The 52,839-nt window shown below is 69.7% G+C and carries 43 protein-coding genes; 23 read left to right on the forward strand and 20 right to left on the reverse strand.

The features are described from left to right. The coding region (locus D7V88_RS03735; protein ID WP_120539207.1) for an NAD(P)H-binding protein at positions 1-819 on the forward strand (819 nt) is incomplete at its 5' end. A gap of 137 nt (positions 820-956) precedes the next feature. Then, entirely contained in the window at positions 957-2,441 is a 1,485-nt protein-coding gene (locus tag D7V88_RS03740; protein ID WP_147448600.1) for a glycosyltransferase family protein, read from the forward strand. A 24-nt stretch (positions 2,442-2,465) separates the two neighbouring features. Here the strand turns inward: D7V88_RS03740 and D7V88_RS03745 are convergent, their stop codons facing one another. From D7V88_RS03745 to D7V88_RS03760, 4 genes are read right to left on the reverse strand one after another with little or no spacing between them, the layout of a single operon-like run. Further along, on the reverse strand, positions 2,466-3,317 hold the full coding sequence (locus D7V88_RS03745) for an ATP-grasp domain-containing protein (RefSeq protein ID WP_120539209.1): 852 nt from the start codon (positions 3,315-3,317) through the stop codon (positions 2,466-2,468). A 47-nt stretch (positions 3,318-3,364) separates the two neighbouring features. Beyond that, a complete protein-coding gene (locus D7V88_RS03750) occupies positions 3,365-4,315 on the reverse strand; it encodes a DMT family transporter (protein ID WP_120539210.1) in 951 nt (316 codons plus the stop codon). Further along, positions 4,288-5,307, reverse strand: a complete 1,020-nt coding sequence (queG, locus tag D7V88_RS03755) for a tRNA epoxyqueuosine(34) reductase QueG (RefSeq protein WP_120539211.1) — start codon at positions 5,305-5,307, stop codon at positions 4,288-4,290. The genes D7V88_RS03750 and queG overlap by 28 nt, the downstream gene beginning before the upstream one ends. 2 nt (positions 5,308-5,309) lie before the next feature. Continuing rightward, the gene (locus D7V88_RS03760; protein ID WP_120539212.1) at positions 5,310-5,870 is read right to left on the reverse strand and encodes a cob(I)yrinic acid a,c-diamide adenosyltransferase; all 561 of its coding nucleotides are present in this window, start codon (positions 5,868-5,870) and stop codon (positions 5,310-5,312) included. 94 nt (positions 5,871-5,964) lie between these two features. Here D7V88_RS03760 and D7V88_RS03765 point away from each other — a divergent pair, with 94 nt between their 5' ends. The 4 genes from D7V88_RS03765 to D7V88_RS03780 all read left to right on the forward strand — a co-directional run bounded on the left by D7V88_RS03765 (position 5,965) and on the right by D7V88_RS03780 (position 10,032). Then, positions 5,965-6,759, forward strand: coding sequence for a thymidylate synthase (locus tag D7V88_RS03765; protein ID WP_120539213.1), 795 nt, complete (start codon positions 5,965-5,967; stop codon positions 6,757-6,759). Beyond that, positions 6,756-7,244: a dihydrofolate reductase gene (locus tag D7V88_RS03770; RefSeq protein WP_120539214.1), complete on the forward strand. Its 489-nt coding sequence runs from the start codon at positions 6,756-6,758 to the stop codon at positions 7,242-7,244. Before D7V88_RS03765 ends, D7V88_RS03770 begins: the two co-directional genes overlap by 4 nt. Positions 7,245-7,399: 155 nt before the next feature. After that, positions 7,400-9,274: a cytochrome c/FTR1 family iron permease gene (locus D7V88_RS03775; RefSeq protein WP_120539215.1), complete on the forward strand. Its 1,875-nt coding sequence runs from the start codon at positions 7,400-7,402 to the stop codon at positions 9,272-9,274. 11 nt (positions 9,275-9,285) lie between these two features. Beyond that, positions 9,286-10,032 (forward strand): GlsB/YeaQ/YmgE family stress response membrane protein, encoded by a 747-nt coding sequence (locus D7V88_RS03780; RefSeq protein WP_120539216.1) that lies wholly within the window; start codon positions 9,286-9,288, stop codon positions 10,030-10,032. 7 nt (positions 10,033-10,039) lie between these two features. Here the strand turns inward: D7V88_RS03780 and D7V88_RS03785 are convergent, their stop codons facing one another. The 3 genes from D7V88_RS03785 to D7V88_RS03795 are packed head-to-tail and all read right to left on the reverse strand — an operon-like array spanning position 10,040 to position 13,357. Beyond that, positions 10,040-10,483, reverse strand: coding sequence for a hypothetical protein (locus tag D7V88_RS03785; protein ID WP_147448601.1), 444 nt, complete (start codon positions 10,481-10,483; stop codon positions 10,040-10,042). Between the two features lie 34 nt (positions 10,484-10,517). Beyond that, positions 10,518-12,050 (reverse strand): MBL fold metallo-hydrolase, encoded by a 1,533-nt coding sequence (locus D7V88_RS03790; RefSeq protein ID WP_120539218.1) that lies wholly within the window; start codon positions 12,048-12,050, stop codon positions 10,518-10,520. A gap of 14 nt (positions 12,051-12,064) precedes the next feature. After that, positions 12,065-13,357 (reverse strand): HD domain-containing protein, encoded by a 1,293-nt coding sequence (locus D7V88_RS03795; RefSeq protein ID WP_120539219.1) that lies wholly within the window; start codon positions 13,355-13,357, stop codon positions 12,065-12,067. A 175-nt stretch (positions 13,358-13,532) separates the two neighbouring features. Between D7V88_RS03795 and D7V88_RS03800 the strand changes: the two genes are divergently transcribed. The 3 genes from D7V88_RS03800 to D7V88_RS03810 all read left to right on the forward strand — a co-directional run bounded on the left by D7V88_RS03800 (position 13,533) and on the right by D7V88_RS03810 (position 16,623). Further along, complete coding sequence (locus tag D7V88_RS03800) at positions 13,533-14,633, forward strand: D-alanine--D-alanine ligase family protein (protein WP_120539220.1); 1,101 nt, start codon at positions 13,533-13,535, stop codon at positions 14,631-14,633. Next, positions 14,572-14,997: a GNAT family N-acetyltransferase gene (locus D7V88_RS03805; RefSeq protein ID WP_244237959.1), complete on the forward strand. Its 426-nt coding sequence runs from the start codon at positions 14,572-14,574 to the stop codon at positions 14,995-14,997. The genes D7V88_RS03800 and D7V88_RS03805 overlap by 62 nt, the downstream gene beginning before the upstream one ends. A gap of 84 nt (positions 14,998-15,081) precedes the next feature. After that, entirely contained in the window at positions 15,082-16,623 is a 1,542-nt protein-coding gene (locus D7V88_RS03810; protein ID WP_244237960.1) for a transglutaminase-like domain-containing protein, read from the forward strand. A 28-nt stretch (positions 16,624-16,651) separates the two neighbouring features. On the opposite strand, the gene D7V88_RS03815 is transcribed toward D7V88_RS03810, so the two are convergent. After that, on the reverse strand, positions 16,652-18,739 hold the full coding sequence (locus D7V88_RS03815; protein ID WP_120539222.1) for a thioredoxin domain-containing protein: 2,088 nt from the start codon (positions 18,737-18,739) through the stop codon (positions 16,652-16,654). 124 nt (positions 18,740-18,863) lie between these two features. Between D7V88_RS03815 and D7V88_RS03820 the strand changes: the two genes are divergently transcribed. The 3 genes from D7V88_RS03820 to D7V88_RS03830 all read left to right on the forward strand — a co-directional run bounded on the left by D7V88_RS03820 (position 18,864) and on the right by D7V88_RS03830 (position 21,745). Next, on the forward strand, positions 18,864-20,228 hold the full coding sequence (locus D7V88_RS03820; RefSeq protein WP_244237961.1) for an ArnT family glycosyltransferase: 1,365 nt from the start codon (positions 18,864-18,866) through the stop codon (positions 20,226-20,228). Positions 20,229-20,234: 6 nt separating this feature from the next. Then, a complete protein-coding gene (locus D7V88_RS03825; RefSeq protein WP_147448602.1) occupies positions 20,235-21,377 on the forward strand; it encodes an aspartyl protease family protein in 1,143 nt (380 codons plus the stop codon). Positions 21,378-21,529: 152 nt separating this feature from the next. Next, complete coding sequence (locus tag D7V88_RS03830; protein ID WP_120539224.1) at positions 21,530-21,745, forward strand: hypothetical protein; 216 nt, start codon at positions 21,530-21,532, stop codon at positions 21,743-21,745. Positions 21,746-21,802: 57 nt separating this feature from the next. On the opposite strand, the gene D7V88_RS03835 is transcribed toward D7V88_RS03830, so the two are convergent. From D7V88_RS03835 to D7V88_RS03880, 10 genes are all read right to left on the reverse strand, one after another. After that, complete coding sequence (locus D7V88_RS03835; RefSeq protein ID WP_120539225.1) at positions 21,803-22,426, reverse strand: hypothetical protein; 624 nt, start codon at positions 22,424-22,426, stop codon at positions 21,803-21,805. Between the two features lie 162 nt (positions 22,427-22,588). Continuing rightward, complete coding sequence (locus D7V88_RS03840) at positions 22,589-23,869, reverse strand: Ig-like domain-containing protein (RefSeq protein WP_147448603.1); 1,281 nt, start codon at positions 23,867-23,869, stop codon at positions 22,589-22,591. Between the two features lie 103 nt (positions 23,870-23,972). Continuing rightward, on the reverse strand, positions 23,973-24,878 hold the full coding sequence (locus tag D7V88_RS03845) for a UbiA prenyltransferase family protein (protein ID WP_244237962.1): 906 nt from the start codon (positions 24,876-24,878) through the stop codon (positions 23,973-23,975). Then, a complete protein-coding gene (locus tag D7V88_RS03850) occupies positions 24,875-27,571 on the reverse strand; it encodes a PEP/pyruvate-binding domain-containing protein (RefSeq protein WP_120539227.1) in 2,697 nt (898 codons plus the stop codon). The genes D7V88_RS03845 and D7V88_RS03850 overlap by 4 nt, the downstream gene beginning before the upstream one ends. A gap of 13 nt (positions 27,572-27,584) precedes the next feature. Further along, on the reverse strand, positions 27,585-28,556 hold the full coding sequence (locus D7V88_RS03855) for an NAD-dependent epimerase/dehydratase family protein (protein WP_244237963.1): 972 nt from the start codon (positions 28,554-28,556) through the stop codon (positions 27,585-27,587). Beyond that, entirely contained in the window at positions 28,544-29,191 is a 648-nt protein-coding gene (locus D7V88_RS03860; protein WP_120539228.1) for a methyltransferase family protein, read from the reverse strand. Before D7V88_RS03860 ends, D7V88_RS03855 begins: the two co-directional genes overlap by 13 nt. Then, a complete protein-coding gene (locus D7V88_RS03865; protein WP_120539229.1) occupies positions 29,188-30,006 on the reverse strand; it encodes an AfsA-related hotdog domain-containing protein in 819 nt (272 codons plus the stop codon). Before D7V88_RS03865 ends, D7V88_RS03860 begins: the two co-directional genes overlap by 4 nt. Before the next feature lie 155 nt (positions 30,007-30,161). Continuing rightward, the gene (locus D7V88_RS03870; RefSeq protein ID WP_120539230.1) at positions 30,162-31,922 is read right to left on the reverse strand and encodes a class II glutamine amidotransferase; all 1,761 of its coding nucleotides are present in this window, start codon (positions 31,920-31,922) and stop codon (positions 30,162-30,164) included. Between the two features lie 11 nt (positions 31,923-31,933). Further along, positions 31,934-32,914: an alpha-E domain-containing protein gene (locus tag D7V88_RS03875; protein ID WP_120539231.1), complete on the reverse strand. Its 981-nt coding sequence runs from the start codon at positions 32,912-32,914 to the stop codon at positions 31,934-31,936. Continuing rightward, positions 32,911-34,383, reverse strand: coding sequence for a circularly permuted type 2 ATP-grasp protein (locus tag D7V88_RS03880; protein WP_120539232.1), 1,473 nt, complete (start codon positions 34,381-34,383; stop codon positions 32,911-32,913). Before D7V88_RS03880 ends, D7V88_RS03875 begins: the two co-directional genes overlap by 4 nt. 326 nt (positions 34,384-34,709) lie before the next feature. On the opposite strand from D7V88_RS03880, the gene D7V88_RS03885 reads away from it, so the two are divergent. The 3 genes from D7V88_RS03885 to D7V88_RS03895 are packed head-to-tail and all read left to right on the forward strand — an operon-like array spanning position 34,710 to position 38,693. Next, positions 34,710-37,208: an HYR domain-containing protein gene (locus tag D7V88_RS03885; RefSeq protein ID WP_120539233.1), complete on the forward strand. Its 2,499-nt coding sequence runs from the start codon at positions 34,710-34,712 to the stop codon at positions 37,206-37,208. Positions 37,209-37,268: 60 nt separating this feature from the next. Then, on the forward strand, positions 37,269-37,811 hold the full coding sequence (locus D7V88_RS03890; RefSeq protein WP_120539234.1) for a DUF350 domain-containing protein: 543 nt from the start codon (positions 37,269-37,271) through the stop codon (positions 37,809-37,811). A gap of 6 nt (positions 37,812-37,817) precedes the next feature. After that, positions 37,818-38,693 (forward strand): hypothetical protein, encoded by an 876-nt coding sequence (locus D7V88_RS03895; protein ID WP_120539235.1) that lies wholly within the window; start codon positions 37,818-37,820, stop codon positions 38,691-38,693. Here D7V88_RS03895 and D7V88_RS03900 read toward each other — a convergent pair. After that, on the reverse strand, positions 38,587-40,563 hold the full coding sequence (locus tag D7V88_RS03900; protein WP_158624988.1) for a glycosyltransferase: 1,977 nt from the start codon (positions 40,561-40,563) through the stop codon (positions 38,587-38,589). The two genes, D7V88_RS03895 and D7V88_RS03900, sit on opposite strands and share 107 nt — an antisense overlap. 241 nt (positions 40,564-40,804) lie before the next feature. Here D7V88_RS03900 and D7V88_RS03905 point away from each other — a divergent pair, with 241 nt between their 5' ends. The 8 genes from D7V88_RS03905 to D7V88_RS45450 all read left to right on the forward strand — a co-directional run bounded on the left by D7V88_RS03905 (position 40,805) and on the right by D7V88_RS45450 (position 52,254). Then, positions 40,805-42,118: a chitosanase gene (locus D7V88_RS03905; protein WP_244237964.1), complete on the forward strand. Its 1,314-nt coding sequence runs from the start codon at positions 40,805-40,807 to the stop codon at positions 42,116-42,118. 90 nt (positions 42,119-42,208) lie between these two features. Further along, on the forward strand, positions 42,209-44,122 hold the full coding sequence (locus D7V88_RS03910) for an AAA domain-containing protein (protein ID WP_120539238.1): 1,914 nt from the start codon (positions 42,209-42,211) through the stop codon (positions 44,120-44,122). Positions 44,123-44,329: 207 nt separating this feature from the next. Further along, a complete protein-coding gene (locus D7V88_RS03915) occupies positions 44,330-44,518 on the forward strand; it encodes a hypothetical protein (protein WP_120539239.1) in 189 nt (62 codons plus the stop codon). Positions 44,519-44,630: 112 nt separating this feature from the next. Then, on the forward strand, positions 44,631-45,563 hold the full coding sequence (locus D7V88_RS03920; RefSeq protein ID WP_120539240.1) for a DUF6310 domain-containing protein: 933 nt from the start codon (positions 44,631-44,633) through the stop codon (positions 45,561-45,563). Position 45,564: 1 nt separating this feature from the next. Continuing rightward, positions 45,565-46,326, forward strand: a complete 762-nt coding sequence (locus D7V88_RS03925; protein WP_120539241.1) for a DUF5953 family protein — start codon at positions 45,565-45,567, stop codon at positions 46,324-46,326. A 45-nt stretch (positions 46,327-46,371) separates the two neighbouring features. Then, positions 46,372-47,253, forward strand: a complete 882-nt coding sequence (locus tag D7V88_RS03930; RefSeq protein WP_120539242.1) for an alpha/beta fold hydrolase — start codon at positions 46,372-46,374, stop codon at positions 47,251-47,253. Between the two features lie 232 nt (positions 47,254-47,485). After that, a complete protein-coding gene (locus D7V88_RS03935; RefSeq protein ID WP_120539243.1) occupies positions 47,486-50,485 on the forward strand; it encodes a choice-of-anchor D domain-containing protein in 3,000 nt (999 codons plus the stop codon). 125 nt (positions 50,486-50,610) lie between these two features. Next, a complete protein-coding gene (locus tag D7V88_RS45450) occupies positions 50,611-52,254 on the forward strand; it encodes a serine/threonine protein kinase (RefSeq protein ID WP_279635979.1) in 1,644 nt (547 codons plus the stop codon). Between the two features lie 97 nt (positions 52,255-52,351). Here the strand turns inward: D7V88_RS45450 and D7V88_RS03945 are convergent. Then, on the reverse strand, positions 52,352-52,839 hold a 488-nt coding region (locus D7V88_RS03945; protein WP_147448604.1), incomplete at its 5' end, for a phosphate/phosphite/phosphonate ABC transporter substrate-binding protein.

Here is a 52,839-nt window from a genome sequence, read left to right on the forward strand (position 1 = left end):
CGCGTCCCGGTGGACCGGGTCGCCGTCAGTGTCCGCGACGTGCAGAAGGCCCAGGAGCTGGCGGCACGCGGCGTCCGGGTGCGAAGAGGCGACTTCACGGATCCGAAGAGCCTGGAGCACGCCTTCGAGGGTGCGTCCCAGGTGCTGATCATCTCGTCGAATGCGAGCGCGTATGGCGGCGATCCCCTCGCCCAACATCTCGCCGCCATCGACGCCGCACGGGCCGCGGGCGCCCGGCGCATCGTCTATACGAGCCACATGGCCGCAAGCCATTCGTCGGCGTTTCCCCCGATGCTCGACCACGCGGCGACGGAGCAGATGCTGGGCGAGTCCGGTCTGGCGTGGACCTCGCTTCGCAACGGGTTCTACGCGGAGAGCGCGACGTTCCTGCTCGGCAAGGGCCTGAAGACGGGAGTCTTCGAAGCACCCGCGGATGGCAAGGTCTCCTGGACCACGCACGCGGACCTCGCGGAGGCGGCAGCGGTGATCCTTGCGAACGAGGGTCGGTACGACGGGCCGACACCGCCGCTCACGGCGGAGCAGGCGCTCGACTTCGGAGCCCTGTGCGACATCGCGTCGAGCATCCTCGGACGCCCGCTCCGTCGAAGCACCGTGTCGGAGGACGCGATGCGCGCGCAGCTCGTGGCCTTCGGCATGCCCGCGCATGTCGTCGCCATCTCGCTCGGCCTCTACCGCGCGAGCCGCGACGGCGAATTCGCGGCCACCGATTCCACGCTGCGGAAGTTGCTCGGGCGCGCGCCGACGGGCATGCGCGAGGTGCTGGCCGAGCAGTTGGGCCGAACGGCTGACGGCACCTGACGAAGGTCAGGGCATCAGGTGCTGTCCGAGGGCCTGGAGGTCCTGGCCCCCCAGCCCGACCCCAGCCAGCGGTTCGCCATCGCGCGGGCCTCTTCCATCCGTGTCCCGCCTACGAGCGTGTGGCAGAGTCCCACCGCTTGCATGCCTTCACGTTCGCACGTCGGTTCCGCGCCTGGCATCTCGTGCTCGGGGCCTTGTTTGTCTACACGCTTGTCTGCGTCTGGACCGCCTTCCGGGGCGGGCTGTTCGGGTTCCACGATCTCGGCCTGCTGAACGACCTGTTCGCGAACGCGGTGCACCACGGTCGTCCCTTCTGGGTGACGGACGCGGACCTCAACCACCTCACCATCCACTTCACGCCGACGCTGCTGCTGCTCACGCCGCTGTTCCTGCTGAGTGACTCGCAGTTCCTGTTCGTCGTACTGGGGCTGGTGGCGCTGTATGGGGCCGTGGCGCTCCAGGTCTGGTGCTTCGAGCGCATGTTCGAGGAGCGGGAGTTGCTTCCCGCCACGTGGCGGCCCTGGGCCAGCGTCGCCTTCGCGCTGTACCTGGGGCTCAATCCCTTCGTGAAGACGGTCGCGCTCTCCGCGCACTTCGAGGTGTTCTTCCAACTGGGCGCCACGGCGGTGCTCGTGCTCCTGCTCCGGGGGGCGCGGATGCGGTGGGTCGTGCCCATCGCACTGCTCACGCTGGGCGTGCGTCCGGATGGAGGTCTGTTCCTCGCCTTCCAGTCCGCGGCGTTGCTGCTGCTGCCGGCCGTGGCCCGTCCGCCGCGCGCGCTGCTCACGCGCAGGGCACTCGCGGTGTCCGTGCTGTCCCTCGGCTACCTCGCGCTCTGTGTCGCGGTGGTGCTGCCAGCGCTCGGGACGCCCTCGGGCACCCGGTTCTGGTCGCACTACGGCAGCACCTGGGGACAGGTGGCCCTCACCGCCCTGGGCGACCCTGGACGGGTGGTGCACGACGTGTCCACCAGCGGGCTGGTGGCCTTCCAGCGAAGCTTCCTGTGGATCCAGTTGCTCGCACCCGCGGCCACGCTCCTCAGCACCCTTCCGGGCACCTTCTTCTTCATGGCGGACGCGACGGACAAGCGCCTGCTCTGGTTCTACAACTCCGCCTTCCTGCTGCCCGGGCTGGGCGTGTGCGCGGCGGCGGGCTTCGGCCAACTCATCGTGCTCTGGAGGGGCGTGGTCGCGCGCGGGTGGGTTCCCTCCCGGGCCGCGATGGCGCCCGCGTTGCTGCTCGCCGGGTTCGCGCTCATCCAGGTCACGCGCTTCGACCGCACCGTGGGCGCCCCGCGCCTGCGTCCCATGCCTCCGGTGGATGAGGCCTTCCGCCAGGCCTTCGCGCGCCATGTCGAACCCTGTGCTTCACGGCGGGGGGTGGCCACGGACTTCCACTCGGTCGTCTTCGTGCCCAACGACCACGACCGCTTCCTCCTCCACCACTACGAGCGGGCCCAGGTCGTGCTCGTTCCCCCGCGCGTGGACTCCCTCATGCTGGGGGCCGCCTCACGGGAGGCGTTCCTCGACACGCTCGTGCGCGACTCACGGTTCGAGGAGGTGGCGGATCCAGGAGCGGTCCGCGTCTTCGTCCGGACGGATGCGCGCGGCTGCGGTTCCTGACGCGGTTGCCCGGGGCGGGTGGAATCAGCCCGTGCGCTCCTGCTCCAGGTCCAGCACGCGCTGCCAGAGCGCGAAGGGTGACACGCCGACGTAGCCGCTCTCCTGGCCGTCGTTGCACTCGATGACAATCCACCGGCCGGACTGCTCCTGGGCCACATCGACGACGAGGAACGGGAGCGCCACCCGGCGCGCCGCCTCACCCGCGAGCGCCAGGGCGTCGTGCTCCTCGCGGGGCGTCAGCGTGTACGGCGTCCCCTGCCACCAGTACGGGCCCCAGCCCACCAACTGCTGACGCCACCAGAAGGTCCTGAACTCGAACGAGCGCGGCAGCGCGTCCGCGCCCTGCGTGTCGTCCACCCTGCGCAAGGGCCGCAGCTCGCGGCACACCACCTGTTGCCAGTGCAGGATGGGGTCCTGGGCGTAGGCCTCCATCGCCTGACGGAAGGCGTCCGGGCCCTCGATGATGGAGAGCGACTTGCGATGGCGGCTCGTCTGCCGCGCCCCCTTGAGGAACACCGGCCAGCCCACGCGGCGCTCCACCGTGTCCGCGTCCGGAGGGGCGTCGAACCAGACGCTGCGCGGCGTCAGGTCCTCCAGGAGCGGATACCAGTGCGGCAGCTCCGTCGCGCGCTGGTGCTGCTCCGGCGAGTGGATCAACCGCAGGCCCTGCGCCTCCAGCTCCCGGTAGCGCTCCACGTAGTCCGGCCAGGCACCCGCGCGCGCGACGACGTCGATGGGTGCTTCGGGCAGGACATAAGGCCTGCGGCAGGCGAAGAACCGGTCGAAGGCGAAGTCGTAGATGCCCGTCCCCGTCTGGGCGGTGAGCAGCCACAGCCGGTCCTCGACCTTCAGCAGATCCTCGCCCGCTCTCAACATGGACGTGAGCGTGCGGCCCCTTCCCGCTCCGCGTCAACGCGGGCCCTTCAGCCCGCGCGCACCACCACCGGAGGAGGCTTCACCGGCGCGGCCTGCGTCAGCCGCACACCCACGAGCACCAGCGCGCCGCCCAGCGCGAGCTCCCAGTGCAGGGCTTCGTCCAGGAAGGCCCAGGCCGCGAGCGCCGTCGCGGCCGGTTGCAGGTTGGAGAAGATGGCCACCTTCGACGCCGGCACCTTCGACAGCGCGTAGTACCAGAGCAGGTACGCCACCACCGACGTCATCAACCCCAGGTACACGATGGAGGCCTTCGCCGCGAAGCTCGCGGCCCACACCTGACCAGGCTCCAGCACGAACGGGATGAGCGGCAGTTGCAACGCCGTCGCCACCGTCATCGTCCACGCCGTGGCGCGCAGCGCTCCGTGTTCGGCGGCCAGCGGTCTGCCCTCCGTCGTGTAGATGACCCACGCCACCACCGCCATGAGGATGAGCAGGTCGCCCTGGACAGAGCCCTGCGCGCTCGCAAGCCCCCGACCCAAGAGCAACACCACCACGCCCACCAGCGCGGTGAGGATGCCCGCCGTCGCCCGCCGGGATGCCCGCTCGCGGCCCAGCACGAGGCTGGCCACGTACACGCCCAACGGCGTCAGCGCGTAGAGCAGCGCCGCGTGCGCCGACGTGGAGCGCGACAGCCCGGAGAAGAACAGCGTCTGGTTCACCGGCCCGCCCATCAGGCCCAGCAGGGCCACCCGCTTCCACGCCGAGCGCGGTGGCAGCTTCGGCCCCGGCGTCAGCGCGAGCAGCAGCGTGAACGCGACGCCGCACACGAGGAAGCGCCACAGCACCACGGTGAACGGCGACAGCTCCGTCATCGCGCGCTTGGCCGCCAGGTACGTGCCCGCGCTGATCAGCACCTGCAACGCCAGCGCCGAGTACACCCGCCCGAGCGGCGGAGCGACGGCCCCCGGTGTCACGACTCCAGTTGGAGAAGCGCCCATTTCGCGGCGCTGCGTACCAGTTCGCTGGAATCGTCGCTGAGTTTTTCGAGCAGCGGCCGGACGTCCGCCTGCCGTGCCACGCCCAGCGCATAGACAGCGTTGCGCCTCAAACCGTCATAGCGCGCACGGGCCAGCGCCGTGCCGGGGATGAGTTCCTTGTATTGCTCGGGTGTCAGCGCCGCCAGCTCCGCCGTGCCCAGCGACGCCACCGCGCGGGGCGTGAAGCGCACGTCCTCCGCGTGCACCGGCTTGCGGTTGAGCGGGCACACCTGCTGGCAGATGTCGCAACCGAAGATGAGGTTGTCGAACTTGAACCGGAACGCCTCCGGCACGTCGCGGTCGCGGTTCTCGATGGTCTGGTACGACAGGCACGCCCGGGCATCCACCTGCCGGTTGCCCACCAGCGCGCCCGTGGGACACGCCATCAGACACCGTCGGCAGGAACCGCAGCGGTCCGCCACGGGGCCAGGCGGATATTCGTCCACCGCCGCGTCCAGGATGAGCGTGGCCAGCAGCACCCACGAGCCGTGGGATTCGGTAATGAGGCAGCCGTTCTTGCCCACGTACCCCAGGCCCCCTCGTGCGGCCCAGACCTTCTCCATCATGGGCCCGCTGTCCACACCGCCGTAGGTGCCCAGCCCCGGGTACCATTCGTTGATCGTCTTGCGGAACGCCTTCATCCGGTCGCGCAGCGTGGAGTGGTAGTCCCGGCCTCGCGCGTACCGTGCGATGGGAGAGCCCTGCGACGGCGCGTCATCCCGGTAGTAGTTGTTGGCGAAGGACAGCACCGTCTTCGCGCCCGGCAGCAGCACCGACACGTCCAGCCGCTCCTCCGCGCGCGACCCCATCCAGTCCATGTCCGCGTCGTAGCCGGCCTCCAGCCACGACAGCAGCGACGACGGGGGAATGGGCTCCGCTCGAGCGAAGCCGATGAGGTCGAAGCCCACCTGCTGGGCGAGGTCCCGGAGCCGGGCGGTGGGCAGCGGGGTCACGGCTACTTCGAGGGCTTCTCGGGGATCCACTTCACGTCGGGCAGGCCGACGCGGAAGTTCACCAGCCGCGCCACGACGAAGAGCAGGTCCGACAGGCGGTTCAGGTACATGGCCACCGCGGGCGGGGCCTTGTCCTCGCGCAGCAGCGTCACGACCCGGCGCTCGGCCCGGCGGCACACCGTGCGCGACAGGTGCAGCGCCGCCGCCGCGGGCGCCCCCCCCGGGAGGATGAAGTGCGTCATCTTCGGCAGCTCCTCCTCGTACCGGTCGATGTGGCGCTCCATCTCCTCCACCCACTCCGGCTTCAGCTCCGGAATGTGCGCCGCGGCCTTGGTGTGCGGCGGCGTGGCCAGCACCGCGCCCACGGTGAAGAGCTGGTCCTGGAGTCGATGCAGGAGGTGGTCCAGGTCCGCGGGCAGCGGGAAGGTCCGCGCGAGGCCCAGCGTGGCGTTGAGCTCGTCCACCTCGCCGTAGGCGTCCACCAGCGCGTCGTCCTTCGACACACGGCCGCCACCGAACAGGCCCGTCTCTCCCGCATCGCCGGTCTTCGTGTAGATCTTCATTCCACCCTCATAACGGTGCTTCACACCCGACACTACCCAACCGGCGCAGAGCAGGAGGTTGATCTGGAGCCTGCACCCAATCCATAAGGGGCGCATGCAGCAATACCTGAGTCTGCTGGACCATGTCCTGCACCACGGTACGAAGAAAAGTGACCGGACCGGCACGGGGACCCTGAGCCTCTTCGGCCATCAGCTCCGCTTCGACCTCGCCCAGGGCTTTCCCCTGGTGACGACGAAGAAGCTGCACGTGAAGTCCATCCTCCATGAGCTGCTGTGGATGCTCCGGGGGGACACGAGCGTGCGCTCGCTCCAGGAGCAAGGCGTCACCATCTGGGACGAGTGGGCCAACGCGGACGGCAGCCTGGGCCCCGTCTACGGCCACCAGTGGCGCTCGTGGAGCACGCCGGACGGCACGCCCGTGGACCAGATGCGGCAGTTGGTGGAGGGACTCAAGAAGAACCCGGACTCGCGCCGCCACCTGGTGAGCGCGTGGAACGTGGCGGACCTGCCCGCCATGAAGCTGCCCCCCTGCCACGTGATGTTCCAGTTCTACGTGGCCGACGGCCGCCTCTCCTGCCAGCTCTACCAGCGCAGCGCGGACATCTTCCTGGGGCTGCCCTTCAACATCGCGTCGTACGCGCTGCTGACGATGATGGTCGCGCAGGCCACCGGCCTCGTCGCGCATGAATTCATCCACACGCTGGGCGACGCGCACCTGTACCTGAACCACGTGGAGCAGGCGAAGGAGCAACTGAAGCGCGAGCCCCGCGCCCTGCCGCGCATGCGCATCAACCCAGACGTGAAGGACCTGTTCGCCTTCCGCTACGAGGACTTCACGCTGGAAGGCTACGACCCGCACCCCGCCATCAAGGCGCCCGTGGCTGTATGACCCAGCGCCTGTCCGCCATCGTCGCCATGGCGGCGAACCGCACCATCGGCCTGGGCAACACCCTGCCCTGGCGCCTGCCGCAGGACCTGGCCCGCTTCAAGCGCCTGACGATGGGCCACACCCTCGTCATGGGCCGCAAGACGTACGAGTCCATCGGAAGGCCCCTGCCCGGCCGCACCACCGTGGTCCTCACCCGACAGCCGGACTGGGCCGCCCCTCCCGGCGTCCAGGTGGCTCACTCCGTGGACGAAGCCCTGGAGAAGGCCCAGGCGGACAGCGAGGTCTTCATCGCGGGCGGCGCGGACCTCTACGAACAGACGGCGGACCGGTGGCACCGGCTCTACCTCACCCGCATCGCGCGCGACTTCCCCGGCGACGCCTTCTTCCCGCCCGTGGACCTGTCCACGTGGAGGCTCGTGGAGGAGGAATCCCACCCGGAGACGGACCTCCCCTTCGGTTTCCTCACCTACGAGCGCCAGGGATAGCCCCCATTCCCGGGACTGCGGCATCGACCTCCAGTCGCAACGCGTGTTCACGGGAAGTATCGAGCTCCCAGCCCCCGTGTTCACCGAAGGGGCGCTGTATCCTGATATTGATTCTCAGAATTGAATGACCCTGGGGGCGTTGGTAGAAGTCGGACGTGAATCGCGCCGCCTCCGTCACGCTGTGCCTGCTGCTCGCGCTGTCCTCCACCGTCCGGGCCGAAGCGCCCGCGTCCGACGAGGGGCGCACCTGGCACCGGCTGGTGGGCATCCTCCAGTACCTCCAGGCGGACTACCCGGCGGCGGTGTCGTCGCGCTCGGAGTTCGAGCTGACGGAGCAGAAGAGCTTCGCGGCGGAGGCGCTGGACGCGGCGAAGGACCTGGGCCCGGCGGCGGCCACCTTCGTGCCGAAGGTGCAGGCCATCCAGGCGCGCGTGGACCAGTCCATCGATCCCGAAGGCGTGAGCCGCGACTGCGGTGAGCTGGTGGAGAGCCTGGTGCTCGCGGGAGGCCTCGCGCGCAGTCCCCGCAAGACGCCGGACCTGGAGCACGGCGCGAAGCTGTTCCAGGCGAACTGCGCGGCCTGCCACGGCGTGGACGGCAAGGCGGCGGTGGCCATCGCGGCCAACATGGAGCCCGCTCCGGCGAACTTCCAGGACCCGGAGCTGATGGAGGATGGCCTGACGCCCTACAAGGCGTTCAACACCACCAGCTTCGGCGTGCCCGGCACCGCGATGCCGGCCTACCCCACCCTCTCCGAGGACGACCGCTGGTCGCTCGCCTTCTTCGTCTTCACGCTGCGCCAGCCGCCGTGCCAGGGCGAGCCGCCGCGCGCCTCGCTGGAGCGACTGGCCACCGCCACCGACGCGGAGCTGGCGAAGGAGTACGGCGCGGACAAGGTCGCGTGCCTGCGCCGGAACATGCCGGACGAAGACGAGGAGAAGGCCCTGCTCGCCGCGCGGCAGTCGGTGGGCAACGCGATGCGCATGGCCGCCGCGGGCGACTACGCCAGCGCGAAGACGGAGCTGCTGGACGCGTACCTCAACGGCCTGGAGCCAGTGGAGCCCAAGCTGCGCGGACGCGACCCGGTCCTCACCCAGAAGCTGGAGGAGGCCTTCATGCAGGCGCGGCTCGCCGCCGAGCGCAAGAGCCCGCACCTCCAGGACGAGGGACGGGAGCTGCTGTCGCTGCTGGACCAGGCGCGCAAGACGAACGGCAGCACGACGGACATGCTGTCCGTGGCGTGGCTGACGCTGCTCATCCTGCTGCGCGAGGGCTTCGAGGCGACCATCATCGTCACGGCGCTGCTGGCGGCGCTCAAGAAGATGAAGGCCATGGACCAGGTGCGCGTGGTGCACGCGGGCTGGGTGTCCGCGCTCATCGTCGGCGCGCTGGCGTACGTGCTGGGCCGCAAGCTGCTGGCCGGCGCGCAGCGTGAGTGGCTGGAGGGCGTCACCGCGCTCGTCGCCGTGGGCATGCTGCTGTACGCGGCGCTGTGGCTCAACGCGCGCGCCAACGTGAGCCACTTCATGGGAGAGCTTCGCCAGCGCATGCAGGGCGCGCTGGGTCGGGGCAGCACCCTCGGCCTGTTCGCCATCGCCTTCACGTCCGTGCTGCGTGAGAGCTTCGAGACGGCCATCTTCCTGCAAGGGCTCGCGGTGGACTCCGCCGCGGGCGTGGTGTGGGGCGTGGTGGCGGGCATCGCGGCGCTGGCGGTGATGGTGCTCTTCATCAACCGCATGGGCTACCGGCTGCCCATGAAGGCGCTCTTCAACCTCTCCACCGTGGTGATGGTGGTGACGGCGGTGATGTTGCTGGGCAAGGGCATCCATTCGTTGCAGGAGGTGGGCGCGCTGCCGCTGGTGCCGGTGCGCTTCTTCACCGTGGACATGCTGGGCCTGTACCCGGATGCCCTGTCGTTGGTGCCGCAGGTGTTGCTGGCCGTGGCGCCGCTGGTCTACCGGGCCGTGCGCCGCCGGGCACGCGTGGAGGCAGCCGGGGACGGGGCGACGCAGCCGCCGCCCTTGCGGTAGCGTGGAACGTGGTGAAGCGCTCCCCCCTGTACCTACCCCTCGCCCTGCTGCTCGTGTCGGGCCTGGCCTCCGCCCAGGAGGCCCCCGCCGAGCCGGCCACGGCTCCCACCGGGAGCCTCACGCCGCCCCCCCTGGTGGGCGCGGCGGAGGAGGACGTACCGCCGCCACCCGACATCACCTCCCAGGGGGATGTCTCCTCCGGGGCGCGTCCGTCCGTCACCGCCGGGGCCCTGCCGGACGCGCGTCCTCCGCCGTCGAAGGACCCCGTGCCGCGCGTGGCGGTGGAAGTCTTGGGAGGCGCGTCGGGCGGCGTCGTGGGCGCCACCGTGCTGGGCTCCTTCGGGTACCTGTTGGGCTCCGCCACGGTGGGGTGTGACGAGTGCCTGGTGATGGCCGTCGCGGGCGCGGCGGCCGGGGCGCTCATCGGCATCCCGGTGGGCACGTACGCGGGCGGCCGGTTCATGAACGGGCGTGGAAGGCTGGGCCCCACGGTGGCCGGCAGCATGGTGGGCTGGGGCGCGACGCTGCTGGGCATCTCGCTGGTGAACAGCGGCGGCTCCGACGCGCCTCCCGCCGTGAACGCCGCGCTCTTCATCCTCCCGGTGGTGGGCGCGAGCGTGGGCTACGAGCTGACGCACAGCAGCGCCATGCGCGTGGAGGAAGCTTCGCGGCAGTCCCGCTCGCAGGGAGTGACGCTGATGCCTGTCGCCACCTACGGCGCGAAGGGCCCGCACCTGGGCCTGCTGGGCAGTTTCTAGGACCGCGTCAGGAGGCATCCGGAGGGGGATGCCCTCGCGCGAGCGCCTTCTTCAGCGCGTCCAGCAGCTCCGGGAGACGGGCCATCAGGCCCTCGAAGTTCTCGTCGGTGAAGGCCAGCGGCGTGTGCTCCTTGAAGCGTTCGGGGAGCGGGATGAGCTCCAACTCGGCATGGGAGCTGGGAGTTCCCCACGTGACGCTCGCGTCGGCGAGGATTGGCGCCCGGTCCAGATGGGCAAGGCCCAGGCACAGCGCGATGCCAGAGGTCCCGTCGGGCAGCGCGTGCTTCAGCTCGCAGTCGATGCCGATGTCGTGGCCCTGATACCGGGTGAGGCTCCCCGTGGAGGAGTCCCAGACCGTCACCTCGACGTCGGGGTGACTTCTCCGGAGCTGCTCCGCGCACGCCTCCAACAGCGGCTTTGCCCGGAGGCGGAGTGTTGAAACCGGATCCATGCATCACCTCGGAGGTGTTCCGCTTCGGGAGGCTTCAGGCACCCACGCGGAACCAACTGAAAGACTCCTCGCGCACGCGCCCCTCCGCCACCAGCTTCTCCAGCGTGGCCAGGGCGCTGCGCTCCGCCACCGGATGCAGGAGCGGCGGAGTGTCCGCGTAGGCCGTCGCCACCACCTCCGCCAGCGTGGCCCCCGTCTCGGGCACCGCCTCCAGGATGATGGCCTCGCGCTGGGCGCGGTGGTGCAGGTACTCGTCCAGCTTTCGCGGGCCGTCCGGCACCGGCGCGCCGTGCGCGGGGTACAGCGTGGTGACGGGCCAGTCGCGCAGCCGCCGCAACTGCCCCAGGTAGTCCACCATGTTGCCCTCGGGCGGATCGATGACGATGGAGCCCACGCTCGCCACCATGTCCCCCACCACCGCCGCCTTGCTGCGCGAGTCCACCAGACACACGTGGCCCTGCGCATGTCCCGGCGTGTGCAACACGCGCCAGCGCTGCGGCAGCGGGCCTCCCAGCTCCAGCACCTCGCCATCCTCCAGGAGCCGCTCCGCCTGGAAGTCCAGCCGGTCCGCCGTCCGCGCGTGGCACCAGAGCGGAATCCCCAGCCGCTCCTTCACCGCGAGCGCCCCACCCACGTGGTCGCCGTGGTGGTGGGTGAGCACCACCGCCACCGGCCGCATCCCTTCCGATTTCAGGCTGGCCACCAGCGACAGGAGCTTCGCGTACTGCTTCACGTCCGACGAGCCCGGATCCACGATGAGCAGGTCGCCCGTGCCCAGCACGTACGCGTTGGTGTGCGTTGCGGGGGGCAGCGTGGGCGTCTCCAGCGCCACCACGCGCACGCCGCGCTGGAACTCGATGCGCTGGGCCACATAGCCCGGGCAGTACGGCGGCGTGTTCAGCCGCGCTCTCGCCTCCGCTTCGTCCTTGAACTCCGACAGCACCTGCAACGCGTGCTGCGCGGGCGGGTGCAGGAGCGCCGTGCCGTCACTCCAGCGCGACAGCGCGTCCTCCGGGCGGATCCACGCGCCCTCGGACAGCTCCCCGGGGACGATGCTCGCGGTCGCCGTCTCCGGCAGCTCCACCAGGTAGAAGCGCGTGTCGAAGCGCACCGGAATCGAAGGCGGGGTGATCCACCGACCCGCGGGCTTCAGGTCGTCCGCGCGCAGCAAGAGCGAGTGGCGCGACAGCCACTCGCTCCACTTCACAGAACCTGCGAGCAGCGCGGTCCGGGCCTCCGCCAGCGCCTCCGGGGCGAGCGCCCGAGCGCCCTCCGCCACCAGCACGCCCGCCTCCTCGAACAATTCGCGCGCCGCCGCCGAACGCAGCGCGGCCTCTTCGCCCTGCGCGCCCTGCACGGGGACGCCCGCGTCGTCGCGGTCCAGCTTCCCGCCGGGGAACGCGTAGAAGCCGCCGGCGAAGGCCAGCGCCCGTTCGCGCTTCACCCAGAACACCTCCACGCCCACGCCATCGCGCGCGCGGCGGTAGAGGATGACCACCGAGGAGGCCCGGGGTTCGACAGGGGCATGGGGCGCGAAGAGGCCCATGCCGGGAAGGGGCTCGCTCATGGTTGCACCATCCTTCAGGACTCCGTCGTCTGGCCGAGCAGCCGGCCCATCATCTCGCGCGCCCGCTCCGCCTGGTCCGGCCGGACATAGAGCCGCGTCAGTCGCACCGCGCCACTGTAGCGCTGGTACAGCGGCGTGTACCGCGCCACCTCCGTGAGCCGGCCCGTGGAGACATCCAGGATGAACAGGCCCGGGTTGCCCCCGGCCGCCCCCACGTACTTGCTGAGCGCGCCCTTGGACTGCACGGTGTAGTGCTCGAAGCCCTCGCTGGTGAGCGCGCTGTTGAGCACCTCCAGGTCGTAGCCCATGTCCCGTTCGGTGAACTGCGCCAGCAGCTTGAAGCCCTGCCGGCGGCTGATGCGCTCCGCCCACCGGTTCTTGGAGCGGCGCAGCGTGTACCAGAGCGCCGCGTCGTCACAGAGCAGGAAGGCCTCCGGATCCGCCGGAATCTCGAACTCGCCGGGCGTCTCCTCGTAGTACCGGCGCAGCATGTGGTCGAAGTTCACCGACGTGTGGTGCAGGTACACCGACACGAACATGTGGTAGCGGCTGAGCAGGAAGTCCTCGAACGCGAACGCCGCCGCGCGCGACAGGGCCAGCACCGCCTTGCCGTCCTTCACCGCCGGGTTCAGGTTGGAGACGATCCAATCCAGGTCGTACCGGCCGTAGTTCACGCCCGTGTAGAACGAGTCGCGCAAGAGGTAGTCCATCCGGTCCGCGTCCAGCTCCCCGGAGACGATGGCGCGCAAGAGCGGCGTCCAGTCCACGCCCTTGTGGGTGAAGCCCGGGTCCTTGGGCGGCTTCGCGCCGGAGATGAGCGCCACCGTCGCCATGGGGGTGATGCCCCGGGGGCTGAACTCGCGCTGGATGACCTCCGTCAGGGAGCTGTCCAGGATGAGCTTGGCGGTGAAGTCCTCGTGGTTCGCCTGCTCCCCCTCCGCCACCGAATCCAGCCAGCCGGGCAGCCGCAGCAGCGACCGCCGGGGCGCGATGCGCTCCGACGCATGCGACAGCGGCATGTGCCCCAGGTCATGACACAGCACCGCCAATCGCACGGCTTCGCAGAAATGTTCACGCACATCGTCCGGCAGGTCGGACCGGCTGGCGACGGCGCCGAAGACGCGCGAGGCGACGAACATGGCGCCCAGGCTGTGGGCGTGGCGGGTGTGGGTGGCACCCGGGAAGGCCATGTCGCCGAAGCCCAACTGCCGCACGTAGCGCAGGCGCTGGTAGAAGCGGCTGTCGATGACGGCCTTCTCCGAGTCGCTCACCGGGATGACGCCGTGGATGGGGTCGCGAATCCGCATGTCGTCCTTGCCGGGCTTCTGGGATCCCGGACCTCCTCCAGGCGGTCGCCCACCTTGGAGGTCACCTACCGTACCGCAGACCTTGACGGGCGGTAGCCCTGTGAGGGGCCAACCAGCCACCGTGCCTCAAGCTGGGAAGGTCCCTGGGGACGTGCTAACCCTTCGCCCACTCCGAATGCACATCATCCTGCTGCACAATCGTGACCACGAGCTGCTTGAAGAAGACCCGGGGCGCGAAGCCCGCGAGGACGTGGTCCGGGTGGCCGAAAGCCTGGCCCAGGCGCTGAGCCGGGACGGCGTCAACGCCGAACCGCTCGCCATCGAGGGCGACCGGCTGGACTTCGTGGAGTCCCTTCGCTTCCTCCAGCCCGACCTCGTGGTGAACCTCTGCGAGTCGCTGGCCGCCGACAGCCGGGGGGAGATGGCCATCCCGTGCCTGCTGGACGCGCTGGGGCTGCCGTACACCGGCTCGTCCGCCCTGTCGCTCGGCCTGGCGCTGCACAAGCCCAAGGCGAAGGAGCTCCTGCGCGCCAACGGCGTCTCCACGCCCGCCTCCTGTGTGGTGCGCCGCCGGGAGGACGCCCTGGCGGTGGACCTGCCCTGGCCCCTCATCGTGAAGCCCGCGCGCGAGGATGCGAGCGTGGGCATGGACTTCGACTCCGTGGTGACGGAGCGCTCCGCGCTGGTGCGCGCGTGCGAGGCGGTGCTCAAGACCTTCCACCAGCCCGCGCTGGTGGAGCAGTACATCCCGGGCCGTGAAGTGTACGTCCCGCTGTTGGGCAACAGCCCGCGACAGGCGCTGCCGCTCACGGAGATCCACTTCGGCCACGCGTTCGACAACCGTCCGAACATCGTGTCGTACCGGGCCAAGTGGGAGGTGGACTCGCCGGAGTACCGGGATTCGACCTCCGGGCCGTGCAAGCTCGACGCAGTGCAGGAAGCCCGTTGCGTCCAGACGGCGCTGGAAGCATTTGCAGCGCTGGACTGCCAGGACTATGGACGCGTGGACCTTCGGGTGTCGCCCGAAGGTGTGCCGTACGTCATCGACATCAACCCCAACTGCGACCTTCACCCGGGCGCGGGGTTCGCGAAGGCGGCGCAGGCCGCTGGGATGGACTACGCGACCCTGGCCTCACGAATCGTGGAGGTCGCTCTCGAAAGAGCCCATGGAAATCCGCACACTCGAAAGAAAGGACCGGGAGCCGCTCGTCGCGTTGATCCGGCGAATCGAAACCTTCTCGCAGGAGGAGCAGGACTGCGCCATCGAGCTGGTTGACACCGCGCTCACCGCGGGCAACCGGGACTACTCCATCCTCGTGGCGGACCGCGGGCAGGAAGGCGGCCTCGTCGGGTACGCGTGCTACGGCCCGACGCCCATGACGGAGAACGCCTTCGACCTGTACTGGATCGCCTCCTCTCCGGAAGTGCGCGGCCAGGGCATTGGCGCCGCGTTGGTGTCCGCGATGGAGGGCGACCTGCGCCGCCGCAAGGCGCGGCTCATCCGCGTGGAGACGAGCGCCACGGAGGCCTACGGCCCCACGCGCGGCTTCTACGCGTCCATGAAGTACGGGGAAGAGGCGCGCCTGCGGGATTTCTACAAGCAGGGCGACGACCTCATCATCCTGACCAAGCGCCTGTAGTCCCCGCCGTCCCAAACCCCTGGGCGTGAAGACGCCGCCCAGGTCCCCGTCAGGAGGGGGCAGATGCCTTCCATGAACCGACCGATGCGACGCACCCGTCTGGGATTGTTGAGCCTGCTCACCCTGCTGGCGGGGGCCCCCGGCCCCGCCTGGGCCCAGGCCCCCTCCTCCGCCGCGCTGAAGTCCCAGGCGAAGGCCGCGGCGGCCAAGGCCCAGGCGAAGACGCAGGCCCCTGCCCCGCAAACGCAGGACCTGTCCGACGCGCTGAAGGCCCCGCGCCCCAAGGGCGGCGAGTACTTCGGCCTGTACCTGATGGACAAGAAGGTGGGCTGGTTCTTCACCGACCTGACGGCGCTGCCGGGCGGGAAGGCGCAGAGCGTCAACGAGCTCATCTTCAAGGCGCAGGTGGGCACGCGGGTGTCGGAGCGCGTGCACCGCGAGGTGCGCGTCTACGAAGCGAAGCCCGGTGGGCGCCTGCTGTCCTTCACCGTCACCCAGCGAGGGGATGGAGGGGACAGTGAATTGGTGGGCACGGCGACGGCGGACGGGCTGCGCGTGGTGCGCAAGCGTCCGGGCCAGCCGGAGGAAGTGCTCAAGCCGATGCCCGCGCCCAAGGAGACGGTGGACGACGCCGATCAGGCGCGCGTGGCGCTGCTGCGCGGCAAGCAGGTGGAGGGCGTGCTGCTGGACGGCACCGACCTGGAGGCCTACCGCACGGTCACGACGGTGGAGGCGCCGGAGGAGCAGGTGCTGGGCGGCGTGAAGGTGAAGCTCGCGCGCGTGAGCACGCTGTCCGACAAGGAGAAGGTGCCGGTGGCGGCCTTCCTGACGACGGACGGGAAGATGGTGCGCGTGGACTTCGGCCAGACGATGCAGGCGCGAGCCGAGTCCGAGAGCGTGGCCAAGCGCATGGACCTGGTGGAGGTGTTCGGCCTCACGCGCGTGGTGCTGCCCAAGGCGCTGCCGCCCAAGGCGCGGGAAGTGCCCGGGCAGGTGACGCTGGTGATGAAGAACCTGCCGGCGAAGTTCCAGCAGGACACGTACCGGCAGAAGTACAAGGCGCTGCCGGATGGCCGCGTGGAGGTGACGCTGATGGCGGCGCCGCCCGCGCCCAAGGGCCGCAAGCCCCGGCCGGTGGCGGATCCGAACGGTGGGGAGAACCTCAAGTCCACGCTCGCGGTGGAGTCCGAGGCGCCCGCCATCATCGCGCAGGCCAAGAGCATCATCCGGGAAGAGAAGGACGCGTACACGGCGGCGCGGATGCTGTCCGCGTGGGTGTACAGCAACCTGCAGAAGGACTACGGCGCCAGCGCGGACCGGGCCACGGACGTGCTGCGCCAGAAGAAGGGCGACTGCACGGAGCACTCGCTGCTCACCGTCGCGATGATGCGCGCGTCCGGCATCCCCGCGCGGCGCGTGGACGGCGTCATCTACATGGTGAACTCCGACGGCGTGCCCGCGCTGTACTGGCACGAGTGGGTGGAGGCCTGGGTGGGCGAGTGGACCCAGTTGGATCCCACCTTCAACCAGCCCGTCGCGGACGCCACGCACTTCGCCGTGGGCTACGAGGGGAACGCGGAAATCACGCCCCTCATCGGTTCGCTCCAGGTCACCGACGTGAAGTAGCCGTCGGCGGTGTCCCGGGCCGCTTGTTTCAGTGACCCGGGGCCGCCACCAGTCGCTCCGCGAGCGTGGCCGCGTCCGTCACCGGCCGCTCGCAGACGAAGCCGCGGCAGAGGTACGCCGCGCCCTTGCCTTCCACCGGATCGCGCCCCTCGAAGAGTTCGCTCAGGCGCGCGGGCGGCGGCGTCCCCGCGTCGTTCCAGCCGAAGGCGAACGTGGGCGCGTAGACGCGATTGGCGGCGGTCAGCAGCGGTGAGATGGCCTCGCGCGTGCCCGACAAGGTGACGCCGGACGCGCCGTCCAGCAGCGAGTCCGCGGCGAGCCCCAGGTGGCCGTAGCCCAGCGGGTTGCGCACGAGCTGTTCATGCAGCCTGGCCACGTAGTGCTCCGGGTGGTCCAGATGGGCCACGTCGCCCGTGAGCGCGGCGAGCGCCACCTGCGCCTCCGTCAGCGTGGAGGCGCCGGACGGGAAGGCGTTGTCGAAGAGGGAGAAGGCCGCCACCACCAGGTCCTTCTGTCCTCTGGGGGCTGACAGGTAGGCCTGCTTCTCCTCGTCCCAGAACAGCTCCACCGCGCGGTGCGCGAGCGCGTCCGCCGCATCCAGGTACTTCGCGTCGAACGTCGCCTGGTAGAGCGCGGTGAGCCCCGAGGCGAGGTCGCCGTAGTCCTCCAGGAAGCCATCGATGCGGCCCTGGCCGTCCTGGTGCGAGCGAAACAGCCGCGTCCCGTCCCACATCTTCGTGAGCACGAAGTCCGCCGCGTTGGCCGCGAGCCGCGCCCAGTCCGGCCGGTCGAAGACGCGCGCGGCGAGCGCGAGGCCGCGGATCATCAGCCCGTTCCAGCCGGCGAGGATCTTGTCGTCGCGGCCCGGCTTCACGCGCTGCTCGCGCAGGCCGAAGAGGACGCGGCGGGCTTCGGCCAGCTCCTTCGCCACCTCCTCCACGGGCCGGCCCTGTTCGGCCGCGAGCGTCTCCACGGGGACGACGACCTCCAGCACGGTGGCGCCGTGCTCGAAGTTGCCTCCGGGGGTGATGCCGAAGTGGCGCAGCACGGTCTCGGACTGGCGGGGGGACAGCGCGGCGCGGACCTCCTCGGGTCGCCAGACGAAGAACTTCCCCTCCTCGCCTTCGCTGTCCGCGTCCTGCGTGGCGTAGAAGCCGCCGGCCGGGTCGGTCATCTCGCGGCGCACGTATTCGACGGTCTCCTCCACGACCTTGCGCCACAGGGGGCGTGACTCCACCTGCTCCGCTTCCGCGTACAGGTGCAGGAGCTGGGCGTTGTCGTAGAGCATCTTCTCGAAGTGGGGCACCAGCCAGCGCTCGTCCACCGAGTAGCGGTGGAAGCCTCCGCCCAACTGGTCGTAGAGGCCGCCCAACGCCATGCGTTCCAGCGTGCGGAACACCGCTGCCTTGAGGGGCTCACCCGCGCCGCGACGCCACGCGCGCAGCAGCAGCGCCACGTTCATCGGGTTGGGGAACTTGGGCGCGCCGCCGAAGCCGCCGTTCACCGGGTCCATCCGCTTGGCCATGTTGTGGCCCATGGCGACGATGTCCTCGGCGGACAGGTGGCCGGGCGCGGCGTCCAGGCCATGCGAGGACAGTTCGCCCAGGCCCTCCTGGAAGCGGCGGGCCTGCTCCTCGATTTCGTCGGCCTTGTTGTCCCACGCATCGCGCAGCGCGGTGAGCAGGCGGGGGAAGCCGGGGCGGCCGTAGCGGTCCTCGGGCGGAAAGTAGGTGCCGCCGTAGAAGGGGCGCAGGTCGGGCGTGAGGAACACGGTGAGGGGCCAGCCTCCGCCCTGCCCCATGAGCTGCACGACGCCCTGGTAGATCTGGTCCAGGTCCGGGCGCTCCTCGCGGTCCACCTTGATGTTGATGAAGCCGTCGTTCATCAGGCGCGCGGTGTCGGGGGACTCGAAGGACTCGTGCGCCATGACGTGGCACCAGTGGCACGCGGAGTAGCCCACGGAGAGCAGGATGGGCTTGTGCTGGGAGCGGGCCAGGGCCAGGGCCTCGTCGCCCCACGGGTGCCAGTCCACGGGATTGGTGGCGTGCTGACGCAGGTAGGGCGAGGGCTCCAGGGCCAGCCGGTTGGTGGAGCCAGAGGGGGGATGTACGGCCATGAGGGCTCCCGGGGCGCGGAGATTTCGCGACCCATCACATTGTGAGCCCGGGTGCTCGGGAGCAAGCCGAAATGGCCTCACTCGCCGCTGGCCAACGGCCTTCTGGTGCGCTTTGTCCAGGGGCGTGCGTGCGTCCGCCGACTCCACCTCCGGCCTGGGAATGAGGGCCTGTGTCGTCCTGGTGGCGCTGGGCGTGGGCGTGCGGCTGGCCCTGGCGCTGGGCACGGACGTCTACTTCGACGAAACCTATTACTGGCAATGGGCTCGGCATCTGGCGTGGGGGTACTTCGACCACCCGCCGCTGGTGGCGTGGCTCATCGCGGCCCTGGGCATCCGGGGCACCGCGCTCTTGTGCGGCCTGGGCACGGGCGCGGCGGTGTGGGGACTCGCGCGGGATGTGTACGGGTCGAAGGACGTGGCGTGGCGCGCGCTGTCCCTGTGGAGCGTGGTGCCGGTGGGCATCATCTCCGGCGTCTGGGCCACGCCCGACTCGCCGATGCTGCTGTTCTGGGCGCTGGGCCTGTGGGCGCTGTACCGCGAGAAGTGGGTGCTGGCGGGCCTGACGTGTGGACTGGCGCTGTTGGCCAAGTATCCGTCCGTGCTGCTGGGGCTCGCGTTCATGCTGGCGGCGCTGCGGGCGCGAAGGCTGCCGGCGGGCGCGTGGCTCACGGCGGGCCTTGCGCTGCTGTGCTTCCTGCCAGTGGTGCTGTGGAACGCGAACCATGAGTGGGTGGGCTTCGCGTTCCAGTTGAACCACGGCCTGGGTGGCACCGGCGGGTGGAAGACGTTCGGAGAGTTCGTGGCGGGGCAGTTGGCCATGGGCGGGCCGCTGCTGTTCCCGCTGGCGGTGATGTACGCGGTGCGGGGTCCACGCGAGCAGTTCCTGCTGCGCATGGCGGCAGTGGTGCCGTTGGTGTTCTTCGGCTACGCGGCGGCGCGCACGCGGGGCGAGGCCAACTGGCCGGCGGCGGCGTACCTGGCGGCGTGCATTGGCGTCGCGGGCATGAAGCACCACTGGCAGCGGGACACGGCGTGGAGCGGAGCAATCATCTCGCTCGCGGTGGCGTCGCACCTGCTGTTCCCAGTGCTGACGTTCGAGCGCGACGTGCTGCTGTCACGGACGCATGGCTGGAGTCCGCTGGAGAGGCTGTCCGCGCCCGAGCAGCTCTTTGCAGGCATGACGCCCGGACGCACGGCGGTATACGCGCCCTCGTACCAGCTCGCCTCGCAGGTGGCGTACTACGCGGGCGTGGAGACGGACACCGAGGGCCCGGCCCGGCGCAAGAGCCAGTACGACGTCTGGCCTCCGCTGGAACTGAAGCCCGGGCAGGACGTGCTGTGGTGTTCGGAGAACGGCGCGCCACCGCCGGAGGAGCTGGTCCAGCGCTTCGGTTCGGTGGAGGGCCCGGTGGAACTCGTGGGCGACTTCCGGGACCGGAGGCTGCACACGTTCACGGTGTGGCGTCTGGGTGGGATGAAGCCAGACTAGCGAACCGTGAATCGACTCTATTGGAGCCTCCTCTTCCTGGCCGGCGCGACTTGTACGAGCCGTCAAGCGCGGCCCGACTCAACAGAAGATGTCCCTGTTCCATCAGCACAGGAACAGGCCCTCTTGATGCCAGAGGGATGTGAAGTGCTCGATCAGGGAACGTTTCCCCTGTTCATGCACAGAGGGACCCCCTTCACCGAAGTGGAAGTCAGTACGAACGGAGGCAAGGCCCGCACCTCCATGGTCGTGGATACGGGCTGGTCGGGCTGCAACGCCCTGGATCCCTCGCTCGCCGAGGAGCTCGGGCTCAAGCAAGCGGACTCCGCACCGTGCTCGGGGGCTGGAGCGGGCACAGTGGTTGCTGGGTACCAAGGCGTGAGCTTTGGCCCCTGGCACGGCTGGGATGTCGTCCCCCATGACATGTCCGGGACAGAGGAGCTGCCCCGGCATCCGCGACAGCGCGGTGCCATCGCATCCGGGACCCTGGTCAACAACATGGCGGAGTTCGATCTGGGGCCAGACGGGAGCGCACCGGGGATGCTCCGCCTCTTCTATCGCGGCGACATCAACGTCTGCGCGGAGCCCAGAAGGCAGCTTGAGCAATGCCAGGCGCGCTGGGCTGGACTCTCGATGGAGGAAATCCCGCTGCGCTTCTACGGCTCCTGCATCACCGGGGAGTCACGGGGCGAGGACGTCAAGAACCGCTCGGTCATCCCGACCATCACGGCCGCGGTTTCAGGAGTCGAAGGATTGTTGCAACTCGATACGGGGAGGGACACGTCCAATGGCAGGGTCGACGTGTCGGTGAACGAGGCCTATGCCGAGAAGATTCGCGCCCGAATCCCCCTCAAGCAGAGAGGTCCGGAGACGGCGGCACATGGCAAACCCGGCTGCTTCGAATCCGCATGGGAGCCAGAGGATGCGTCAGAGCGTCTGGAGCTTCGAATGGGCAGCAAGGTCATCGCACTCGAGCAGCTCGTCGTTCGCAAGGGCACCTGCCAGACACCCTACGACGGGTCAGAGCCGGCGGGACTCATGGGGATGTCTGTCCTGGGACAAGCGCGTCGATTCGTACTCGACCCACATTCCAGAACATTGTTGATGCAGTGGAGGACGCCAGGACCGGAGCCGCTGACCACGCCCCCGTAGACGAGCGAGAGGCTCGCACTTGAGGTGCCCTTCGAATGCCCCCTGGAGCACCTGAGCGGCAAGGTGTGGGGCTCGGCGGCGGCGGCTGACTTTCCCTGGATTTCTCTCTATCCTCGGTCGCTGTATCAAACCCCACCCCTCAAGAGGTTGAGATGAACTCCTCCGTGAAGAAGGCTGGAAAGCTGCTGCTCGCAGTCGCCGTGGGCGCGGCCGTGTCGTTTGGCTCCACCGTGGCGGCCTACTCCCGCCCGTCGGAGCCGCTGTCCTTCTGCCAGGGCAGCCAGGGCGGCACCTGCGTCAATGACTGTATCGCCGACGGGTTCAACCTTGGCCGGTGCTCCGGCGACGTCTGCGTCTGCTTCTACTGAGAACACCGCATCCACGCCCCCGGAGAGCCCGAGGGCGTGCCACGGCCTACGTGCGCGTCACGGACAGAGCGTGCCTTCGCGGCGGCACACCCGGTCACCGCAGAAGCACGAGTAGCCCGTCGCACAGGGGCCACAGGGCGGGGGCGTATAGGCCTGTCCGACCACCGTCACGGTGTTGAGCAACGTGGCGTGCGCCGTCTCCGCGTAGAGCCGGAAGTCGTAGGAGCTGCCCACGTAGATCCAGGGCACGGACACACAGCCGCTCGGGCCACGGGACATGAGCGACTCGGGCTGGCCGTTCATGCTCACCCACACCTCGCCCGTGGTGGCGTTGGTGACGCTCCAGCAGACATTCGTCGTGCCGACCGTGGTGACGTTGGTGTTGATGCGCACGGTGGTGGGATTCGCGGTGACGGTCCCAGAGGGGATCGGCGCGCACGTGGACTCATTCCCCAGCCGGGGAAGACACGGGAACTCGACCGGGTTGCACCGGGTGGAACACGTCGAGGACACCCGGGTGTAGCCCGGGGGACACAGACCACAGACCACGATCGTCTGGGCCAGGGCGGCCTCTTCACTGGAGACCTGCACCGCGTCGTTGGAGGCCTCCGTGTCCTGGAAGTCCGGGCCGGCGCAGGCCACGGCGAATGCAGCGAGAATCAACGGCAGGATGCGCTTCATGGGCAACCCCTCCTCGTATGGGTTTACGCGGAGCAGCGGATCATGAAGGCACCTGGAAACCCAACGATTTACACACCCGGAGTGAAGTCCCGCAAAGGTGTCATGCTTCCGACGACCAGCTTGCGCGCGGAATGGACTCTTCCAATCCCAGCGCATCCCAGGTCAGTCGTTCGCCGCGCCCGCGAGGATCCACGAGCGGACCCGGACGACCTGGCCCGGGTTCAGATCAAAGTAGTCCGTGTCATTCTTGGGCATGCGGCTGCCGCACGCCGTGCCCTCCATCTTCTGGACGAGCGCCGAGTTGTCCGGGTCGCCGGGAGACACGCGCATGACCGTGCCACAGGCATTGGCGGTGACGTTGACGAGGTTGCTGTAGCTGCTGCCCGAAGCGAGGTTGAGGCTCCCGCTGGCGTCGTGACAGCCCGTGCACTGCGGGACGGAGGCCCACACGCTCTGGATGTCCGCGGAGTAGCGGGGCACCGAGACGGGCACGATGAGCGTCCGGACCACGGGCGCCCCCTGTCCATCCGTGACGCTCACGGAAACGGTGAACGACGTCTGCGTGCCCACGACGGGCGAGTACCACTGTGCGCTCGCGCCGGTGCGGCTGCCCACCCAGGTGCCCTGTGATGCCGGGGCCGTCTGCGACCACGCGTAGGTCAGCGGGTCTCCGTCCGCATCGCTCGCGGTGATGGTGAACGTGCCGGTCGTGCCAGCCACCAGTGTCGCCGGCCCGGAGATGGTGGCGGTCACGGTGGGCAACCGGTTGAACTTCTGGACCCCGATGTCGACGGTGCGCTGCGCACTTCCGCCCTTCCCGTCGGTGACGGTGACGCGCAGCGTGTACGTCCCGCTGGCGCTCACATCCGGAGCCGTCCAGGTAGGAATGCTGGAAGCAGGGTCGCTGAAGGTCCCCAGGGGAGCGGCAGGAGCCACCTGCTCCCATGCGTACGTGAGCGAGTCGTTGTCCGCGTCGGAGGCGCTCACCGCCAGGACGGTGGACTGCTGCTCATCGAGCGTGGAAGGCGTGGCTGTGGGCGCCGACACCGTCGGAGGGTTGTTGCCGGTCATGGGCGGCGTGACATCCACGGCCACCGACCCCTGCGCGGAGCCACCCCGGCCGTCGCTCACGGTCACCGTCAGCGTGAAGCGCTGGCTACTCTCCACCTGCGGCGCGGTCCAGGTGGGACTGGCCAGGGAGGCGTCATCGAACGCGCCCGCCGGGGACGCAGGGCTCTGCGTCCAGGAATAGGTGAGCATGTCCCCGTCCGCATCCGACGCCTGCAACGTCAACTCCACCGGGCCACCCGTGGTCGACTGCGTTGCCTGGGCTGTAGGACCGATGAGGGTCGGTGGTGTATTGCTGGTGGGCGAAGCGTCATCGTCGCAGGCGAGCCCGATGAGCAGCAATGGCAACAGCAGTCGTGACGATGGACGGTACATGGGGGTCCCCCTCGGAAAAACCGCCGGGAACCTAGCAATCCGCTGACCGCGAGGGACCCGGTGCCGCATCGCACGGAGGTCCCTCCCCATTGAAGACTTCCTCTCAGGAGTACCTGCCCGCGAAGGCAGTCATGAGCATGGCGAGCAGGAATGAGAAGTAGCTGATGCCCGCCAACCGACCCGACCGGCCGCGAGGACTGCGGGTCTTGAAGAACAGGGCCACGTTGAGGACGCCCACCGCGACGGGAAACAGGAAGAGCCAGGCGGTCCCCTGCGACAGGTGGAACATCAGGCCCGCGGCCCCCACAACCAGCGCGAAGGCGAGGAGGCCGCTGACCACCGAACCCACCTCATCGGAGTACAGCTTCTCCCCCGGCTTCGTGGACCCCGGCCACGCCGTCTTCCGCATCACTTCCCAGTGCAGGTAGATGAAGACCAGCCCCAGCACGACGAGCAGCCCTTGCGGCTCCGGAGGCCGGCCTGCCCGCTCCGCCTGCGCCACCCAGACATAGGCGCCCTGTCCCACGTGCAACTGGATGGCGACCGCGATGGTCAGGAACATGCTCCCCTGGTACGTGGTGCTGTTCAGCTCCAACCACCAGAGGAACAGGCTGTAGAGCATGATGCCGAGCAGGATGAGGGCTCGCAGCCAGGACACCGCCAGGTTGGAGCCGAGCAGGATGACGGCGCACACCGCGAGCGCGACGTACAGGTCCTGGAAGCTGACGTCGCCTCGCGCCAGTCCCCGCTCCGGATTGTGGATCCGGTCGTATTCGTAGTCGCGCAGCTCATCCACGATGCGCATGAAGTAGCCCACGCCGAACACGCTCGACGCCACGTGCAACAGGTCTCGCGACAGCGTCGGCCCCTGCCCTCCTCCCAGCGTCCCCAGCATGCCATCCAGGCTCAGGGACCAGAGCGTGACGACCGCCAGGTAGAACAGTGGCGGGTAGCGCTGCACGGAGTAGCGCAGCACGGCCCGGATCCGTGACACCACGGTCCGGCTCATGTCGACACCACCGTGACCGTGCCCGTGGAACCGTCCACGCGGATCCGCGCGCCGTCGGGGATTCGTGTCGTCGCGTGCGCCACACCCACCACCGTGGGAATGCCGAACTTCCGGCCCGCGATGGCCGTATGCGACAGCATGCTCCCCCGCTCCACCACGATGCCGCCCGAGGCCAGCATCAGGAAGAGCCAGCCCGGGTCCGTCTCCTTGGCGATGAGGATGTCGTCCTTGGTGAGGGAGCCCACCGCTCCGGGGTCCTTCACGACGCGCGCGAAGCCTTCGACGATGCCCGCGCTCGACCCCAGTCCCTTGAGCAGGGAGGCATCATCAATGGCAGCCTCCACCGCCCTGGGAATGCCGTCCGCCACGCTTCCCACGGTGGTGAAGTCGCGCGGCGGCTGCCGCTCCTGGTTGTCCTGCTGCTCCCGGCGACGCAGCCGCACGAGTTCGCCCAGGTTCCGGGTGACGCTCCGGCCCTCGAAGTGGTCCAGGATCTCCCGCAGCGTGAGGTAGTGCACGTCCAGCGGTGAAGCGAACACGCCCCGCTCCGCCATCCGCTGCCCCAGCGCCGCGAACACGCTCTTGCTGAAGCCGAAGAGCTGGCCGCGCCAGAACCGGCTGTCCTCGCGCAGGCCAATCACCGTGCGCAGCCGTTCCAGCAGTTGCTGGACCGCGAGCTTCCGCAACGGCTGTCCCTTCAGCAGCACCGCCAGCCGCGTCTCGGCCTCCGTGCGCCGCAGCACATCCGAGGTCCGCAGCTCCGCCCGGGTGACGGACGTGCGCGCGTAGGACTGGACGATGCGCACCAGCTCCCACGGCGTGTCCCGCAGGTTCGGGCGCTCCACATTCAGCTCCTGGACGCCCCGGTCGCCGTACTCGCTCAGGTGCTCGCGGAAGGCCCGGGCGAAAGCGGGAGCTACCTCTCCAGAGGCAAGCCTGCTCCACACCTCCTCCGCGGTCCCTTCCGCGAAGAGCTTCGACAACGCCGCATCCGCGCGCACGGTCTCCGCGAGCGCCACCGCGGAGAAGAGCGCGTGGCTGCCTTCATCCGGCCGGGCTCCGCACAGCAGTCCCGCGAGCAGTTCGCTGGGGTCCGCACCGGTCCACTTGCGCAGGTATCGGCTCGCCAGCCCGTAATACGAATTGATGTACCAGTGGTTGATGAGCGTCAGCCCCCACCAGTTCCCCACCTCGCGCCAGACCTGCCGGAAGTGGTGGATGAGGACCAGTGGATCCTCCCGATGCAGGGACAGCGTCCGCAGCCCCGCGAGCGTCTGTCTCCACCATGCGGCGTACTTCTCGAAGTCCCGCTGGAACGACACGGTGGCGGCCAGCGCCCCCACGGCCGAACGACCCAGCGCGAACGCGTAACTCGCGGTGTTGGGGAAGCTCTCGCGGTGGCCGGGCAGGCGGATGACCAGCGAGGCATCCAACTGGAGCACGTCCTCCAGGTCCCGCATGGAGGTGACCGCGAGGAAGGGATTGATGCCATTGACGTGCATCAGGTTCGACAGCGAGTGGTAGACGCGCCCGTCGATGAACCCCAGCATGTTCTGGAACGCCGGGCCGTGCTCATGGAGCGTCCGCGCGTCCGCGCCCCACATGCGGCGCTGGAAGTCATGGAAGATGACCTCGTAGAAGTGGCTCGCGAGCGAATACGTCAGCGGCGTGGTGACGCCCGGGAAGCTCTCCGACACGTTGCCGCAACCCCAGACGCGAATCTTCCGGAAGTCGAAGGCGATGGGCCGCGATTGCAGCACGTGCAGCGTCCCGTCCTCCGTGAACGTGCCCTCGATGTCCTGGGGAACACCGAAGGTGCGCTCGATGTCCTTCGCCAGCGTCGCCAGCCGCTGGAGTTCTGCGTCCGTCAGGCAGGGCGCATCCCGCAGGGCCTCCGGCACGGGCTGTTCCAGCAACCCACCGCCGGGCTCGGGGTTCTCGCACAGCATCTCCGCCTTGTGGCCCAACTGCCGGTCGATGCGGCCCGTCTGCGGATGGATGAAGTAGTGGTCCACCCCGACCTTCTCCTGGACGACGCCCTCTCCAATCCCGTGCCCCGCGACGATCAGCGTCCTGCGCTCCGTCGTCTTCGGGTCGCACGTGAAGAGCACGAACGAGCGGCGCCCCGGCACCATCCGCTGGACGCCCACCGCCACGGTGAGGCCCCGGACCTCACGCCCCTGGGACAGCCGGTAGATGAGCCCCTCCGGCGTATAGGCCGACGCCCAGCACCGGCGGATCCGTTCGAGCAGTGCGTCGCGCCGCACATAGAGGAACGTCGAGCTCACCCCCGCGAAGGGGTCGCTCTCCGAGTCCTCGCTCTCCCCCAGCGCGCGGCCCACCACGGAGGCCCGCACCGCGACCACCGCGTTGGCTCCGAAGGTCCGGTCGAAGGCCTCCAGGATGGAGGCCTCGCGCTCGGCGCTCAGGGGCACTTCGACGAAGAGCCGTTCAATCTCCTCCGCGACCCGGCGGATGTCCTGCTGGGATGAACGGTCCACCGTCGCCGTGAGCCGCTCGATGGCGGGCAGGATGGGCCGCGCGACCTCCTGGAACATCGTGGTGGTGAGACAGAAGAACTCCGGCACGGGGAAGCCCTGCCGCGCCAGGTGCTGCTGGCGCGCGAACTTCTGACCGACGTGGCTCGGGTCTCCGGCCTCGGTCATGGACACAAGCGGAAGGGGGGCAGGCATGGCGGGGGTTCCTTCAGGAACGAAAGGTGTCGAGGGCAGCACGCAGGGCCTCCACCGGAGACCGGGCGAGGAGCGCACGCGTGCCGGGGACCGCCTTGAGCCGCGCGACGTCCAGGCACTGCGAACGGGTCAGCAATTCCAGACGTTCGGCCAGCGCCTGGGCTCGGCGGCTGGGAGCATCGCGCAGGGCGTTCAGGAGCAGGTCGGGGACGCGCACCTTCACGACCGGCTCGGGCAGCCCAAGTCCCTGCACCAACGTGCCCAGGAACTCCGAGCGCACCAGCGGGCGCGCATACGCCACGTTGTATGCCCACTGTTCGGGACGGCGCGCTTCCGCCATGCGCCGCGCGAGCTTCCAGATGATGCGCGCATAGTCATCCACGTCGATGACCGAGCAGGCCACCGAGTCCGCTCCAAGCTGGCGCCTGCGCTGGAGCATCTTCACCATCGCGGGGAGGACGAACCGGTCCCCCCTTCCGATGAGGAAGCGCGGACGCAGCAACACCGCGCCCAGACCGGCATCCGCAGCGTGCTTCGTGATGAGCGCCTCGGACGCCACGCGGGAGCGCGCCAGCGGCGTGACGGGGACCAACGGATGCTCCTCCGTCACTCCCAGATGCGGCCCCGGGCCGTAGACAGACATGGAGCTGCCGTGGATGACGCCCAGGCAGTCCTTCGTGAGCCGTGACAGCAGCCGCCGTGTCCCTTCCACGTTGGTCCAATCGAAGCCCGTGCCGTCGGTGTCCCGGGGCTTCGTGGCGAAGTGGAGGACGACGTAGGGATGCGACGGGAACAACGCCTCCGGAATGCCGTGCAGGTCTCCCCGCACGACCTGGACTCCGTCTCCCCACGACCGTCCATCCGGGGTGCGCACCAGCGCGTGCACGGGATGCGTGCCGCGCTGTCGCAGGATGGCCTGTCCCACGAGGCCGGTCGCACCGAGCAGCACGACGCCCACGCCGTCCCCGCCCGTTACCAGAGCCATGGGACCAGCCGCTTGCGCGTCGCCGCGTAGGCTTCGTAACCGGGGAAGGAGCCCAACAGCAGCCGCTCCTCATGCCGGATGCGCAGCAGCACCGCCGGAACGAAGAGCAGCACGAACGCGGCGATGGCCGGCACGCTGGGGAAGACGAGCAGGTAGCCCACGTGCGCCACCAACATCCCGGTGTACGCCGGGTGCCGGAGCTTCCGGTAGACCCCCCCCGTGACGAGCAGGTCCGCATCCGGCAGACGCACGCGGTGCGAATACGCTCTTCCGAGCGTACGGATGGCCGTCAGTCGCAGCGTCACCCCACCGATGAAGCCAAGCAGCCCCACCGCACGAATCCCGGGGCCCGCCTCCAGCGTGGGAAACGCCAGCGCGAGCAACAGCGTGGTCAGCCGCGCCACTGCATAGAGTTCGAGCGTGGAGCCATCGCGCTCCGCGGTGGGCTTGCTCGTCTCACGCAACGTCACCCGGCTCTCAATCAACATCCACGCTACGTAGGCCGCGATCATCAGGCCCGCGATGACACGGCTCTCCTCCGGCGTGCGCGCAAGCTGCCGGAGGCCCAGCGGGACGAGCAGCCCCAACCCCGTCACCATCAGCAGGGTGGGCATCCAACGGTGCAGGTGCTTCACGACGCCGCCTTGCTGACGGCGCCAAGCAGCCCCGAGAAACAGCAGACGTTGTCCTGCCAGCCCTGCACGGCGATCCACATGCGGCCCTTGCGGCCTTCGGCCCGCACCGGCTCCGCCCACTCCGGGAGCCGGTAGCTGACGAAGGTGCGCATCACCAGCGGCGCGTCGTGGCGCACGAAGCGCTGAAACTCCAGCGTGAGGCGGGTCAGGATGATGACCCAGTCGAACGGCAGCCCCACGCCGTGAATGCTCGCGAGGCTCGCCTGGCGGGCAATCTCCGTGAGGAGCATGCCCTGCACGTGCTCGGAGGGATGGTCGAAGAGGAACTCGGGCGACTCCATGAACGCGTTGAACTGGTGCAGCGCACCCACCCGGTGGCCGTTCGCGAGCAACACGTTCGCCGGCTCCCGCTTGTGGACGAGCACCGCGTCCGTGCGCTCCATCGGCCGCGTCTCTCCTTCCGCGAACAACTGGCGGCCTTCGGAGACGGGGTTCTTCACCGGCACGCGGCCCAGGAGTTCAGTGAGGTTCGCCGGCGGGTCCTTCTTCCAGGGACCGCCCACGCCTACTCCCACGGGCGTGGCGTCCGCCCAGTCCGCGAGTTCACGGTGTTCGGCGGCGCGCGCTCCCAGGTAGAGGCCACCGTGCTGCTGGAGGACGGCCGCCAGGAACTCGGCCTCCTCCACGTTCTTCACCGGGATGCGACACGGGTGGTCCACCTCCGGGAGGAGGAACTCCGGCACGAGCAGGAAGGGGACAGCGTCGGGCGACTCCACCCGCACGCGACGCGCGGGGAGGCTGGATGCGGCTTCCATGTCTGTCTTTCTCCAACTGAGGGGGAAAGACAGTCTAGGAATCCGGGTATCTCGATACGAGGACCGGGGGAGACCACCCGGTGCGCCGCTGGATCAGGACCCGGGGGATGCGCGCGATCCTGTTCGTGAAACACGACCCTGTGACAGGTGAGACCTCACTGTCCTTCGGGCATCACCGGCTCGCAGCGGACCAGCACCTCCAACTGCTCGCCCCCGCCTCCCAGGTAGATGGTGCCCGTCGTCGGCGTCGCGTCCGAGTACTGCCGGCCTACCGCCACGCGCACGTGGTCGGTCTGCGTGAGGATGCCGTTGGTCGGGTCGAACCCCTTCCACCCCACCTCCGGCAGATACACCTGCACCCACGCATGGGACGCTTCCGCCTGCGCCGTGTTCGCGTGCTTGGGCCCCGTGTAGAGGTAACCGCACACGTAGCGCGCGGGCACGCCCAACAGGCGCGCCAGGCAGATGAACACGTTGGCGAAGTCCTGGCAGACGCCCCTGCGCGCCGAATACACGGAGAAGGCCGTGGTGTTCAGCGTCGTCGTGCCCTGCGCGTACTGGTACTCCTTGAAGATGGAGTAGTTGATGTCCAGCAGCGTGTCCAAGAGGTCGAAGTCGTTGCGGCGCGCGAAGCTCATCGCGTACTCGGACAGCTCCTCCAACTGCGTGTCCGGCAGCTCCGGCGGCAGCAGGTACGGCTGGAGCATGTTCGCCTGCCACGGCATCCACACCAGCGGCAGCACCGAGCGCACGTGCAGGGGCCGGTATCCCAACGGATCCGTGTCCCGCAGCTCCACGCGCGAGCGGGCCTCCATCACCAGCTCCTTGTAGGGCATGTCCACCATCGCCCGGCGGACCCGGTTGCCGAAGACGTCCTCGTACTCCGACCGCGTCACGCCCACCGACAGCGTCACGTCGTGCGACAAGAGCGACTGGAGCCGGTCATGCCGGGGCGTCAGCCTCAAGAGATGGGAGCTGCGCTCCACCGGGTTCTGGTAGCGGTAGACGGTGCGGTGCACCACGTCCATCACCCGCACCGGCGTCTCCGGCGGACGGCGCAGGCGGCTTCGCGCCTCGAACTCCGCCGCCATCGTGGGCGCCACCGTGCCCTGGGCTCCCGGCGGCAGCGCCTCCACGCGGATGGCCCCCTGGCGCACCAGCACCAGGCCTCCGGGCGCAAGCTGCGTCCAGTTCGCTGGCACGTCCGTGCGCGAGCCCAGGGGCTGCGTGGCGACGATGACGCCCTTGCGGCTCTTGGCGCCCCGGCGCGTGAGGTCCAACTCCACGTCCTCGTCGCCCAGCACCAGCCGCTCGTAGGGCGGCGACACCTGCCACACCCAGCCCTGCGTCGCCCCGGTGCAGTCCGCGTACAGCATCAGGTCCCTGCCGTCCGACACCACCAGCGTCAGCGGCCCCAACTGGTTCAGCTCCTCCAGCCACGCGCGCAGCCGGAACGCGTCCACCTCTCCCAGGCTTCGCCAGCCCTGCTCCTGCATCCAGTCCAGGAAGCGGCAGAACAGCGTCTCCGAGTCCGTGGAGCCCACGGGTTCGAAGCGCGCCCCAGCGGGAATCTTCAGCCGCTGCTCCAGGCTGCCGCTGTGCGCGAGCAGCCAGTCCCGGCCCCAGGCGCTGCGGACGAACGGCTGGGTGTTGGCCTCCGTGATGGGCCCCCACGTCGCCGTGCGCAGGTGCAGCAGCATCAGCGAGGACTCCAGCGGATCCCACGTGCGCACCAGTTCGCTGCGGGTGCTGTGCAGTTGGGGCGCGGCTTCCTTCAACACCGCGGCCGCGAACTCGCCGCCCGGGTAGTAACCCACGCCCCAGCCGTCCGGCGGCTTGCGTCCGGGAGCAAGACAGCGCAGGTCCAGACCGGGAGCGAGCTCTCCCTCGAAGGACAGCGCGAGCAGGTTCAACATGGGCGCGGACTCTACCCGGCCATCTCCTGGGTGCCCACCTGCACGGGGGCCCGCCCGAAAAAATCGCGGGAGATCAGCGTGCACAATGCGTCCGTGCCCTCCACCATGCGCGTGAGCAGGGCGTGCACCGCTTCACCCTCGCCCGACAGGGAATGAGGCGTCAGCTCCTCCACCAGGGGCACCAGCCGGGACAGGCACTCCTCCCCCGGCTGCCCCTTGGCCACCACCGGGCACAGGTGCCCCAGGTAGCGGTACGCGGACTCCAGGCAGAAGCGCACCGAGCGCGGGAAGCGCGGCTCGAACAGCAGGAACGCCGCCACCGCGTCCCCCGTCACCCGGCCCTGGTGGCTCTTCATGAAGGGCTCGAAGCCGGAGCACGCGCGCAACAGCGACAGCCACAGCGCCGTCTCCACCACCCGGTGCTTCTCCTCGCTGAAGATGTGGTGGTGCACATCCAGGAGGCGCGACGTCTGCCCCGCCCGCTCCAGCATCACGCCCAGCCAGACGAACTCCTGGGGCGTGTCGTGCAGCATGGTGCTGTCCAGCAGGCCCAGGCATAGCTGCACCATGCGCCGGATGTGCTGGTAGAAGCCGAAGCGCGACGCGGCGTACTCCGCCCGGCCCGTCTCGCCGGTGAGGAAGTGGTACAGCTCGTTCGTCACCTCCCAGCACTCGCGGCTGACCACCTCGCGGATGGTGCGCGCGTTGTCTCGCGCCGCCAGCACCGTGTGCACCAGGCTGGAGCCGTTGTCCTCCTCCCAGGTGAGGAAGTGCTGCACCGCCTCGCCGTCGGATTCGGCCTTCACGCCGTGCTTGAGCGCGAAGGTGGCCCGCTCACCGAAGATGGCCAGCGCCGGCACCCAGCACTGGTCCGCCGGCAGGTCCGCGTCCAGCGCGAGCTGATCCGTCATCTGCAACACCCGCGCGACGCTCTCCAACCGCTCCAGGTAGCGCCCCAACCAGAAGCAGTGCTCCGCGATGCGGGCAATCATGCATCCTCCTTCTGGACCCAGGTGTCCTTGGAACCGCCACCCTGGCTCGAGTTGACCACGTAGGAGCCCGCGCGCAGCGCCACGCGGCTCAAGCCGCCCGGCAGCACCCACGGCCCCTGCGGCGTGGTGAGGATGTACGGCCGCAGGTCCACCCGCCGGGCGACGACCGTCCCGGAGGCCGCGTCCCACGTAGGGCAGGTGGACAGCTCCACGCGCGGCTGCGCGATGTAGCGCCGGGGCTGCGCGAGGATGCGCTGGCGGAAGTCCTCCCGCTCCTCCTTCGTGGACTGCGGTCCCATCAACATCCCGTAGCCGCCCGCCTCGTCCACCGCCTTCACCACCAGCTCTTCCAGGTGCGAAAGCACGTAGCGGCGGTCTTCCTCGCGCGCGCACACGTACGTGGGCACCTGCGCCAGCACCGGCGTCTCATTCAGGTAGAAGCGGATGAACTCCGGCACGAACGCGTACACCGCCTTGTCATCCGCCACGCCGTTGCCCGGCGCGTTGGCCAGCGCCACGTTGCCCGCCGCCCAGGCGCGCAACAGGCCCCTCACGCCCAGCATGCTGTCGGGGCGGAAGGCCTCCGGGTCGATGAAGGCATCATCGATGCGCCGGTAGATGACATGCACGCGCTTGGGCCCGCGCGTGGTGCGCATCCACACGCGGTCGTCGTCCACGAAGAGGTCCGCGCCGTGCACCAACTCCACGCCCATGGTGCGCGCGAGGAAGCTGTGTTCGAAGTAGGCGGAGTTGTACGGGCCCGGCGTCAGCACCACCGCGGTGGAGCGCTCCGGGTCCTCCGGGGAGGATGCGCGCAGCGTCTCCGCGAGCTTCGCCGGATAGTGGTCCACGCGCCGCACCCGCGTGCGCTCCAGCACCTCCGGCAGCACGCGCTTGGAGAGCACCCGCCCCTCCAGCACGTACGACACGCCCGAGGGCGTGCGCAGGTTGTCCTCCAGCACCCGGAAGGTACCCTGCCCGTCGCGGATGAGGTCGATGCCCGCGATGTGGATGCGAACGCCGCCCGCGGGCCGCACGCCCCGGAGCTTCGGCAGGTACTGCTGCGTGCCCAGCACCATGTCCCGGAGCTCTGGCCGCCCGGCGAAGATGCGCTGCTCGCCGTACACGTCGTCCAGGAACAGCCCCAGCGCGCGCACGCGCTGCTCCAGCCCGCGCTCCACGTGCTCCCAGTCGGAGGCCGACACCAGCCGGGGGATGAGGCAGAAGGGGAAGATGCGCTCCGTGCCCCGCTGATCCGCGTACACGGAGAACGTCACGCCCTGGTTCATCAGCGCCCGCTCCGCCAACCCCTGCATCCGCGAGAACTCCGCCGGCGAACGCGTGCCCAGCCGCTCCAGCAGCCGCAACACGTCCTCGCGCGGAGCCTCCCCGGTGCCCAACAGCTCGTCCCAGGTGCCCGGCGCGACGCCATACCCTTCGAAGAGCCCTCGGACCTGAAGCTGTCTCATGGTGGACCTTGTCTCGTACCCGAAGACGCACGACGCCATGCGTCAGAACGGACTCTACCGGGGGATTGTGGGGCGCGACAGTCGCCGGTCTCAGCGGATGGGAATGAGGGGCGCGCCGGTCGGTGGTGAACACATGAAACAGGTGTGACACCGGCCCCGTGCGATGGCTGGCGAACAGTCCGCCGGCCCCCCGGTTGTGGATCCGCCGGACCGTGAGGACGGTGCGCCCCCTGGATGGTTGAGGGCGCGCGGGGTCCGGGTGGCTCCACCGGCCAGCGGTCGCCAAGCAGTTGGTGTCACGGGCGTTGTGGCGGGGAGGGGTCGGGATGATGACTGACAGCGGTCGTGCGTGGCTTTCGGCGTTGGCACTGATGGCGGTCGGCGGTCCCGCGCTGGCGGCGGACGGCCCTGATTCGGTGAGCGTGCGTCGGCTGGCGGCGCTGCCGGGCGAGCGCGGCGACTTCGGCTCGGTCACGAACTTCGAGGTCCAGCCCCGGGCCTCCTTGAACGGGCGGCTGTACTACTTCACCGGCCCGCGCGTGGAGTCCTTCGACCACCGGCCCCTGACCCTGTGGTCGACGGATGGCACCGCCCAGGGCACGCGCTCCATGCAGGACCTGATGCCGACCTCCGCCGTCATCGATCACATGACGTTGGCCTCGGTGCCCGGCCGCCTGTTCTTCACCGCCCGGAGCAACACCTCCGGCCGCGAGCTGTGGACGAGCGACGGCACCGCCCAGGGCACCTGGCTCGTGCGCGAAATCCAACCGGGTGCGGCCAGCGGCGTGCTCACGCCGAGCGCGCTCATGCCCTTCGGCACCTCCGTGCTGTTCGCCGCCGAGGACAGCGACGGCGACACCGAGCTCTGGAAGTCGGACGGCACCGAAGCGGGCACCGTGCGCGTCCAGGATGTGATGCCCGGCGCCCAGGGCTCGTCCCCGTTCCTGCGCGGGGCTTGTGGCGACGCGATGCTGTTCAGCGCGCACGGTCCCGAGGGCCGCGAGCTGTGGCGCACGGATGGCACCGCCCAGGGCACCTGGCTCGTGCGCGACATCCGTTCCGGCGTGGGGTCCTCGGATCCCAGCGCCATCACCACGATGGGCTCCACCTGCTTCTTCACCGCGAATGACGGCCAGCACGGCCGGGCCCTGTGGAAGACGGACGGCACGGAGGAGGGCACGGTCCTGGTGAGCGACCTGGTGGCAGGCAGCTTCGAGCCGGAGCTGAGCCAGTTCACCGTGCTGGGCAACACGCTGCTGTTCCTCGTGAAGGACGGCCAGCAGGTGGACCTCTGGCGCACGGACGGCACCGAGGCGGGCACCCTGCCCGTGAAGCCGCTTCCCCGCGACCTCACCGGGACGGTCACGCTCGTCCGGGCGGGCGCGCGCGCCTACTACCTCACCCAGGGCACCGGCTCCGGCCGCAACCTGTGGGTGACGGACGGCACGGCGGAGAACACCGCAGTCGTCCCACTGGAGGACGCGGGCCAGCAGGTCCTGCCGCACTTCCTCGCCGCCTGGGGCGATGAGCTCGTCTTCTACCGCGCCTCCAACGATTGGAGCGGCGAGCTGTGGCGCACCGACGGTAGCACCCAGGGCACGTACCGCCTGGCCCGCGTGCCGGCCAGCAGGGGCTTCTCGCCGTCCAGGGTGGTGCCCTTTGGGGACTCGCTGCTGATGCCGGATGGCAGCCATTTCAGCGGCCTGTCGCTGTGGCGGCTGGACCGCGACCCCACGGCGCCCGCGTTCCGGGACTGCCCGGCCCATCTGGACGTCCCCGCCACGCATGCCCAGGGCACGGAGATGCACCTGCCGGTCCCCACCCTCACGGGTGGACAGGCGCCCCTGACGGTGCGCACCAGCCACCCGGAGGGCACGCCGCTGAGCCTGCAAACGGGCTTCGGCGTCCACTACCAGGCCGAGGACGCGCAGGGCCGGGTCGCCACGTGCTCCATCGACGTGACCGTGGCCAACCTGACCCCGCCCACCATCCAGGGCTGCCCGTCGGAGCTCGTCGTCAACACCCGCTCGCCCCAGGGCGCCCCGGTGTACTACCCGGAGTTCACGGTGACGGAGGAGACGGGCGGCGACGTCGTCACCTCCATCATCCCGGAGAACGGCAGCACGCTTCCGCTGGGCACGACGCTGGTGACGATGACGGCCCGCGACCGCGCGGGCAACACGTCCACCTGCGCCTTCCCCGTCACCGTGCGCGACGGCCAGCCGCCCGCGGCCGCGTGCAAGGTGAGCGAGGTGCGCGTGGAGGCCGAAGGGCCCGACGGCGCGCGTGCGTGGTGGCCGGAGGCGAGCACCAGCGACAACGTCTCCGCCCAGACGACCACCTCCCGGACGCATGCGCCCGGCGACCTGTTCCCCCTGGGCATCACCCGCGTGCAGCTCACCCGCACCGACGAGGCGGGCAACAGCCGCACGTGCGAAATCCAGGTGAAGGTGCGCGACTCCCGGCCGCCCGTGCTCTCCTGCCCGGAGGACGTCACGCTGAAGACCGCCGTGATGTCCGGCACCCGCGCCGACTACCCGCTGGCCTCCGCCGAGGACACCGTGTCCCAGGCGGAGCTGCTCTACAGCCCGGAGCTTGGGACGCCGCTGGCGCCGGGCCTGCACTCGGTGCAGGTGACCGCGCTGGACGCGGCCGGCAACGCGGCGCTGTGCAACTTCCACGTCGCCGTGGAGTACGACCCGACGTCCGACATGTCGCGCAGCCTGGGGTGCTCCCTGGGCGGTGGGCCCGCGTCGGGCGCGGGCTGGGCGGCGCTGCTCCTCCTCGGCTGGACGCTCTGCCGCCGGAAGAAGGGCGCGGCGTGAGGACGTGAGCATCCGGCATGGCGGCGAGGAGGACTTCCGCTACAGTCCCTCGCACGCCCCATGGACCTCACCCTCTTCGTCGTCGGACTCGTGAAGGTCGTCTTCGGTGGCCTCGTCGCCGCGCTCGGCATCGGCCTGGGAATGCACGGCCTTGGCCGCCTGCTGGACAGCCACCCGGTGGAGGAGCTGCGCCAGGGCAACGTCGCCGCGGGGCTGGTGCACGCGACGAGCCTCGTGTCGCTGGGCCTGCTGGTGCAGCACGCGCTGAAGGCCACCGGGGACGCGGTGGACATCGCGGTGCAGAACCCGCCCGTGCCGCCCATCGCGGTGCTCCAGTTGATGGGCCTGTCGCTCGTGCACGTCGCGCTGTCGCTGGCGGTGGGCGTGGCGGTGCTCGCGCTGGGCGTGCGGCTGTTCGACAAGATGACGCCGGGCATCGACGAGCTGGCGGAGGTGCGCAAGGGCAACATCGCCGCGGCGCTCATCCTGTGCGCCTTCCTGCTCGTCATCGCCCTGCTCACCGCGCCCGGGTTGCAGGCCACGCTCAACGGGCTCATCCCCTTCCCGCAGCTCCCCACCGGCATGCTGCGCGCGCCCGCCTGACCTCGCATGGCCGCGCGTTCCTGGATGCGGTGGTGGGTGTTGGCGCTGGTGGGCGCGGTGCTGGGCACGGCCGTGTGGCGCGTGGAGTTGCGCAAGGCGGGCCGGCTCGCGGAGCCCGCGCCGATGGAAGCGGGCACGGGCACCCCGGTGGAGGCCACGCTGGACCTGGGCACGGTGCTGGTGCCGGAGGACACGCCGCTGGAGCGCGCGCATGCGTATGACTGGCGCGTGGAGGGCCTCGCGCCCGCGCGGCAGCAGGTGGCCTATGGCCTGGGTGAGACGGTGGAGCGCGGACTGGAGCAGGCGCACCGCGACTACAGCGTGCGGCTGCGCTACCGCGCCATGGGCCCGGAGCGCTTCACGTACGTGGCGCCGCCGGGGTGCGGCACGGACATGCGCTGCATCTACGCGGAGCTGATGCACAGCAACGCGGAGCCGGTGCGCATCCTGGGCGAACGCTTCGCCCTCTCCATCCGCGAACGGGACCTGGACGCGGCGCAGGCCACCGAGCTCATCCTCGGATTCGTGCGCCGCATCCGCTACGAGCTGCCCGGCAACGAACCCTTCGGCATCATCCCGCCGGGGCTGGTGCCCGCGCAGGACCGCGGCGACTGCGACTCCAAGGCGGTGCTGGCGCTGATGCTGCTGCGGCAGGTGGGCGTGGACGCGGTGATGCTGTACTCGGATGCGCTCGCGCACGCGGCCATCGGCGTGAGCCTGCCCGGCACCGGCACCCGCATCCCCTTCGCGGGACGCGGCTACCAGTATGCGGAGCTCACCGCGGACGGCTGGCCCCTGGGGATGATTCCGCCCCAGTATGACAAGCCGCAACTGTGGCGGGTGCTGCCCCTGCCGGACGCTCCGGCGCCATCGTCGGGCTGAGCGCGGCCTGCGTCCCCTCGCGCAGCTCCGCGTCCGCGCGCAGGGCCAGATAGGGCGCGCAGAGGAAGCGCAGCCCTTCCAATGCGAATTGCAGGGCCCCCAGCAGGAACAGGTCGGGCCGGGACAGGTCCGACAGGTGGAACAGCATCCCGGCCAATCCCAACAACGCTCCCCCCCATGACAACTCCGAGCGGGCGGAGGAGAGCGCGGCCCTCCAGCCCTTGCGAGACGCCTGGAACTTGTCGGTCCGCAGCCAGGGCAGTGGGTCGCGGGAGAAGAGGGCCGCCGCCGCCGCGCGCCGACGGGTGTGCTCCAGGGACGCGTTGGCGACGGCCGCTGCCAACAGGTCCTTCACGGAACACCGGAGCAGTTGGCGCCGCAGCAGGAACAGCATCCCGAAGTCGATGATGGCCAGCCCCAACAGGAAGAGGAGGCCCCGAGGCAGGGGAATGGATTGCCGGGTGAACGCGAGCCACAGCAGGCCTGCCAGTGAGAACACCCACAGGGCATCCATCACCGTATTGGCCACCACCCCGAGCGCCTGGAAGACCGCGGCGCGCTTCGCCCGGGGGAGCATCCGGGGATACCGGCCGAACAGCAGCCCCCGCCAGTGGAGCTTGAACGTCTGGATGGGGCCCGCCGTCCAGCGGAAGCGCTGCTTCTGGAATTCCCGGAAGGTCACCGGCAACAGCCCCCGGCCAAACGTCCGTCCGATGAAGAGGCCCTGGCCGCCCCGCGCGTTCAACCGCAATGACAGTTCCGAGTCCTCCGTCAGGCTCGTCTCCGACCAGCCCCCCACTGCGTCCAGCGCGGACCGCCGGATGAGGCAGGTGGTCCCGATGAGCAGCGTCAAACCCCATTCGCTGAGGCCCGGAAGGCCCAGCCGGTTGCCCTGCCGCTCCTCCCAGCAGGAGGCCTGCTGGAAGCGTTTGCCCTCCCAGTCCCGGTAGTCATGCGGCGTCTGCACGTAGTCGATGGCGGGGTCGTCCAGGAAGCCCACCAGGCGCGACAGGAAGTCCGGCTCGCAGACGAAGTCCGCGTCGAGCACGGCCACCACCTCCGTGGCCTTCGGGGTGTGGCGCAACGCCAGGTTGAGCGCGCCCCCCTTCGCACCCGGCAGGGCCTCCACGTGGATGAAGCGGAAGCGGGCCCCCAGCCTCGCGCAGTGCGCTTCCACGGGGCGCCAGAGCGTCGGGTCCACCGTGTTGTTGTCCACGACGATGACGTCGAAGTTCGGATAGTCCAGCCGTGCAATGGCATCCAGCGTGGCGTTGACCACGTCAGGAGGCTCGGCGTGACAGGGCACGTGCACGGTAACCTTCGGGAACGGGGGCTCACGCCGTGGCGGCAGGGGCGCGGTCGGTCGCAGGAACCGCCGCCGCATCAGGGGTTGCAGGTCCGCGGTGCCCACGAGCAGTCCGTGGACGGTCTGGAAGCACATCAGGACCAGCCCCACGAACCAGGGGATGAACAGCAGGGTTCGCGCGAAGCTGGCGGACGCAGGGAAGTCCTCCTGGAACCACCACCACAGCAGCAGGTTGCTCAACCCAAGCCACATCAGCCGCTGGGTGAAGTACAGCGAGCGCACCACCGAGTCGTGCTTCAGCACCCCGCACAAGGGAACCGCGACGAGCAGACTGCCCAGCAGGACCGGACCCAGGCCCCTCGCCGTTCCCATCACGAGCACGGTCAGAAGCGCGGCAAGGCCATACACCCCCACGAGCACCCCGCCGCTCCAACGACGTGCCTCCACGCCGAACCGCTGGTTCCAGAAGAACAGCAGCGCGAGGCCCACCTGCACACCGCCCAGAAAACAAAGGCTCGCCCCCAGCCCCCACTCCGACAGCCTGCCCACCCACGCGTCCATCATCCCGGTCCTCCTTCTCGCGGTCATGAACCGCCTCCAGGAGATGGGACCGTCGCGCGCCAGGGCGTACCGCGCGGAGGATGGAGCCTTCCCTCCCCGGGGCACGCCCTTCCCAAAAGGCCCGGCCGGTCCGCGCACCTCCGGTCAGGAGGACTTGGCGTTTACTGTAATTTCCAATATTCCAGATTTAACGGGGATGCAGCCTCACGGCCGGCCTCCACCGTCCACGACAGGGAGCAGGCACATGGAAGCGAAGCGTTCACGGGGTGGGGCCCGCCGGATGTTCATCCTCGCGGGGCTGACGGCGCTGGCCGCCGGTTGTGGCGCGGCGGAGGCCACCGACGCGGGAGCGGCGCCGGGCGAACTGGAGCAGGCGCTGGGTGCGTGCACGCACTCGGTCACCACGAACACGTACGTGGGCGCGGACTACTGGGGCACGCTGGTGTTCAAGAACACGGGCACGGTGGCCATCGCCAATCCGCAAGTTTCCATCGACGTGCCGTCGGGCGTGACGTGTGACGATGATCAGCCGGGGTGGACGCACACGCAGTCGGGCCGCACGTGCACCTTCACGCGGACCTCCGCGCTGACGGTGGCGGTGAATGCGTCACACACGTTCTATTACTCCACCAACTCCAACACGTCGTTCACCGCGGCCAACGTGAAGGTCCAGTCGGACAGTTGTGGAACGACGCCCCCCACCGGCCCGGGCCTCACCGCGAACCAGAAGAAGGTGGCGGAGGCGCTGACGAGCATCTGGGAGAACGACACGCCCACGCTCAACTACGCCTACGCGGAGAACATCCAGGACGGGCGCGGCTACACCAACGGGCGCGCGGGCTTCTGCACCGGCACGGGTGACGCCATCCAGGTCGTGCAGTGCTACCGGGCGCTGCGCACGGAGGCCAACGGCAACCGGCTGGCGAAGTACTGGAGCGCGCTCACCGTCATCAACAACCGCTTCCTGTCCACCGGCCAGAACCAGGCCTCCACGGCGGAACTGGACGCGGTGGGCAACTGGACGGCGGACTGGGCGGCGAGCTTCAACACCGCAGCGACGAAGGCGGACTTCAAGCAGTGCCAGGACCAGGTGAGCGACGCGCTCTACTACACGCCCATCATGAACGAGGCCACGCGCTGGGGCTTCACCCAGGCGCTCACCAAGGCGGCGCTGTACGACGCGGCCATCAACCACGGTGAGAGCGGCGTGAACGCCATCATCCGCAGCGCCAACACGGCCCTGGGCAACAGCGGGCAGGTGGCGCCGGTGATTGGCTACAACGGCATCACGGAGAACGCCTGGCTCCAGAAGTTCCTGGAGAAGCGCCGGGACGTGCTCGCCTCCGACTCCACCTGGGTGGAGGCCGTGGACCGCGTGGCCGCGTACGAGAAGCAGCGCCGCGTGGGCAACTGGAGCCTGGGGACCGCGCTGCGCAACGACGTGCGCGCCCGCGACTGCTGGGGCACCAGCTACCCGGCGAGCGGCTACACCGTGCGGCTCATCAACCCGGACGGCACCTGGAGCACGCCCTCCTCGTCCACGTACGCCTGCCAGTAGCGGGGACGGGGCATGGGGCAGGCCACTGCTCGACACGGGCCGTGACGGCGCGCTGGCCGCCGGGGCGCCTGTGGTGGCATGACCTGTCCCATGGCCCGTGACGTCTCGTTCTTCGACAAGCTCGGCTCGCTCCTCGCCCAGGAACGCGAGGCCGAAAAGGCCCGCACGGTCGCGTTCGCGCAAGGGTTGTCCCTGCGCGAGCGCGAGGAGCAGGGCCTGTCGGTGTTGGACCTGGAGACCGTCGAGGAGGAGGTGGGCCTGGGGGGCCGCATCCTCCTCACGCTCGCCCGCGCGGACCGGGGGCGCCTGCCCACCCGCCTGTCCAACGGCGACTTCGTGGCGGTGCTGCCCCGCCGCGCGGAGGTGAAGGACCCAGCGAAGGCGCTCGTGTCGCGCGCCTCCTCCACCCGCATCCAGCTCGCGTTCGACCGCGACCCGCCCGCGTACATCTCCGAAGGGCTCTTGCGCCTGGACGTCGTCCCCAACGACATCACGTACGAGCGCGTGCGCGCGGGCCTCCAGCGCGTGAAGGCCCTGGACAAGGGCGCCGAACGGCACAAGCGCGAGGTGCTGCTGGGCAACGAGCCGCCGCGCTTCGACAACCCGAAGGACTTCACGCCCAGCCGTCCGCTCAACCCCGAGCAGTTGGACGCCACGAAGCGCGCGCTGGCGGCGGAGGACTTCTTCCTGGTGCACGGCCCTCCCGGCACCGGCAAGTCCACCGTGCTCGCGGAGGTGGCGGCGCAGGCCGTCGCGCGCGGGGAGCGCCTCTTGTGCACCGCGGCCAGCAACGCCGCCGTGGACCACCTGTTGGAGTTGTGCCTGGAGAAGGGCCTGAGGGCCATCCGCGTGGGCCACCCGGCGCGCGTCGCCGCGCGGCTCCAGGAGCACACGCTGGACATCGTGGTGGAGGAGCACCCGGACCGCATCATCAGCCGAGACCTGTTCGACGAAGCCTTCGACCTGTTCGGCTACGCGCGCCGCCAGCGCAACCAGGGCCGCAGCCGCGAGCGCTTCTCCAACGCCCGCTCGTCCACGGCGGAGGCCAAGGACCTGATGGACGAGGCGCGCAAGCTGGAGAAGAAGGCCGTGCGCGCGGTGCTCGCGAGGTCCGACGTGGTGTGCGTCACGCTCGCGAGCCTGGGCTCCGGCATCCTCGCCGGAGAGGAGTTCGACCGGGCGCTGCTGGACGAAGCCACCCAGGCCACCGAACCCCTGGCGCTCCTGGGCTTCCTGCGCGCGCCCAAGGTGGTGCTCGCCGGGGATCCGCAGCAACTTCCACCCACCGTGCTGTCACAGGAGGCGTCCAAGGCGGGCCTGGGCGTGAGCCTCTTCGAGCGGCTGCTCAAGGACCACGGCGACGACGTGAAGCGCATGCTGCGCGAGCAGTACCGGATGAACGCCACCATCATGGCCTTCCCCTCGCGGGAGATGTACGCCGACGAATTGCGCGCCCACCCGTCCGTGGCGGAGCGCACGCTTGGGGACGTGCTCACGCCCGGCGCCCAGGTGGACGCCCCGCCGGTGCTCTTCCTGGACACGGCGGGCAAGGGCTTCGACGAGGAGGTGGAGCCCACCACGCACAGCCTCTTCAACCCGGGCGAAGCGGACTACGTGGTCGCCCGCGTGCGCCAGTTGCTGGCGTTGGGCCTGTCCCCGCGCGAGGTGGCCGTCATCGCCCCGTACAGCGCCCAGTCCCGCCAGTTGCGCGAGGCGCTGGAGGCGGTGCACCCGGAGGTGGAGGTGGACACCGTGGACGCGTTCCAGGGCCGGGAGAAGGACGCCGTCCTGGTCAGCCTCACCCGCTCCAACAGCGAGGGGCAGTTGGGCTTCCTCAACGATTTGCGCCGCATGAACGTCGCGCTCACCCGCGCCCGCCGGCACCTGTTCGTCGTGGGGGACTCCGCCACCCTGAGCAGCCACGCGTTCTACGCGCGCTTCATCGAAGGCACCCAGACGGACGGCGGCTACCGCTCCGCCTGGGAGTGGCCTGACCCAGCCTGAAACATGTTTGTCATTCCAACGACTTCGGGTTGCCCTGCGGGGCTACGCAAGGAGTGCGACCCAGGCGCCCGAAAATTGTCGGCTCGCTGAACGAATTTTGTCACTCGTGCGGCCGCAAGACGAGGAGATGGCCGGATATCAGGCGTTTGGCTCAAGCCCAGGGGTCGGCACGAAGGATGCTTCTGTATCGGGGCAAGGAGGGGAGCAATGTCCCAAGCGCCTGTGGTGACCAAGGAGAATGACGTCTGGGTGATTCGGATTGATCGGCCCAACGGCAAGGTCCAGGAGTACCGCTGCGCCACGGAGAGCCAGGCCCGGCAGTTGGCGCTGGTGCTCGGCCGTCCGGACTCGGGCGGCCCGCCGCGTCCCGCCTCGTCGTCCAGCAACGCCGCCTGAGTTCACGCCAGGGGCGGCGATGCACGCCGCCCCGGTCCAAGCCGACCCAGCGTTGTCGCGCGGCCTCGCCCGCCCTTGACCCGACGTGTGTCGGGTGTGAAGGGGCGGGGCCATGCACTTCCGTCCATTCCTTGTATTGCTGCTCTTGTCGGTGGCCTGCGCCACGACGGAGTCGCGTTCGCGTCCGCCAGCGGTCCGGACGGTGCGGCTTGGCAACCTCCAGCGGGCTGCGGCCCTGCCCTGGACGGACGATGGGCGGTGCGTCGTCCAGGAAGCATCCCAGCCCTGGCCCGGGGTGGTGGAGCGGTGCTTCCACGCGCTCGACACCCGGAGGATCCGCTTTCGCGACACCGCGCGGCGGTGCTCCGTGGCCTCGGCGGATGCGGCCACGCTGGAGATGATGGTCGGCGTCTGCCTGCTGACGCAGCCGGAGCTCGTGGTGGGGGCCGTCGTCGTCATCGGCCTGGTGGTGGTGGCGGTCGCCATCCACGAGGAGATTGAGGCTTATGAGCTGAGGCATTCGTTTCCTGAAGAGGGCTCCCTGGAGGATGCCGAACCGGAAGCGATGCCCGTGGCCCAGGAGTCCGGGACGCAGCGGAAGCCCGTGCCGGATCCGTCTCCCGCCGGGCAGGACTTGTTTCCACCGGGGCCTCCGAGGGACTCGGATCCGCGAGAGCGCCGTCCGGAGTGCGCGCCGCAGCCCGTGCCTCATCTGGGTGGGGATGCCCTGCACAACATGTGCGCGGACAGGGTTCCGCTGAACGGGTTCCCCGGCTTCGATGTCCTCGTCAACGGGAAGCGCTTCGACGCGCTGCAATCGCGCGTTCGCGTGCTGTGGGAGATCAAGACCGACAACTTCGAGACGTACCCATCCGACCTTCGCGAAATCGTGCTCCGAAAGCAGGCGCGAGAGTTGCGACGTGAGCGAGAACTCGCGGAGGCCTGTGGGTTCGATTTCCGGATCGGAGTACGCAGCGCCGCGCACGAGAAGGCCCTGCGCGACCAGGACCCCACCTTCAAAATCGTCGTCATAGACTGGTGCTGAAATGCCGAACACGCAGCCCAAAGCACTGATCATCATCGAATACGCGCCTGCGCTCCTGGGAAACGATGGGCGCCCTGCCGCGATTGTTCATGGAATGGAACGCGCACTCCCAGGCCTGCAACTCAGGTGGACGACGTCCGAGGACGGTCAACGCACCCTTCTGTCGGATCGTGATGCGTGGCTCGCCCAGCAGAAGCTGGACGGAGAGTTTCCGCTCCTCCACAACTGCGACGAGCGTGCCTTCGCCTCAGTGGCCGGTTGGGCTGGTCCAGCAAGCAGCGCGCCGGGCGGTCAGGCCCGGCTCGAAGTCCATGCAAAGCTGCCGCTGAACACGGAATGCATCGCGGCGGCAGCGGCTGTCCTGGAGGGAGTCGCGGAAGGTGCTCACGCTCTCTGGGGGCATCTGTCACCAGAGGGCTACGGAGGGGAAGTCTCGCAACAGGTGCGTCACGGTGCACATGGACCGGAGCGCTCTCCCCGGGGGCTTCCCATGCTCGACATGCCGTGGAACCTCCCCGCACCCGCGACACCGCACTTCATCGGGTGGCTGAACCATTGGTCCGCCGCCGCCGCCCAGGTCATCGGCTTCCCCGACCCCGCGCGGGACGCGGACCTGCTCTCCCGGTCGCGGCGTACGGCCTCGGGCGGCTGGATCGTCCAGCTCACGGACTCGCCGCTGGACCTGGACAAGCCGGCCCACCTGGACGCGCTCCTGCGCGCCTACGAGCGCTTCCCCATGATTGGCGGACGCGAGGCCCCTTGAGGCCCACACCCCGTTCCTGACACACGGGCAGCAGGAGCCACCCTCATGCCCGCCGCCCCCTTCGAATCACTCACCCTGGATGCCGAGGGCCTGCCGCTGCACGTGCGCCAGCGACACCCGGGCGGAACGCCCGCGGTCCTGTTCCTCCATGGCTGGCTGGACCACTCGCACAGCTTCGACCCGCTCTGCGAACACCTGCCCCCCGACTGGCGCACGGTGCTGCTCGACTTCCGCGGCATGGGGGAGAGCGGCCACGTAGGGCCCGGCGCCGCCTACCACCTCAGCGACCACCTGCTGGACGTGGAGGCCACCCTGGACGGGCTGGCCCTGCCCACCGTGCACCTCGTAGGACACTCGCTGGGCGGCATCGTCGCACTCGCATACGCCGCCGCGCGCCCCGAGCGCATCCAGAGCCTGACCCTCATCGAAAGCCTGGGCCCCTCCGGAGGTCCGCCCGAGGGCGCGGTGCAGCGGCTGCGCGGCTTCCTGGACGACGCGCGCCGCCCGCCCAACCGCAAGCGCTACCCCACCGTGGAGGCCGCCGCGGAGCGCCTGCGCCAGGCCAACCCCACCCTGTCCCCGGACGCGGCCCTGCTCTTCGCCCGCCACGGAACCCACCCCACGCCGGAAGGCGAGCAGGCCTTCACCTTCGACCCGCGCCACCGCCGCCGCTTCGGCCAGGGCTTCGACGAGGCCCAGTGGCTGGCCCTGGAGGCCGCCATCACCTGCCCCGTCCAGGTCCTGCGCGGAAGCGAAGGCCTGTCCCCTTCCCCGGCCCTCCTCCAGGGGAGGCTGGACGCATTGCGAACCCTGGTGGGCCCACCCCAGGTTTTCGACGGCGGCCACCACGTCCACCTGGAGCAGCCCCAGGCCGTGGCCGCCGCGATCGCGACCTTCGTCCAGGCAAACGTCTCATCCCGGACCTGAAAAGATGGGGGTGAGGGTTGGCAAAAGGTCAGGAAAAACCTTTCACCCTCCAGGGCACCCTGTTTCCCTCCAGCGCTCACTTGGCCGCCAATCCCCGAGCCAAGTCCCTGATTTCAGGTGGATGCCTCCTCCGGTCCCGCGACGGCACGGGACTTGATTAGACCCTGCCCGAGATGGATCACGTGTCCCGGGCATCCGTGTGCGTGTGGGTTGGAAGGGTGGGGAGCGGACAATGGTGAAGGGGTGGAGGGGTCGGTTCGTCCTGCTGGCTTCGCTGATGGCAGGGACGCTGGCGTGTCACGAGGAAGACCAGACGCGCGGAGTGCAGGCCACCGCGGTGCTGGACATGGAAGCGCTCGACTTCGGCGAGGTGCCGGTGGGCGAATGGCGTGAGCGCGAAGTGCGCATCCGCAACGTGGGCTACGTGCCCTTCTCCGCGCTGGAGGCGCTGGGGCTGGGCAACAATCCGTCGTACCAGGTGGAGCTCACCGAAGGGGGCGGCCGCGTGCCGCCGGGCGAGTCTCACGTGGTGAAGGTTCGCTTCCACCCGCTCGCCGAAGGCGCCGTCGAAGAGACGCTGCGCGTGACGACGGACGCCAACGTGGGCTCGCTCAACCAGTTGCCCGTGCGTGGCATGGGCACGCCCACGCCCATCGGCGTGAACCCGCCGGTGCTGGACTACGAGACGCTGGAAGTCGACAGCGACCGCGTGCTGGAGGTCACCGTCACCAACCCGGTGGACCTGCCCCTGACGCTGAAGGTCGCGGGCGACCAGGCGGACCCGTTCACGCCGGACACCATCACCGTGCCACCCAACAGCACCCAGGTCATCCGCACGAAGTACCTGCCGCGCGCGCTGGGCCAGATGGGCGCCCGCCTGGAAGTCGTGTCGTGCGAGACGTGCACCCCGTCCGTGGTGGACCTGAAGGGCAACTCCGTGGCGAGCGCCTTCGCGTTCGACCCGGCGCCGGTGCCCTTCGACGAGATCCCGGTGCACGAGCGCACCGAGTCCTTCACCCGGGCGCGCAACATCACCTGGCGCCCCGTCACCATCTCCACGCTGGCCACCAGCGACACCGCCTTCTCGCCCCTGTCCAAGCCCGAGGGCTCCACGGTGCAGCCGGGCGAGGTGGTGGAGATGCGGATGCAGTTCGCCGCGCGCTTCTCCGGCCCCAACGTGGGCAACCTCACCGTGGCGTACGCGTCCGACAAGGCGCGTGAGTCGCGCGTGATGCTGGATGCACGAGGCGGCCGGCCCACGCTGGCCGTGGCCCCGGTGGCGCTCGACTTCGGCGAGCTGCCGGTGGGCGGCAAGGTGGAGCAGGTCATCCGCATCACCAACGCCGGCAGCAACGGCCCCCTCACCTTCACCGGCGTGCGCGCCGAAGGCGACGCGGTGCAGTTCGCCGTGGCCACGCCCACGCGCGGCACGCAGAACTACCCGTGGAAGGCCGGCACCTGGCCCGCGCTGGAGGCCAACGGCCTCCAGATTGCCCCGGGCGACGACGCGCTGGAGTTGAAGGTCTACTTCGAGCCCAAGACGGAAGGGCCCTTCACCGCCACGCTCTACGTGCAGTCCAACGACCTGTTCACGCCCGAGCGCGCCATCACCCTCACGGGCCGCGCCCGTGCGAGCGGCCCCTGCGTGTATGAGCTGCTGCCCCAGCCGTCGCTGGAGTTCGCCAACGTGGCCCCGGGCCGCGGCGCGGTGCTGGGCTTCTACTTCCGCAACCCCGGCCGGGCCGAGTGCGCCATCAAGAACGTGCACCTGTCCAACGACGGCGGCGGCGTGTTCACCATGCCCGGCGGTCCCATCACCGGCGGCGTGGTGCTCTACGACACGGCCTTCAGTTCCATGATCTCCTTCCGGGCGCCCACCACGGGCGGTGAGTTCAACGGCGAGCTCCAGCTCACGGTGAACAACCCCGCCTTCCCCACGGTGACGCTGCCCATCCACGCCGTGTCGCAGGCGTCCTGCCTCGTCGCCACGCCGTCCTTCGTGGACTTCGGGCCCATCCGCTACGACTGCGCCGCGAAGCCCCGCAAGACGTTCATCTCCAACCGCTGCAGCGAGCCGCTCACCGTGGCGGACGCCGTCATCGGCAACGGCACGAGCAACCAGTTCTCGCTGATGACGCCCGTCACCGCGCCCGTCACGCTTGGGCCGGGCCAGGGCTTCGAGATGGAAGTGAACTACGCCCGCAACGTGCTGGGCCAGCACTTCAGCCCCATGTACCTGCGGGCGGACACGGAGCCCAACGGCTTCCTCGTCCCGCTGCTCGCGGAGACCAACCACGAGGGCATCCAGGTGGACCGCTTCACGCAGGGCACCGACAGCCAACTGGACGTGCTCTTCGTGGTCTCCAACACCACCACCATGGACACCTACCAGCAGCGCCTGAAGTCCGCGATTCCCGGCTGGCTGGAGCGCGCGAAGGAGCTGAACGTGGACGTGCGCGTGGGCGTCACCAGCACCGGCCTCGTGCAGCGCACGGGCCTGTGCGGCGGCGGCGCCAACGGCGGTGAGGCCGGTCGCCTCTTCCCGGTGGACGGCAGCCGCGCCCGCGTCGTGTCCGGCACCAGCGCCAACGCGGCCACCACCATCCAGTCCAACCTGGGCGTGGGCCTCTGCCACAACCTGGTGCAGGGCCTGGAGACGATGCGCCAGGGCCTCTCCGCCCCGCTGTCCGAACAGGCCGACGACATCCGCACCGCGCAGCCCAACGACGGCAACCTGGGCTTCACCCGCGCCGCGGCCCGCATGGCCGTGGTGGTGCTGGCGGACGAGGATGACCATTCCGGCTTCGAGCCGGACAGCTACATCCAGTTCCTCCAGACGCTGAAGGGCACGGGCATGTCCCAGCGCAGCAACCTGCACGCCCTTGTCCCCACCAGCACCGCGTGCACCACCGCCGGCCCCAACGCGGACCGCTTCGCCGCGGTGGCCAGGGGCACGGGCGGTTCGGTGGGCTCCATCTGCGAGGGCGACTACCGGGGGTTCCTGGACCCCATCATCCAGCAGGCCGGTGAGCCGCAGGCCGACTTCACCCTCACCGCCCAGCCGGACGGTACCGGGGAGCTGAGCGTGCGGGTGAACGGCCGCGTCATCCCCAGCAACCAGTGGCTGTACGACACGGGCCGCAACGCCATCATCTTCAACGAGGGCTCGGTGCCCACCCCGGGCCAGTCCGTGGAGATCCGCTACCGCAGCATCTGCGCCCCGACGCCGTAGGGGGTTCGCGAAGACTCGTGACGCAGCGCGGCCGGGCCGGTTCCCAGGGGGACTGGCCCGGTTCGCGTTTTCCGGGGTGACGGACTTTTGAGATCCGCGCGCGCGCGGCTATCGTCACGGTCGGAGTGGAAACGTTCGGCCGCTATGAATTGCTGCGCAAGCTGGCCACCGGCGGCATGGGGGCCGTCTACCTTGCCCGGCAGAAGGGGCCGGTGGGCTTCCAGAAGCTGCTGGTGGTGAAGCGGCTGTTGCCCCACCTGTCGGAGGACGACGAGTTCCTCCAGATGTTCCTGGACGAGGCGCGCATCGCGGCGCTCTTGAACCATCCGAACATCGCGCAGATCTACGAGATGGGGGATGTGGACGGGCAGTACTACATCGCCATGGAGTACGTGCACGGCGAGCCCCTGGGGTCGCTGGTGCCGCGCGCGTCGGCGCACCCGGGTGGATTCCCGCTGGGCCTGCGCTGTCGCATCATCGCGGAGGCGGCGGCGGGGCTGGACGCGGCGCACAACGCGCGCAGTCCGTCCGGCCGCAAGCTGTCGCTGATCCACCGGGACGTGTCGCCGCAGAACGTGCTGGTCGGCTTCAACGGCGGCGTGAAGCTCATCGACTTCGGCGTGGCGAAGGCGCAGGGCAAGCTGTCCCAGACGGTGGTGGGCACCATCAAGGGCAAGCACGCGTACATGTCCCCGGAGCAGGCGCGGGGCGAGCCGCTGGATGCGCGCTCGGACGTGTTCGGGCTGGGGACGGTGTTCTACGAGCTGCTCACCAACGGGCGCCTGTTCAAGCGTGAGTCGGAGATGGCCACGCTCAAGGCGGTGGTGGGCTTCAAAATCGTCCCGCCGTCGGAAGCGGTGCCGGGCATCCCCAAGTCGCTGGACGCCATCGTGTTCAAGGCGCTGGCGCGCAAGCGCGACGACCGGTTCTCCACCGCGGGTGAGTTGCAGCTCGCGCTGGAGGAGTTCCTCCAGCAGGAGAAGCTGCACGGCACCAGCGCGCACCTGGCCGCGTTCATGCGCGACGTGTACGCGGACGAGCTGGAGGAGGAGCGCTTCGCGGCCGAGCCGACGATGATCTACTTCGACCCGCGCCTGATGGCCCGGCCGGGCGCCGCGGCCCCGAAGGTGACGGGGACGCTGCCGGCCCAGGGCAAGGCGCCCGCGAAGCCGCCGCCTCCGCCAGAGCCGTCCGCCGTGAGCCAGTCGTCGACGAAGGCCGCGGCCACGCCGGAGGACTCCGGGGTGGCGCGTCCTCCAGAGCGCCCCGTGAGGACGAAGGAGAACTCCGGCCTGAGCCGTCCCGAAGCGCGGCCGGTGCGCACGAGGGAGAACACCGGCCTGAGCCACGCGGACACGCGCCCCGTGCGGGGCGATGAGGACGCGGGCCGGACGGGTGAGAAGTCGGCCGGGTCCACGCCGGAAGGGCCCGTGGCGTTCAGACCGACCGCGAAGCCCGTGCGCACGTCGGAAGGAGCCTCCGGCAGCCGGTCCGCCGCGAAGGCCGTGCGGACTTCCGAGGACGCCGACAGCCGTTCCGCCCCGAAACCCGTGCGCGCGCAGGAGGAGGCCGCCGACAGCCGTTCCGCCCCGAAGCCCGTGCGCGCGATGGAAGGTGCCGCCGACAGTCGTTCCGCGTCGAAGCCGGTGCGCGCGGCGGAGGACTCCGTCGGGGGCAAGGCGCCCGCGAAGGGAGCCCGCGCCTCCGAGGGCTCCGTCTCCAACGCCCGGCGCCCCACGCGCGGCAACGGCCCCGACTCCGACAAGTAGCAACCAGGCCCGCGTGAGCGGCGCTCCCACCAAGGAGGCCTTCTTCGCGTGACGCCGTGGTTCGCCTCCGCCCGGATTCACCGGGCGGACATCGCGCCTACAGGCTCGCCAGCGCGACGCGGTACAGCGCGCGGTAGCCCATGCGCGGGGCGACCTCGAAGCGCTCCGCGTTGAAGATGTCGCCCAGGAGCGCCTGCCCGTCCGGCGTGGACTGCAACCCCAGCAGCGCCGACTCCAGCGACGCCACCAGCGGCGCCGGCAACCCCATGGCCACGGGCACGCCGTCGTTGGGCGCCTCGTCCGTGTAGGCCAGCAATTCGAAGCGCGAACCCATCCCCTTGCCCAGCACGTCCTCCACGCCCGTGGCGAACGTCAGCCCGGTGGAGGCCGGCGGACAGAACACGCTCGTCACATCCGCCTTGCCCCCCAGCACCGCATCCAGCGCGCCCTGGTACGAGCCCGTGAACTGCTGCGACACGAACGCCCGCGACGGTTCCAGGCCCTGCGTCTTGAGGTAGGCGCTGGGCAGCAGGTAGCCCGCCACCGAATCGCGGTCCACCCACGCCGCCTTGGCACCCTTGAGCT

The sequence above is a fragment of the Corallococcus terminator genome, assembly GCF_003611635.1.
Classification (GTDB): domain Bacteria; phylum Myxococcota; class Myxococcia; order Myxococcales; family Myxococcaceae; genus Corallococcus; species Corallococcus terminator.

Bases quoted from the DNA above. Each gene is read 5' to 3' on its own strand.
- D7V88_RS03885 (WP_120539233.1), top strand. From the start codon at position 34,710: ATGATGACTGACAGCGGTCGTGCGTGGCTTTCGGCGTTGGCACTGATG.
- D7V88_RS03785 (WP_147448601.1), bottom strand. From the start codon at position 10,483: ATGGATCCGGTTTCAACACTCCGCCTCCGGGCAAAGCCGCTGTTGGAG.
- D7V88_RS03865 (WP_120539229.1), bottom strand. From the start codon at position 30,006: ATGGAAGCCGCATCCAGCCTCCCCGCGCGTCGCGTGCGGGTGGAGTCG.
- D7V88_RS03920 (WP_120539240.1), top strand. From the start codon at position 44,631: ATGCACTTCCGTCCATTCCTTGTATTGCTGCTCTTGTCGGTGGCCTGC.
- D7V88_RS03770 (WP_120539214.1), top strand. From the start codon at position 6,756: ATGACCCAGCGCCTGTCCGCCATCGTCGCCATGGCGGCGAACCGCACC.
- D7V88_RS03810 (WP_244237960.1), top strand. From the start codon at position 15,082: ATGCGACGCACCCGTCTGGGATTGTTGAGCCTGCTCACCCTGCTGGCG.
- D7V88_RS03895 (WP_120539235.1), top strand. From the start codon at position 37,818: ATGGCCGCGCGTTCCTGGATGCGGTGGTGGGTGTTGGCGCTGGTGGGC.
- D7V88_RS03840 (WP_147448603.1), bottom strand. From the start codon at position 23,869: ATGTACCGTCCATCGTCACGACTGCTGTTGCCATTGCTGCTCATCGGG.
- D7V88_RS03845 (WP_244237962.1), bottom strand. From the start codon at position 24,878: ATGAGCCGGACCGTGGTGTCACGGATCCGGGCCGTGCTGCGCTACTCC.
- D7V88_RS03790 (WP_120539218.1), bottom strand. From the start codon at position 12,050: ATGAGCGAGCCCCTTCCCGGCATGGGCCTCTTCGCGCCCCATGCCCCT.
- D7V88_RS03800 (WP_120539220.1), top strand. From the start codon at position 13,533: ATGCACATCATCCTGCTGCACAATCGTGACCACGAGCTGCTTGAAGAA.
- D7V88_RS03935 (WP_120539243.1), top strand. From the start codon at position 47,486: ATGGTGAAGGGGTGGAGGGGTCGGTTCGTCCTGCTGGCTTCGCTGATG.
- D7V88_RS03815 (WP_120539222.1), bottom strand. From the start codon at position 18,739: ATGGCCGTACATCCCCCCTCTGGCTCCACCAACCGGCTGGCCCTGGAG.
- D7V88_RS03875 (WP_120539231.1), bottom strand. From the start codon at position 32,914: ATGATTGCCCGCATCGCGGAGCACTGCTTCTGGTTGGGGCGCTACCTG.
- D7V88_RS03925 (WP_120539241.1), top strand. From the start codon at position 45,565: ATGCCGAACACGCAGCCCAAAGCACTGATCATCATCGAATACGCGCCT.
- D7V88_RS03765 (WP_120539213.1), top strand. From the start codon at position 5,965: ATGCAGCAATACCTGAGTCTGCTGGACCATGTCCTGCACCACGGTACG.
- D7V88_RS03830 (WP_120539224.1), top strand. From the start codon at position 21,530: ATGAACTCCTCCGTGAAGAAGGCTGGAAAGCTGCTGCTCGCAGTCGCC.
- D7V88_RS03915 (WP_120539239.1), top strand. From the start codon at position 44,330: ATGTCCCAAGCGCCTGTGGTGACCAAGGAGAATGACGTCTGGGTGATT.
- D7V88_RS03745 (WP_120539209.1), bottom strand. From the start codon at position 3,317: ATGTTGAGAGCGGGCGAGGATCTGCTGAAGGTCGAGGACCGGCTGTGG.
- D7V88_RS03870 (WP_120539230.1), bottom strand. From the start codon at position 31,922: ATGTTGAACCTGCTCGCGCTGTCCTTCGAGGGAGAGCTCGCTCCCGGT.
- D7V88_RS03880 (WP_120539232.1), bottom strand. From the start codon at position 34,383: ATGAGACAGCTTCAGGTCCGAGGGCTCTTCGAAGGGTATGGCGTCGCG.
- D7V88_RS03905 (WP_244237964.1), top strand. From the start codon at position 40,805: ATGGAAGCGAAGCGTTCACGGGGTGGGGCCCGCCGGATGTTCATCCTC.
- D7V88_RS03855 (WP_244237963.1), bottom strand. From the start codon at position 28,556: ATGGCTCTGGTAACGGGCGGGGACGGCGTGGGCGTCGTGCTGCTCGGT.
- D7V88_RS03890 (WP_120539234.1), top strand. From the start codon at position 37,269: ATGGACCTCACCCTCTTCGTCGTCGGACTCGTGAAGGTCGTCTTCGGT.
- D7V88_RS03930 (WP_120539242.1), top strand. From the start codon at position 46,372: ATGCCCGCCGCCCCCTTCGAATCACTCACCCTGGATGCCGAGGGCCTG.
- D7V88_RS03900 (WP_158624988.1), bottom strand. From the start codon at position 40,563: ATGATGGACGCGTGGGTGGGCAGGCTGTCGGAGTGGGGGCTGGGGGCG.
- D7V88_RS03835 (WP_120539225.1), bottom strand. From the start codon at position 22,426: ATGAAGCGCATCCTGCCGTTGATTCTCGCTGCATTCGCCGTGGCCTGC.
- D7V88_RS03910 (WP_120539238.1), top strand. From the start codon at position 42,209: ATGGCCCGTGACGTCTCGTTCTTCGACAAGCTCGGCTCGCTCCTCGCC.
- D7V88_RS03795 (WP_120539219.1), bottom strand. From the start codon at position 13,357: ATGCGGATTCGCGACCCCATCCACGGCGTCATCCCGGTGAGCGACTCG.
- D7V88_RS03760 (WP_120539212.1), bottom strand. From the start codon at position 5,870: ATGAAGATCTACACGAAGACCGGCGATGCGGGAGAGACGGGCCTGTTC.
- D7V88_RS03850 (WP_120539227.1), bottom strand. From the start codon at position 27,571: ATGCCTGCCCCCCTTCCGCTTGTGTCCATGACCGAGGCCGGAGACCCG.
- D7V88_RS03750 (WP_120539210.1), bottom strand. From the start codon at position 4,315: ATGGGCGCTTCTCCAACTGGAGTCGTGACACCGGGGGCCGTCGCTCCG.